We start from the raw sequence: 55803 nt of genomic DNA on the forward strand, positions 1-55803 counted from the left end.
TCATCACGCAGGTGGCCGAGGCCTTGATCCCCATTTTGTGCTCGATGGAGCCGCAGTGCACCGCGTTGCGTGCGCCGAGCGCGCCGTCGTCGCCGACCAGGAACTTCGGCACCAGGAACAGCGAGATGCCGCGCGAACCGGCCGGCGCGTCGGGCAGCTTGGCCAGCACCAGGTGAATGATGTTCTCGGTGAGGTCCTGTTCGCCGCCGGTGATGAAGATCTTCGTCCCGCTGATCCTGTAGGAACCGTCGGCCTGCGGCTCGGCCTTGGTGCGGATGATGCCCAGGTCGGTGCCGGCATGCGGTTCGGTCAGACACATGGAGCCGGCCCAGGTGCCGGCGTACATGTTCGGCAGGTACCTGTTCTTCAGCTCCTCGCTGCCGTGCGCATCGAGGGCCAGGCAGGCGCCGGCGGAAAGGGTCGAGTAGAGGCTGAAGCTGGCGTTGGCCGCGTACATCATCTCCTCGAACTGCACTGCCAGCATCTTCGGCATGCCCATGCCGCCATGGGCCGGATTGCCGGTGAGGCCGACCCAGCCGCCCTCGGCGTAGGTCGCGTAGGCCTCGCGGAAGCCGGCCGGGGTGCGCACGGCGCCGTCCTGCCACTGCGCGCCTTCTTCGTCGCCACTGCGGTTGAGCGGCGCGAGCAGGCCGCCGGTGACCTTGGCCGCTTCCTCGAGGATGGCGTCGGCGGTGTCGGCGTCGATCCGCTCGGCCAGTCGCGGCAGGCGCTGCCACAGGGCGGGGGCGTCGAACACGTCGTTGAGCAGGAAGCGCATGTCGCGCAGCGGGGCGTTGTATTCAGGCATTGCACACCTCGTCGGTGAACGGCCGGCGGGACGGCCGCAGGTACAGGGTTGCCCGTGCGCATCCTGCCTACGGCCGCCGTGGCACGGCCGCTGCACGGGCAATTCGGCTGGCGGCGCTCAGAGGGCGGCGGCCCACTCGCGCAGCACGTATTTCTGGATCTTGCCGGTGGAGGTTTTCGGCAGTTCCGAGAACACCACGGTACGCGGAATCTTGAACGCGGCCAGGTGTTCGCGACAGAACGCGACGATCTCGCTCTCGGCGAGCCCCTGATGATCGCTCTTCAGGGTAATGAACGCACAGGGCGTTTCCCCCCACTTTTCGTCGGGCCGCGCCACCACCGCCGCCTCCAGCACCGCCGGGTGGCGGTAGAGCACGCCCTCCAGTTCGATGGTGGAGATGTTTTCGCCGCCGGAGATGATGATGTCCTTGAGCCGGTCGCGGATCTCGATGTAGCCGTCCGGATGGCAGACCGCCAGGTCGCCGGTATGGAACCAGCCGCCGGCGAAGGCTTCCTCGGTGGCGCTGGGGTTCTTCAGGTAGCCCTTCATCACGGTGTTGCCGCGCATGAAGATCTCGCCGATGGACTGGCCGTCGCGCGGCACCGGCTCGAGGGTCTTCGGGTCGGCCACCATCACCCCTTCGAGGGTCGGGTAGCGCACGCCCTGGCGCGACTTGATCGCGGCGCGCCGCTCCAGCGGCAGGTCGTCCCACTCGCCGTGCCAGGCGCAGACCGTGACCGGGCCGTAGACTTCGGTGAGGCCGTAGACATGGGTGACGCGGATGCCCATCTCTTCCACCGCGCCGATCACCTTGGCCGGCGGCGCGGCGCCGGCGACCATGGCATGCACCGGGTGGTCGATGGCGGCCTTGGCCGAGTCGGGCATGTTGATCAGGGCGTTGAGCACGATGGGCGCGCCGCACAGGTGGCTGACCTGGTGCTCGCGGATCAGGGTGAGGACCTTTTGCGGATCGACCCGCCGCAGGCAGACGTGGACGCCGGCCAGCGCGGTCACCGTCCACGGATAGCACCAGCCGTTGCAGTGGAACATCGGCAGGGTCCAGAGGTACACCGGGTGCTGGCCCATGGACCAGGTCATCTGGTTGCCCAGCGCGTTCAGGTAGGCGCCGCGGTGATGGTAGACCACGCCCTTGGGGTTGCCGGTGGTGCCCGAGGTGTAGTTCAGCGAGATCGCCTGCCACTCGTCCCGGGGCCATTCCCAGGCGAACTGCGGGTCGCCCTCGGCGAGCAGCGCCTCGTAGTCCAGTTCGCCAACCGGGCGGCCTTCGCCATACTCGGGGTCGTTGACGTCGACCACCAGCGGCGGGTGGTCGAGCATACCGATGGCGGCATGGATCACCTCGTGGAATTCGTAGTCGGTGATCAGCACCTTGGCTTCGCCGTGTTGCAGCATGAAGGCGATGGCTTCGGCGTCGAGGCGTACGTTGAGGGTGTTCAGCACCGCGCCGATCATCGGCACGCCATAGTGCGCCTCGAGCATCTCGGGGATGTTCGGCAGCATCACCGCCACCGTGTCGCCCTGGCCGATGCCGCGCCCGGCCAGGGCCGAGGCCAGGCGTCGGCAGCGTTGGTAGGTCTGCGCCCAGTCGCGGCGGATGTTGCCGTGGATCACCGCGGGGTAGTGCGGATAGACGCTGGCGGTGCGCTCGATGAAGCTCAGCGGCGTCAGGGCGATGTGGTTGACGGCGGCGGGCGCGAGACCCTGTTCGAAGATCGACATGAAGAGTACCCCGTGGCTGATTGTTAGCTCTGTTCTGGGTAAGGGTCACGATCTGCCGCGCGCGGAGAGACTGCGTCGAAAACGGCTGGTTTCTCTGGCTCGGCAGATCGTGAACAGCTTCCAAGGACCAGGCGAAGCGCTCCTTGGGTTGGGGCGATTTATAGCAACGATGAAAAATATATGGAAGTTAAACCATAAGCTTATAGTATAAATACCATATAAGTTCCCAGGATCATCTTCCGCCCATGAGTCCGCTTCCCGCTTCGCCTGCCCTCAACAGCCTCCTGCGCCTGCTGCGCGAGGGCGCGCCGCTGGTCGAGCGGGTCGGTGCACTGCGCCGCTTGCTGCTCGAACATCCGGGCACGCGCCAGGCCTGGTACCTGGCCTGGCAGCCGCAGGCGCAGACCTATACCCCGGTGCCGCCGTCGCCGGCTCTGCCGCCGGGCGCCGGCGAGCCGAACCGGGCCAGCGACCTGGCGTTGCGCGAGCGCCTGGCGCGCGACGGCCGGCTGGCGCTGGACGAATTACGGCGTTCCGCGTCCTGGCTCGGCGCGCGCTTGCGGCGTGCCGGCGTGGAGCATGGCATGGCCTTCGCCCTCGACCTGCAGGCCGGCGACGAAGGCCTGCTGCTGGTGGCCAGCGATACGCCGCAGAGCGCCGCGCTGGACTGGCTCGGCCTGCTCCTCGCACCGTTGCTCGCCGCCGCCCGTGGCGTCACCCGCGCCGCGCCGTTCCTCGCCGCCGACCCGCAGCCCGCGCTGCTGCTCGACGGCGAGGCGCAGGCGGTGGAATTCAACCAGGCCTTCCTTGCCTTGCTTGGCGAGCGGCCGCGCGAGGCCTGGCGCGCCTTCCTCCCGGCCAACCATGGGCAACTGGTGCGCGCCAGCCTGGGGCAGGCGCGGGCCCTCGGCGAGGTGGAGGCGGAGTGCGACGGGCGCATCCTGCTCTGGCAGTTCATTCCCGACAGCGCCGAGGCCCGGGTGCTGGCGCGCTGCCGCGACGCCACCGCCAGCCTGCGCGGCGAGCGCGAGGCGGCGCGGGCCAGCCGGCTGTACCGGCTGATCACCGAGAACACCACCGACCTGATTTCCCGGCATACCCTCGACGGCATTTTCCTCGACGCCTCGCCGGCCTCCTGGACCCTGCTCGGCTACTGGCCGGAGGAACTGCGCGGGCGACCGGCGCAGGCGCTGTTCCACCCCCAGGACCGCGGCCAGGTGGCGCTGCGCGCGCGCGAAGCGCTGGAGCAGGACGGCTACCTGACCATCACCTACCGTATCCGCCACCGCGACGGCCGCTACCGCTGGTTCGAGACCGCCAGCCGGGCGATCCGCGAGACCTACACCGGGGCGGTGGTGGAGGTGGTCAGCGTGTCCCGCGATGTCACCCGGCGGGTCGAGGCGGAGGAGAACCGCCGGCGCCTGGCCGAAGTGGTCGAGGCGAACACCGACCTGGTGCTGTTCGTCGAGCATGGCGGCCGCGTCACCTACCTCAATCCTTCGGCACGCGCCGCCCTCGGCATCGCCGACGGGCAGGCGGCGCCGGCGCTGGAACACCTGCTGGCCGGCGACACTCCGGCGCGGCTGGCCGAAGAGGGTTGGCGACAGGCGCGCGATGGCGGCGTTTGGAGCCGCGAGGGGCGCCTGCAACCGCAGGACGGGCGTCCGTCGCTGCCAGTCTCGCTGGTGTTGCTGGCCCATCGCGGCCGCGGCGAGGAGCGCTATTACTCGCTGGTGGCCCGCGACATGACCGAACGCGAACTGCGCGAGGCCCAGCAGCGCCGTCACCAGGACGAACTGGCGCACACTGCCCGGCTGGTCACTCTCGGCGAACTGGCCTCGGGCATCGCCCACGAGATCAACCAGCCGCTGGCGGCGGTGATGAACTACGCCAGCGCCAGCCAGCGTTACCTGGCCGTCCTCGGCAGCCAGCCCGAGGCCGCCGGGCGGGTGGCCGAGGGGCTGGCGCGGATCGGCGAGCACGCCGGCCACGCGGCGGAGGTGATCAAGCGCCTGCGCGGCTTCCTGCGCAAGGGCCAGCGGCGCCTGCAGGCGCTCGACCTCAACCAGGTGGCACGCGAGGCCATCGGCCTCTGCGCCTGGGAAGCCGGGCACTGGCAAGTGGCGGTGGAAGAAGCGATGACCGACAATCCGCCGCCGCTGTATGCCGACCGCGTGCTGCTCGAACAGGTGTTCCTCAATCTGCTGCGCAACGCCATCGAAGCCAACCGCGAGGCGCATCCCGGCTCGCCGTCGCGGGTCGTCATCGGTAGCCGCGTCGAGCCCGGCGGGCTGCTCTGCCTGTGGGTTCGCGACCAGGGACCGGGAGTGCCGGCGGATCAGCTGGAACACATTTTCACGCCGTTCCACACCAGCAAGCCGGAAGGGCTGGGCCTGGGCCTGTCGATGAGCCGCAGCATCGTCGAGGGCTTCGGCGGCACCCTCGAAGCCGAGCTGCCGGCGGATGGCGGGTTGCTCATGAACTGCCGGCTGCCGCTCGCCGCCGGCGCCACGGGAGGTTAAGGATGGCTATGCCTGACGAAGCGCTGGTCTACGTGGTCGACGACGACCAGGGCATGCTCGAATCGACGGTCTGGCTGCTGGAATCGGTCGGCCTCAAGGCACGGCCCTTCACCCAGGGCCGGGACTTCCTCGACGCCTGCGAGGGCGGCCGCCATGCCTGCGTCCTGCTCGACGTGCGGATGCCCGGCATGGGCGGGCTGAACGTGCAGGACGAACTGCTGGCGCGCGGCATCGACCTGCCGGTGATCTTCGTCAGCGGCCATGCCGACGTGCCCATCGTGGTGCGCGCCTTCAAGGCCGGGGCGGTGGATTTCATCGAGAAACCCTACAACGAACAATTGCTGCTCGACAGCGTGCAGCAGGCCCTCGATCGCCACGCCCGTCGGCGCCGCCACCGCGATCTCGACGCCGGGTTGCGCGAACGCCTGGACAGCCTCACCCCGCGCGAGCGCGACGTGCTCTTGCCGCTGGTGCGCGGCTATACCAGCCGCGAGGTGGCCGAGCAACTGGAGGTCAGCGTGAAGACCGTCGACCTCTACCGCGCGCGGGTGATGAAGCGCATGCAGGCCCAGACCCTGCCGGAGCTGGTGGGCATGGCCATCGCCGCCGGGCTGGTGGACCCGCTGCGCTTGCGCGAGGACGCCTGAGGGCTCAGCCGCGCGGAGCCTCCAGGGACGGCGACCGCACCGGCTGATAGGAACGCTCGCCGCCCAGCGCTTCCGGCGCCCGGCTGCTGCCCTGCAGGGCGGTGTCGAAGACCCCGGCGAAGCGCTGGCGATCCTCCAGGCTGGTGGCCAGCGCATGGCCATAGGAGACGATCGCCTGGTTCACCGGGAAGCGTTCGGCCTGGTAGCCGGCCAGGGCATCCTCCAGCGCGCAGGCGTCGCGCAAGGCCAGGTCGAGGGCGTCGGCCAGGGCGCTGGCGTCCTCGATGGCCAGGTTCATGCCCTGGCCGGTGATCGGATGCACGTTGTGGATGGCGTCGCCGAGCATCGCTACGTTGTCCGCCCAGTAACGATCCAGGTTCAGGTAGCCGATGGGGATGCCCTTGAAGCGCGAAGTGCCGGTGACGGCGGCGATCGCCTCGGCGCTCTCGTCGCCGACGAAGCGTTGCAAGCGCCGGCGCAGCGACTCGCCGCGGGTGTCGGCCATCAGCTCGCGCGACTCTTCCCTGGGGAAGCTCACCACCAGTCGCGCGCGGTCGAGACCGATCGGGTAGAAATAGGCCAGCCCGCCCTGCGAGTCCACGTACAGCCGGTTGCGCTCGGCCACGCAGGGGGCCAGGGCGAAGGTGCCGACCAGCATCGGCGACGGGTAGGGGTGGCGCTCCACCTCGATATCGAGCAGCCGGCGGCGCACGTAGGAGGCGATACCGTCGGCGCCCACCACCACCCGCGGACGCAGCACGCGGCCGTCGTTCAGGCGCACCTGGTCGATCGCGTGGCGCTCGTCGCGCTGCACCGCTTCGATGCGGGTCTCGAACAGCATCTCGACGGTCGCTTCGCCGTCGATCTTTTCCAGTACCAGGCGGCGCAGCGACTCGCAGGGCATGAGGATGAAATAGCCGCGCGCGTCGACGCTGGAATAGTTGAAATAGCGAAGCAGCTCGCCGTCGTGATAGACCTCCAGCTCATGGCGGACCCGCCCGCCGCGACGGGTCACCTCGGCCAACAACCCGGCCGCCTCGACCACCCGGATGCCGGCCGGCTTGAGCAGGTCGGCGCCGTTGATCGCGCGTTCGCGCCGTGCCTGCTCCACTACCACCACGCGGTGGCCCTGGCGGCCGAGCAGGTAGGCGAGCATCGCCCCGCCGATGCCGCAGCCGTTGATCAGTACATCGATATGGTTGTCCGTCATGGATGAGTCTCCGTGTCGTTCCTGGCGGAAAAGGGAAGGGTGGAGGCAGCAGCATAGCGACGGAACGTTATGCAGAATGGGTGTTGTCTGCACTTGGTCGCCTGTCCGGCCCGGTTGTCCGGTCTCGCCGCCAGGCGGGAGTGCCGGCCCTTGCGGGCCGGACAGCTTCAGGAAGCGTCGATCCAGATGGTCTTCAACTCTGTGTACTGGTCGTGTGCCCAGACCGACTTGTCGCGACCGCCGAAGCCTGACTCCTTGTAGCCGCCGAAGGGCGTCGAGGCGTCGCCCTCGCCGAAGCAGTTGACGGTGACGATCCCCGCGCGGATCTCCCGCGACAGGCGCAGTGCGTGGCGCAGGCTGCCGGTGTAGGCCGAGGCGGCGAGGCCGTAGACGGTGTCGTTGGCCAGGGCGATGGCTTCGTCGATGTCGTCGAAAGAGGTGACCGAGAGCAGCGGGCCGAAGATTTCCTCGCGGAACAGCCGGCTGTGCGGCGAGACGCCATCGACCACGGTCGGCTCGACGAAGATGCCAGCCTCGGTGGCGCCGCCGAAGCGCACCGCCAACCGCTCCGTCCTGGCCTGGTCGAGGTACGCGCGGACCTTCTCGAAGTGCGCCGGGCTGACCAGCGCGCCGAGGCGATTACGCGGATCCAGCGGGTCGCCCATGCGCCACTCGCGGAGCTGCGCGCCGATGCGTTCGAGCAGTGCCTCGCGGACCTCGGCGTGGACGATCAGCCGCGAGGACGCCGAGCAGTTCTCGCCCATGTTCCAGAACGCGCCGTTGACCACGTGTTGCGCCACCAGGTCGAGGTCCTCGACATCGTTCATCACCACCGCCGGGTTCTTGCCGCCGCACTCCAGTACCACCCGCTTGAGGTTGGACTCGGCGGCGTACTTGAGGAACAGGCGGCCGGTCGCGGTGGAGCCGGTGAAGCTGACCATCGCCACGTCCGGGTGGCGGCCCAGCGGTTCGCCGGCCTCGCGGCCGCCGCCGGGGACCACGTTGAACACCCCGGCGGGGATCCCCGCCTGGCTGGCCAGTTCGGCGACGCGCAGGGCGGTCAGGCTGGTCTCGGGGGCCGGCTTGACCACTACGGAGCAGCCTGCCGCCAGCGCCGGGCCGATCTTCCAGGCGAGCATCAGCAGCGGGAAGTTCCACGGCAGCACCAGGCCGACCACGCCGATCGGCTCGCGTACCACCATGGCCAGCGCCGCCGAACCGACCGGGGCGGTGCTGTCGTAGATCTTGTCGATCAGTTCGGCATGCCAGCGCAGGGTATTGATGGTTTCCGGCAGGTCGGTGTGCTGGCATTCGCGGATCGGCTTGCCGCTGTCGAGGCTCTCCATCACCGCCAGTTCCAGCAGGTGCTCTTCCAGCAGCTCGGCCAGGCGCAGCAGCGCCGCCTTGCGCTCGGCGGGCGTGCGCGAGCGCCAGCGGCCGTCCTCGAACGCCCGCCGCGCGCTGGCCACGGCGTGCCCGACGTCCTCCGCGTCGCAGGCGGCGACCTGCGCCAGCAGCTCGCCGGTGGCCGGGTTGGTCGAGGCGAAGGTGCGGCCGCCGCAGGCATCGCGGAACCCTCCGTCGATGAAGGCGCGCTGGGGAAGGTCCAGCGTCGCGGCGATGGCCGCGTATTCCTCCCGGCTCAGCAGCTCAGTCATGGCGGCCACCCTCGACGATCCGCGCGACCTCGCCCTTGAGCCTGGCGACGATCTCCGCCAGTGCCGCCTTGCCGGCCTCGTCCAGCGCCTTCAGCGGCGCACGTACGCCGCCGGCGCGCAGGCCGGCCAGCTCGCAGCCGTGCTTGATCGACTGGACGAAGTGACCGCTTTCGAGAAAGTCCATCAGCGGCATCATCGCCGCCATGATGCGCCGGCCCTTGGCGAAGTCGTTCTCGACCACGCAGGCCTGGTACAGGGCGAGGTGTTCGCCAGGGATGAAGTTGGAGCCGGCGCAGACCCAACTGCGCGCGCCCCAGGCGAAGAACTCCAGGGCCTGGTCGTCCCAGCCGCAGGACAAGGCGATCCGCGGGTGGCGGCAGGCCAGGCGGTGCAATTGCGCGGTGGAGCCGGAGCTTTCCTTGATCGCGACGATGTTGCGGCAGCCGGCGACGGCGGCGAAGAACGCCTCGTCCATCTCCACGCCCATCCGCGCCGGATAGTTGTAGAGCATGATCGGCAGGCCGGCGGCGCGGTCCACCGCCAGCACGTGCTCGGCGATCTCCCGCGAGGTCGGCAGCGCGTAGGGCGGCGAGCCGACCAGGATGGCGTCGGCGCCGATGGCGCGGGCGGCTTCGGCGTAGGCCAGCGAGTCCTCGGTGCGGATCGCGCCGGTTCCCACCACCAGCGGCAGGCGCCCGGCGATGACTTCGCTGGCGTGGGCGGCGAGGGCCAGGCGTTCCTCGGCGGTGTGCGCGTAGTACTCGCCGGTGGAGCCGCCGATCACGATGCCGTGCACCTTCGACTCGACGAGAAACTCCAGGACCTCGGCGAAGGCCTGGGTGTCGATGCTGCCGTCGGCGCTCAGCGGGGTGATGGCGGGGGTATAGATACCTTCGAATTTCACGGGGTTTCCTCCTGTGGGATGCTGGGCCGCGGCGCACCCGGCGGACGCTGCCGCAGCGGGTGGTTCAGGTGAGCGAAGCCGCCTGCTGCAGGTTCAGCGAACGGGTTTCCGGCGCCAGGGCCCAGGTCACGAGCAGCCCGAGCAGGGTCACCAGCGCGGCGGCGTACATGGTCTGGGCGGTACCCAGGGTTTCCAGGGAAAGCGGCACCAGGTAGGTGCCCACCGCGGCGCCGACGCGCGATAACGAGGTGCCGACGCCGACCGCGAAGGCGCGGATCTCGGTGGGGAACAGTTCGTTCGGGTAGACCAGTTGCAGCACCTGGGCGCCGCCGATGAACAGCGCGTAGGCACCGAACAGGCCGAGGATGGTCGCCTCCGAGCCGGCGTGGAAGACGCCCAGCCCGAGCAGCGCCAGGCCGGACCAGAGGAAGCTGTGCAGCAGCATGCAGCGCCGGCCGATGCGGTTGATCAGGCGGGTGGCGATGATGCAGCCGATGACGAACAGCAGGGTGATCGCCACCGAACCGTAGGAGGCCCAGTCGCCCTTCAGGTTCAGCGCCAGCAGCACCTTGGGCGCGAAGGCGTAGACGGCGAACACGGGGATCACCGAGCAGGTCCAGAACAGGGTGACGAAGAGCATGCGCTTGCCGTAGCCGGCGTAGAGCAGGTGCCAGATGGTGACCTTCCGTTCCAGCGCCTGTTCGGGCAGGTTCGCCAGCGAGAAGGCTTCGCCGTAGACCTGGCGGATGACCCGTTCTGCGTCTGCGTCGCGGCCCTTGCTCAGCAGCCAGCGCGGCGACTCGGGGGTGCCGATGCGTAGCAGGAACAGCACGGCGCCGATCGCCGCGGTGCTGGCCAGTACCAGGCGCCAGGCGTCCTCGCCGCCGCTGCGCAGGATCAGGTCGCCGACCAGGTAGGCGAAGGCGGCGCCGGCGAACCAGAGGATGGTCAGGGTGGCCAGGCGCGGTCCGCGATACTTCTTCGGCAGGAACTCCACCAGCAAGGCGGTGGCGACCGGGTACTCGATGCCCACCGCCACGCCGATCAGGAAGCGCAGGACGAACAGCGCCGCCGCCGAGTCGACCCCGTACTGCGCCAGGGAAGCGAGGACGAACAGGCTGGGGCCGACGAAGAACAGCCTGCGGCGGCCCAGGCGGTCGGTCAGCCAGCCGCCGAGGAAACCGCCGAAGAAGATGCCGACCAGCGCCGAGGCGGCGATCATGCCCTGCCAGAAACTGCTCAGTTGCAATGCCGCGGTCATCTGCAGCATCGCCACGCCGATGATGCTCAGCACGTAGCCGTCAACGAAGGAGCCGCCGCCGGAGCGCAGGGTCAACAGCCGGTGGAAGGCGTTGAGGGGTACGTCTTCGATCGAGGTCGTAGGATTTGTCATTATTGTCTCCTGGTTCTAACCGCTGCCGGTGAATTCGGGCCGAGCGAATCCGCGAGGCTGGAACGCTCTCCAGCTCCGGTCTTCAATGGCCGTCTGAATCGAAGTCGGCGCCCGTGGGCGCGTTACTAGGGATGCCTAGCTTTCTCTACCTGCTCGATACTGCCCCCACCTCAGGTTGAGGTTCACGCCAAGGGAAAGGAGTGGTTCGGGTGGATTGCCGCTGGGACCGGGCGCGCGCAGCAGGAAGTCGATCAGCTCGTTGCGTTCGCCCGCCAGCCAGTCGGCCAGCAGCTTCCCGGTGACGGTCCCGCGGGTTACCCCCAGGCCGTTGCAGCACAGGGCGCCATAGACGTTGGGCGCCAGCTCGCCGAAGTGCCCCATGTGGTTCCTCGACAGCGCCAGCGAGCCGCCCCAGGTGTAGTCGAAGCCGACTTCCGGGAGCATCGGGAAGCGCTGGCGGAACGAGGCGCGATGGCGTACGGCGAAGCGCTCAAGGTACTTCCCGGCGCTGCGTCCGTCAGGGTTGAAACTGAAGCTGTTGCGGATCAGCAGACGGTTGTCCGGGGTACGCCTCACCGTGGTGCCGTAAGGGTCGGCCGGGATCAGGCCCCAGTAGGGGCGCCCGCCGAGGCTGGCCTGCTCCTCGGCATCGAGCGGCCGGGTCAGGCTGGCGTAGGTGAAGATCGGCAGCATCCGCCCCTGGAGGAAGCCGAAGCTCATGCCGAAGGCGTTGTTGGCGAGGACCAGGCGGTCGGCCAGGATGCTGCCGTGGGGATGGCTCAGCAGGGTCCTGTCGCCATATTCCACGGCGGTGATCGGTGTGTGTTCGTAGAGGCTGACGTTGCCCGGCAGGCTGTCGGCCAGGCCCTTGACCAGGGCCGAGGGCTGCACCAGCAGGGTACCGGGGGTGAACAGGGCCTTGCGATAGAAAGCGGTGCCGATGTGTCCCGGGAGGTCGTCCGCCTCGATCACCTCGTAGGCCTGGCCGAGCCGGTCGAGGCCGCGCCGGTAGGCGTCGAGCACAGCCACGCCGCGCGCCTCGACGGCCGCCTGGTACTTGCCGCAGGCCTTCATCTGGCAGTCGATGGCATGGCGCTGCACCTGTTCGCGGAGCAGCGACTGGCCGGCGAGATTGAGCTTCAGGCCGATCCGGGCGGTCGCTATGTCGCCGATGTAGTCGTCGGCGCCGATGTCGTGGGGCAGGTCGATAGCGAAGCCGGCGTTGCGCCCGGCGGTACCGAAGCCGACTTCCTGGGCCTCGACCAGGACGATCTCCTCGTCGGGAAAATGCAGCGCCAGCTGGCGCGCGGCGGCGAGGCCGGTGAAGCCGGCGCCGACCACCACCCAACGGGCGGCGCTCCTGCCGTAGTGGGCCGGCTTCGGCCGCCGCGGCGGGCTGAGGTGATACCAGCCGCAGGAACGGTCGTCGGCCGGAAGGTGGGTTACTTTCGTCATCGCAGGGACCTGACTCTTGTTATTGGAACCCGGTAACCATCCCCTGCGTGACCGCCTCCGCTTCTCGGGCGGGGCCGTGGCGCGGGGGGCTCGCTAACCCTCGTAGACCAGCGCCACCTCCACTCCGGCCGGCGCCGCGTACTCGGCCATGCGCCGGCGCGACAGCTCGAAATGCGCACGGACGATGTCCGCCGCCGCATCCGGATCGCGCCGCTGGATGGCATCGACGATCTGGTCGTGCTGGTCGCAGGCGAGTTCCAGGTCGCGTTGCATGTCGTCGGTGGTCGGATGGCGGTAGAAGATCTTGCCCAGCCGCGCATGGTCGATCAGCAAGCGGCGCAGGCTGGGCATGAGGTAGTCGTTGTGGGCCATCCTGCCGATCTCCAGGTGGAAGGCGTCGTTGTGGATGACGCGGTTTTCCACATGCTTCTCTTCGATGGCCTTGCGGAAATCTTCCTGGATCGCCTTGAGCGTCTCGATCTCCGCTTCGCTGGCATGGGTGGCCGCCAGTTGTGTGGTGGCGATGTAGATCAGCGGCGCGGCGAGAAAGAAGGCGTGCAGCGAGTCGTGGCTCATGGCCGCGACGCGCGGCGCACGGTTGGCTTCCAGTTCGATGTAGCCCTCGGCGGCGATCTGCCGCAGCAGTTCGCGCACCGGCGGGCGCGAGAGGCCGAACTCGTCGCACAGGGCGAGTTCGTCGACGACCGCGCCGGGCGCCAGTTCCATGCTCAGGATCCGCCGGCGCAGCGCATCGCCCAGCACCGCCTTGCGGTCGAAGGGGGCATCGGCGCTGTTCGAGTCGACGTCGGGTTGGGCTTTCATGGAGGCCTTTCTACTTGTCATGGGCTGTGTCTACAGTTTGTATAATGACTATAGGATTCTGTTAGACAATATGTCTACAGGTTTTTCGGGGCGTTTCCGTACCGTTCGTCCGCGCTGTTTCCGCTGACGCCGTGGCGTGCGAAAGGGGCAGCCCCCCGAGGGCGTATTTGAGCATATTCCCCCGGCGCGCCAGGAAGGCGCCAAGTCACATGGCTTGCGCATATGATGGAGCGCCCGGGGTTTTCGCCGCGACGGCAGGCGTCGCGGCCCGCTGGCCGGGAACAAGAAGAACAAGAGGCACGAATCGATGGAAAGAAGGCGTTTCAGCGCCGCCCTGCAAGGGCAGAACCTCAGGTTCACCGGGGCCGGGGAGGGGGGCTCGGCACGGGCACGGGTGGGCTTCCTGCTGCTCGAACACTTTTCCCTGCCGGCCTTCACCCAGGCGCTGGACACCCTGGTGACCGCCAACCTGATCCGCAGCGAGTCCTTCGCGGTGAGCAACTTCAGCCTGAGCGGCGAGCCGGTGACCAGCGACCTCGGGTTGCTGATCTGCCCGGACCTGGCGCTCGCCTCGGCGGCGCGGCAAGGACTCGACCTGCTGGTGGTCTGCGGCGGTTTGCGCACGCCCCTGCGCTCGTCCGCCGCGCTGCGGGAAGCGTTGCAGGACGTGGCGTCGCGCGGCGTCGCCCTGGCCGGGCTGTGGAACGGTGCCTGGTTCCTCGGCGACGCCGGCCTGCTGGATGGCTACCGCTGCTGCATCCATCCCGAGCACCGCGCCGCCCTCGCCGAGATCGCCCGCAACAGCCAGGTGACCAGCGACAGCTATATGGTCGACCGCGACCGCCTGACCGCGGCCAGCCCCACCGGCGCCTTCAACCTGGCGCTGGAGTGGATCGCCCGGCGCCACGGGCGCGACCTGGTGGAGGCGGTGGTGGATATCCTCGCCTTCGAGGAGTCGCGCTACCGGCGGGTGCGCCCCGCCCTGCACGAGAAGATGAGCGAGCCGCTGCGCGAAGTGATCAACCTGATGGCGGCGAATATCGAGGAACCGCTCAGCCAGGAGCAGCTCGCCCACTACGTGGGGCGCTCGCGGCGGCAGATCGAGCGATTGTTCCAGCAGCAGCTCGGAACCACGCCGGTGCGCTACTACCTGGAGTTGCGGATCACCGAGTGCCGGCGCCTGCTGCAACATTCCGACCTGACCATGCTGGAGGTCCTGGTCGCCTGCGGCTTCGTCTCGCCCAGCCACTTCAGCAAGTGCTACACCGCCTTCTACGGCTACCCGCCGTCGAAAGAAGTGCGCTACGGCAACGTCCGCTCGACGAAATGAGGGCGTTTCGCCGGACGCGGCCGGCATGCTAGAACGGACCTTTCGCCCTGGCCTGCGGAGGTCCTGCGCCATGTCCCAGCCTTTTCTCTGGCGTCGCGTCAACGACTCGTCCGGTTTCGCCGAGCCGCGGGTGTTCATCCGTGTCTACCTGGAACCGGGCAGCATCGATGCGGCCATCGCTTTCTACGAAGACCTGCAGGGCGTCGCCCACGACATGCGCTTCGACTTTCCCGAGAAACGCCTGACACTCGCCGCAGTCGGCGCCTTCCTCCTGCTGGAGGGCAGCGACGAGGCGCTGGCGCCGTTCCGCAGCACCACCGGCACCCTGCTGGTGGACGACATCGAGCCCTATCACCGGCGGTTGCTGGCTGCCGGCGCGCAGATCATCTTCGGGCCGGCGCGCGCGCCCACCGGCGCCTGCTTCAATGCGCTGCTGCCGGACGGCACGGTGGTCGAGTTCGTCCACCACCGGCCGCAACCGGGCGAGGCCTGAACCTCAGCCGTCGCGCCGGGCGGCGCAATCGTCCATGGCCGCGCCGATCGCCTGTTCGCCGCGGGCCAGCAGCGCTGCGCTGGCGCCGCGGATATCGCGGGCTTCCTTGTTCTGGCTGAGCTTGAACTTGCCGACCAGGCGGGTGATCTCGATTTCGATGCCGACGATCAGCCGGAGCATCTCGTCAATGTAGTCGGCGGGGCCGTCGGTCATTTTCCAGGGCGTTTCCTGGGTCGCCTCGTGGGTGCGGGTCAGGCGCGCCACCAGTCCGCGCACATAGCGTTCGTCGTCGCGGATCCGCACCCGGCCGTGGGCGTGGACCACCCGGTAGTTCCAGGTCGGCACCTGGCGGTGGTGCTCCTGCTTGCTCGGGTACCACTGCGGCGAGATGTAGGCATCGCCGGCGCGGAACACCACCAGCACCTCGTCGCCGTCGCGCAGCTCGCTCCAAACCGGGTTGTTGCGCGCGACATGGGCTTCCAGGGTGCCTTGCGCGCCCTTTGCCGGGCTCAGCTCGAACGGCAGGTGGTTGGCGTCCAGGCCCGCTTCGCCGTGGCTGACCAGCAGGCCCAGCGGATAGTCCCGGATCAGCGCGTGCAGCGCCTGCGGGTCGGACTCTTCGAAATGCGAAGGCAGGTACATGTTCTGTTCTCCTCGGGGACTGGGTCCTTATACGCTGTCGGTGGGTTCCGTCGCCACGCACAGCAGGCGCGAGTCGGCGCGCATGCCGGGCATCATCAGGCGCAATTCGTCGAGCAGCAGGCCGCCCGCTTCGTGCAGGGCCGCCAGCGGCATTTCCGGCAGGCTCTCGAGGATGAACCACATGCGCCGGGCGCTGGCATCCAGGCGGGTGCGCACGCCCTGGCGCCAGTTCCAGCGGCGGCAGGTGACGCCGAGGTCGTCGCGCCAGACCACCTCGCCGGGGTCGGGGGATTCGTCGAGCGCCTCGCCGTTCTTCAGGGTGTCGAAGGTCTCGCTGCCGTCGGCGACCACCAGGCGCGGCGGGCCGGCATAGGCGGCGAGATTCTCGCCGCCTACCGGAATGGCGAATTGCACGCTGATGGCGTTGTACAGGTCCACCACCGGGTCGATGCTCGGCAGCCCGCCGTCGCGCAGCGCGCGTTTGCGCAGGGCTTCGGCGGAGCAGGGGGTACGCTGCGGCTTGGCGCCGAAGCGGCGGAACGCCTCGGCCCAGGCTGCCAGGTGCGCCTCGGCCCAGTCCGGTTCGCCACGCGCCAGCGCCTGGCAGGCGCGCTCCACGGCGCGGCCGGCGATTTCCGGACGAACGATCGGCGCCGCCTCGACGGTGAGGCTCAGGGCGCGGAAACCGGGGGCGAGGGCGGCCACCTCGGCGGCGATGACGGGGAGGATCGGGGCGTGCTCGGGCATGGTCGTCTTCAGGGTTCGGTGAGATGGAGGGGGCGCGGCGCGTAAAGCGGTAGGTGGATTTCTACCATCCGGGCTCCGCCCTCACCATGAAATCAGCGAATGAATTATTAGCTGTGCTGATGATCGGGTGGTCGGGTTCAGCTGCTCTAATGGCGGGAGCGGCGTTCGCTTGCCGGCGAAGCCGGCGCCAGAGCCTTCCGCCGGCCGGGAGGGGCTGGACAGCGAGACGCGAGGGGCGCAGTGTTCGAGCGGTCAGAACCGCCACCACCCGAGGTAGAACGCAGATGGCCAAGGCAGCCGATGTGGTTGTGCAATGCCTGGAAAACGAGGGCGTGCAGTACGTCTTCGGAATTCCCGGCGAGGAGAATCTCGACCTGCTGGAGTCCCTGCGCAAGTCGCAGATCCGGCTGGTGCTCACCCGCCACGAACAATCGGCCGGCTTCATGGCCGCCACCTACGGGCGCCTCACCGGCAAGACCGGGGTCAGCCTGTCGACCCTCGGCCCGGGCGCCACCAACCTGGTCACCGCCGGCGCCTACGCCTACCTGGGCGGCATGCCGATGCTGATGATCACTGGGCAGAAGCCGATCAAGAAGTCCAAGCAGGGCCGCTTCCAGATCCTCGACGTGGTCGGCATGATGCAGCCGCTGACCAAGTACACCCACCAGTTGGCCTCCGCCGACAACATTCCCTCGCGGGTCCGCGAGGCGTTCCGCCTGGCCGAGGAAGAGAAGCCCGGCGCGGTGCACCTGGAGCTGCCGGAGGACATCGCCGCCGAGCAGACCGACAGCCTGCCCATCCCGCCGAGCCTGAGCCGCCGGCCGCTGGCGGAATACAAGGCGATCTGCGCCGCGGTGGAGAAGCTGCGCGCCGCGCGCAGCCCGATCCTGGTGATCGGCGCCGGGGCCAACCGCAAGATGACCGCCAAGGTCCTCAAGCAACTGATCGACAAGACCGGCATTCCCTTCGTCACCACCCAGATGGGCAAGGGTGTGGTCGACGAGCGTCACCCGCGCTTCCTCGGCAACGCCGCGCTGTCCGCCGGCGACTTCGTGCATCGCGCGGTGGAGGCGGCCGACCTGATCGTCAACGTCGGTCACGACGTGATCGAGAAGCCGCCGTTCTTCATGGTTCGCGGCGGTACCGAGGTGATCCACGTGAACTTCCGTTCCGCCGAGGTGGACCCGGTGTATTTCCCGCAGATCGAAGTGGTGGGCGACATCGCCAACGCCATCTGGCAGATCGGCGAGGCGCTGGACGATACCGCGCACTGGGACTTCACCCGCCTGCTGGCGATCCGCGAGGCCAACGAGGCGCAGGTCGCCGAAGGCGCCGACGACCCGCGCTTCCCGCTCTATCCGCAGCGCCTGGTGGCCGACGTGCGCCGGGCGTTGCCGTCGCAGGGCATAGTCGCCCTGGACAACGGCATGTACAAGATCTGGTTCGCCCGCAACTACAAGGCGCACATGCCCAACACCGTGCTGCTGGACAACGCCCTCGCCACCATGGGCGCCGGCCTGCCCTCGGCGATGGCCGCGCACCTGGTCTACCCGGACCGGCCGATCGTCGCGGTGTGCGGCGATGGCGGCTTCATGATGAACAGCCAGGAACTGGAAACCGCGGTGCGGCTGAAGATGAACCTGACGGTGATCATCCTGCGCGACAACGGCTACGGGATGATCCGCTGGAAGCAATCGAACATGGGCTTCGCCGACTTCGGGCTGGACTACGGCAACCCGGACTTCGTGCGCTATGCCGAGGCCTACGGCGCCCACGGCCACCGGGTCGACAGCGCCGAGGGCTTCCTGCCGTTGCTGGAGCGCTGCCTGGGCACGCCCGGGGTGCATGTGATCGATTGCCCGGTGGATTACTCGGAGAACGACCGCATCCTCAACGTCGAGCTGCGCGAACGCGCCCTGGCGGTCTGAACCGCCGGAGCGTCGCGCCGGTGTGCGTTCCGGCGCGACGGCTCAGAACAGCGACAGGTTGTAGCTGGCGATCAGGCGCACCTCGTCCACGTCGCGCGCCGAGCGCTCGAAGTCGGTGCGGTAGGTGGCGTTGCGCAGGCGCAGGCTGAGGTCCTTGAAGCGGCCGCTCTGCACCACGTACTTCAGCTCGATGTCGCGCTCCCATTCCTTGCCCTCGTCGCCGTTGGCCAGGCGGATATGGTCGCCGTTGACGTAGCGGGTCATGAAGCTCAGGCCGGGCACGCCGACGCTGCGCAGGTCGAAGTCGTAGCGCAGTTGCCAGGAGCGTTCCTCGGGGTTGGCGAAGTCGTTCACCTGCAGGTAGTTGGCCAGGTACGGATTGCTGCCGTCGAGGTAGGGCATCGAGCTGGCGCCGTTCATCCGCTGCCAGCCGGCGCTGAGCGTGTGGCCGCCCTCGGCGTAGGCGAGCAGCAGGCTGAGGGCGCGGTTGTCGATCTTGCCGGCGCGGGCCGCGCCGGCGTCCTCGCTGTCGAACCAGCGCAGGTCGGCGCTCAGCTTGCCGGCGCCGAGCTGCCGCTTGCCCACGGCACCGAGGTAGCGCTGGCGATAGACGTTGCGCAGGCCGCCCTGGGCGTATTGCAACAGCAGGCCGTCGTTGACCTGGTAGTCGAGTTGGTAGGTGTCGAAGCGGTTGCCGGTGGTGTCGCAGGCGTAGCGTTTGTTCTTGCAGTGCAGGCGGATGTCCTGGGCATCGCTGGAGTCCCGCGCGGTGTAGCGCTCCAGGCGGGTGGCGGAGAGCCTGAGCCCGGCGATCTCCTCGCTGGTCAGCTGGGCGCCGTGGAACAGGGTCGGCAGCAGGCGTCCGTCGTTGTATTTCAGCAACGGCATGTCCGGCAGCATCGCGCCGTATCTGAACTGTGTCTGCGAGAAGCGCATCTTGCCGGCGACGCCGGCCTTGGCGTACTGGTCGACCGAGCGACGCGGATCGTGGCCGCTGGAAGGCAGCAGGCCGCTGTTGCTGTCCGCGGGGCTGGAGTCGAGCTTGATCCCGAGCATCGCCAGGGTATCCACGCCGAAGCCCAGCGCGCCCTCGGTATAGCCCGAGCGCAGGTCGAGGATGAAGCCCTGCGCGGCTTCCTCGCGCTTGGAGGCGCCCTGCGGGTTGGCCGAGCTGCCGTCGCGGAAGTCGCGGTTGAAGTAGACGGTGCGCGCTTCCAGGCGCGCGCTGCCGTCCTCGAGGAAGGCGGCAGGGGCCGGGGCGACGAATCCGCCGCACAGGGCGAGGGCGCCCAGGCCGCGAAGGGTGCGGGGCGAACGGGGGGAAAACGGGGCGGACATGCGGTGACTCTCGACAGCGGGGGGTAAAAAAGCGCGCGAAGGTGTCACAGATGGTCGGCGGGGTCTTTGCGACCTTGGTCTAGCCGAGAAGGCGCGCACGGATCGTCGGCCAGGCAGGCCTCTAGCGGGTCGGACGCAGCGTGCCGAAAGCGACGAAGAATCCTCCGCAGCCCCCTGTGAAACGCTGCCCCGCCCGTGCCAGCCTGATCGTCACGTTTGCGCCAGGATATCCGGAGGCTAGCGCTTCACGCAGACGAACAGGGCATTCCCGGAGCTGCCGGCCCAGGGCGTGATCCGTTCGTAGTCGTGTTCGAAGACCTGCACCTCGAAATGCGTCTGCAACAGGTGCTGCAGCTCGGCGAAGCTGAGGGCGACCATGGGGTGTTCGTCCTCCCAGGTCTGGGTCGTTCCGTCCGTGGTTTTCTCGATACCGAGGCGCAGCGCCTGGCGCTCGCCCTCGCCGCTGTAGTACCAGCCGGAACCGAAGGTGAAGCGGCTGCCTCGATGCTCCACGGAATGGCGGACGAACGAGCGATTGTCGATCTGCCCCTTGTCCACCGTGTTGAAACAGAACACGCCGCCATCCGCCAGTGCGCCATGCACGCTGGCCAGGCATGCGCGCAAGCGCTCCAGCCCTGCGTTGTAGTGGATCGAATAGAGGAAACAGGTGATCAGGTCCAGCGGCTCGTCCACCTGGAAGCCGGCCATGTCCTGCCGGCTGAAGTGCGCTTCGGGGCAGCGTTGTCGGGCGAGGTCGAGCATCGGCTGGTTGATGTCCAGGCCGGCGCTGCGATAGCCGAAATCGAGGAAGTGCCGCACGTGCGGGCCGGTACCGCAGGCCAGGTCCAGGTGCCGCCGGCCCTGGTTGCCGAACAACTGGTGCAGGCGACGCACGCAGTGGCTCTGCGCCTGGTAGTCGATGTCGGCGCACATCAGGTCGTAATAGTGGGACAGGTCGGTGTACAGCGCGGTGGCGGACATGGGCGGCAAGGACCGGCGGCGAAGGGCGCGGCATGGTACCCCAGGCCCGGGCCTTGCCGGCGAAAAAACAGGCACCGGCCGGCGGATCGCGGGCGGACTTCAGTCGAACCGCGGCCAGTCGTCGGCTATCCGGTACCAGCAGGCCATCGACGCGACCTGGACATGCTTCTGTTTCGCCGCCGGGAAGGGCGTGTCCAGGCTGCCGAGGGCGACCGATACCCAGTCGGCGAACTTGCCTTCGCTCCTTGACCAGAACAGCGGCGAGCCGCAGCGCGAGCAGAAGCGCCGGAGCACGGCGGGGGAGGAGCTGAACGCGGCGAGCAGGTCGGCGCCGCGGTCGATGTGCAGGTCCGCGACGGGGACGCTGCCATAACTGGCGAATGCCGCCCCATGGGCCTTGCGGCACTGGCTGCAATGACAGTGGGAGAGCGCCCGCGGGGGCGACGACAGGCGGTAGCGCAGCGCGCCGCACAGGCAACTGCCGTGGAAAGTCTGGCTCATCGGAAGGCGTTCCCGGATTCGCAAAGGCGGCGAGTCAAGCAGCCCGCGCCACGCTTGTCGAGCGCCTCCTCCGATCGTGGGCTGTCGGTGCTGGCGTCGATGTCTGCTAGGCTCTGCCGTTTCACCCTAGGAGTATTTCCCCATGGCCCGAGCCACTGCCCGCCACATCCTGGTTTCCAGCGAAGCCAAGTGCAACGAACTGAAAACCGCCATCGAAGGTGGTGCGGATTTCGCCGAAGTCGCCCGCGAGCATTCCACCTGCCCCTCCGGCCGCGACGGCGGCAACCTGGGCTCGTTCGGCCCCGGCCAGATGGTCCGCGAGTTCGACCAGGTGGTCTTCAGCGCGCCGTTGAACGTGGTCCAGGGCCCGGTGAAGACCCAGTTCGGCTACCACCTGCTGGAAGTCACCAGCCGCCAGGACTGAACGTGCGGCGGCGCATAACGCCCCTCTTCCACGCGCCGATCCGGGCGTGGGGCGAATAACCGCTGCACGGGGTAAACGGCGGATAACGCCGTTGGCGTTATGCGCCCTACCTGTCCCGGACCGATGAAGGAAGCCGCACTTCCACGCGCCAATCCGGGTGTGGGGCGAATAACCGCTGCGCGGGATAAACGGCGGATAATGCCGTTGGCACCTGTTCCGGACCGATGAAAGAAGCTGCACTTTCACGCGCCGATCCAGGCGTAGGGCGAATAACCGCTGCGCGGTTATCCGCCGGTGCGCGATCGATAGCCTGGCTGGCCTCAGGGCGCGAAGTAGCGGGAGATCTGCGAATAGACGCCGCTGAAATCGGAGAAGTAGTCATTGCGCTGAGAGGTGGGCGCGCCGCAGTACGAGGGGCCGCCGTACAGGCCACCGCGTAGCTGGTAGGAACCGTCGCCGGCGACGGTCAGCAGGCCCGAGCCGGACGAGCCGCCTTCGACCACCGCCGACGGCCAGTCGACGCGGGTCAGGGCGGTATGCCCGTCGTAGGTGACGCCCACTGCCGAGACGTTGCCCTGCGAGTACTTCTTGGCGTCGCCGCGCGGATGGTGGATGTCATGGCCGAGCGAGCCGTTGGCGATCGGCGTGGCGCTCCAGCCCTGGTAGAACACGCCGGCCGGCGGAGTACGCTTGAGTTCCAGCAGCAGGGTGTCGCGCTTCGCGTCGCGGTGCAGGATATTCGCCCCGCCGGTCAGCACGGTGACGCTCTGGTTGATGGTCGAGGCGTCGCCGTAGCACTGGGTGGTGTTGTAGAACCAGATGGTCTGCAGCGTCGCGGCGGTGGCCTGGTCCTCGATGCAGTGCGCGGCCGACCAGAACAGCTGGCGCTTGGGCGAGTTGCCGTTGTTCAGCAGGGTGCCGGTGCAGATGTAGCTGCCGCCGTCCGCCGAGCTGGTGAAGACCATCTTCGCCACCGCGGCTGTGGCGTTGTCGTAGGCCCGCGTGCCGCTCTGGGTCGCGCAGACCGCATCCACCTCGCAACTGCCGCTGGCGCCGAAGCCGTCGCGGTAGCCGGCCTTGTACAGGGAGTCGGCGAAATACGATACCTGGGGTACCGACAGGCGCAGGTCGCCCGGTTGCAGGTTGGCCGGCAGCACCAGTTCGACGGTCAGGGTATCGCCCTCGATGACCGGGCTCCAGTAGGGACGGTTGAGCGAGAGGTCCTTGCCGCTGGCCTCGAAGATTTCCTTGCCGGCGCCGGCGAAGTGCAGCAGCACGTCGTCGGGCAGCGAGCCGCTGCGGGTTTCCAGGCGAATCGCGGCGCGTAGGCTGGCGGCCCCCGCGGCGCTGATCGGGAAGCGCGCGGTGTGGCGCCCGTCCGGGGTGTCGATCCATTCGAGGGTTGCCAGGTCGATTTCCGGAGTCGCCGTCTTCAGGCCCACGCCTACTTGCAGCGGCGTACCCGGTTTCGGCGCCAGCGGCGCGGCGCGGGCCACGCGGTGGGCGGGGGGCGCGGCGAAGTGAATGCCGGCCGCCGAGGTCGCCGCGTTGGGGTTGGCGAAGCGGGCGTGGCCGGTGCTCGCCGGAGAAGCCTGGAGCACGGCGACGTCGCCAGCCATTTCGCTCGCACCGGGCGCGGCCGAGGCCTGGCTCGCGCCCGCAGCCAGCGCGAGAACCAGGCATGCATTCAGGTACGTTCTCTTATGCATGAATCGACTCCTTCAGTTTGGGGAGGGCAACTTCCTTAATCGTTCGCGTGGCGAAAGATATGCAGGGGTGACGGAGTCATTCAAATATTTTTTATATTCGTTTCTGCTAGCTATTAAATATGAAGAAGCGTTTATGGATAGCAGAATAGATAGCTATTCCCCTCACTTGTCATTGATGTTGGAGTGCTCTATCTACCAACTAAAGTTTGGTCTGGAGTGCCGCTATAGAGCCTTCGGCTTGCTTCAGAGAGGTGCAGGGTGTAGTGCGCGAGTGCTTTGCTGGTGCATCTATCGATGTGATCGGGTTAACGAAATCCGGATTTTCAAGTTATCCGGTTTGACCAGTCCTGAATATAAGGCTGAGTGAATCTTTCATTCATCGCTCGGAAACCGTTCCGATGTCGGCTTGGTTGAATTCCAGGATATCCGGCTTATGGTCGTATCAGTCATCTTTATAATCGCGGGGCATATATAGAGCCCTGGCCGCTTACCATTACTCCAGGGTTTTCCAGGATACGCCTCCGTCTTTGTTTCAGAGCGGCGGATGCAACGGCGGCGCATGCCGCGCGATCAGTTCGGCGACCCACTCGATGAACACCCGCAGCTTGCCGCTGACGTGGCGGTTCGGCGGGAACGCCAGGTACAGCGGCATCGGCTCCAGGCTCCAGTCCTCGAACAGCGGCAGCAGCTCGCCGCGGGCGAGGGGCTCACGCGCCATGTAGTGCGGCAGCCAGAGGATGCCCAGGCCGGCCAGCCCGGCCGCCAGGTAGGCGTTGCCGTCGTCCACCGCCAGCACATGGCGGCCCGCCACCCGCAGGCTTTCCTCGCCCCTGTGCATGGCGTAGGGCAGGGCCTTGCCGGTGCGCGCCCAGAGGAAGCCGACGATGCGCTGGTGGCTGTCCTCCAGTTCGCGCGGGTGGCTCGGCACGCCGGCGCGCTGCAAGTAGGCCGGTGCCGCGTAGACCCCCAGTTGCAGGTCGCCGACCCGCCGCGCCATCAGCGACTGGTCGCGCAGTTCGCCGCCGCGGATGACGCAATCGACGTTCTCGTCGATCAGGTCGACGAGCCGATCGCTCACGCCCAGGTCGATCTGGATATCCGGATAGCGCGCATGGAACTCGGGCAACGCCGGGATCAGCAGCAGCCGCGCCAGCGGGCTCGGCACGTCGATCCGGAGACGCCCGCGGGGCGCCAGGGCGGCGCTGGAGAGGCTGGTCTCGGCATCGTCCAGTTCCGCCAGCAGGCGTATCACCCGCTCGTAGTAGGCGGTGCCGTCGGCGGTCAGGTTGAGCTTGCGCGTGGTGCGGTTGAGCAGGCGTACCCGCAGCCGCGCTTCCAGTTGCTGGACCAACTGGGTGACGCTGGTGCGGCTCATGTGCAGCGTCTCCGCCGCCTTGGTGAAGCTGCCGGTCTCCACCACACGGGCAAAGGCCTGCATCGCATCGAAACGGTCCATCGGGACTCCGGGTCGTCGGGGATTGTTTGGATTCTACAAACAGTCATGGCCAGGGTTGCGCGTTTATCCACGGCGCGCACGACCTTACCGTTCTTCCATCGACGATGACGGGGCCGGGAGCCCCAGGATGGAGGTATCGCATGACTGTACGCGACGTGGTTTTCCCCGCCGGCCGCCAGGCCCTCTACGAGCGCAACCGCTATTCCCCGGCGGTCCGCAGCGACGGCCTGCTGTTCGTCTCCGGCCAGGTCGGCAGCCGCGACGACGGCTCTCCCGAACCCGAGCTGGAGACCCAGGTCCGCCGCGCCTTCGACAATCTGAATGCGGTGCTCGCCGCGGCCGGTTGCGGGTTCGACGATGTGCTCGACGTCACCGTGTTCATGGTCGACGCCGAGGCCAACTTCGAGCGCATCTGGAAGATCGTCCCGGAGTACTGGGGCGAGGCGCCGTACCCCACGCTGACGGCGGTGGGGGTGAACTGGCTGTATGGCTTCAGCTTCGAGATCAAGGTGGTGGCGAGGTTGCCGGAGGGGCGGTGAGAGCCGATGCGCAGTGCCGGGGCCAGCTCGGCTAGCGCCGGGGCTCTGAGGGACGCCGCAGGCTTACCCAGGCCGGCGCGTGGTCGCTGGCGTGCTCCTCGCCGCGCACCCAGCGATCCACCCCGGCGTCTTCCAGGTGGTCCGCCAGGCTGGCGCTGAGCAGCAGGTGGTCGATGCGCAGCCCGGCGTCGCGTTGCCAGTGCTGGCGGAAGTAGTCCCAGAAGGTATAGAGGCGCCGGTCGGGGAAACGCTGGCGTAGCGCGTCCACCCAGCCCTGCCGCAGGAGGCGCTCGAAGCACTCGCGGGACTCCGGCTGGAGCAGGGCGTCCTTTTTCCAGGAGCGGGTGTCGTAGATATCGAAGTCGCTGGGCACCACGTTGAAGTCGCCGGCCAGCACCACCGGATGGCCGCTCTCCATCAGCTCGGCGGCGTGGCGGATGAGGTGCTCGAACCAGGCCAGCTTGTAGTCGAACTTCGGTCCCGGCTGGGGATTGCCATTGGGCAGGTAAAGACTGGCCACCAGCAGGCCGTCGACGGCCGCTTCGAGGTAGCGGCTGTGGGGATCGCTGGCGTTGCCCGGCAGGCCGCGGCGTACCTCCAGCGGCTGGCTGTCGCGGGCGAGGATGGCGACGCCGTTCCACGCCGACTGGCCCTGCCAGATCGCGCCGTATCCGGCCCTCTCCAGCGCCGCGGCGGGGAAGCGCGCGTCGGGCGTCTTCAGTTCCTGCAGGCAGACGATGTCCGGCGCTTCCCGCTCCAGCCAGGCCAGCAGCGCGGCCAGCCGGGTCTGGATGCCGTTGACGTTGAAGGTGGCGATCTTCAGGGTGTCCACCGCTTGTCTCCGCGAATGACGATCAGGCGGCCGCCTGCAGGGCTTCGCCGATGGCTTCGTTGAACGCCTGCAGGTCACCCGGGTTGCGCGAGGTGATCAGGGTCCAGCCGTGCGCCGGGCAGACTTTCACCCGCGTGTCGACCCAGTCCGCGCCGGCGTTGGTCAGGTCGATACGCACGCTGGAATAGGAGGTCAGGGTCTTGCCGCGGGCGACACCGGCGTCGATCAGCAGCCAGGGGCCGTGGCAGATGGCGGCGACCGTCTTGCCTGCGTCGCTGAATTCCCTGACCAGGCGCCGGGCCTCGCTGTCCTGGCGCAGGGTGTCGGCATTCACCGTGCCGCCGGGGACCAGCAGCAAGTCGTAGTCCTCGGCGCGCAGGCCTTGCAGCCTGGCGTCGGAATTGACGATCAGGTCCTTCTCGCTGTCGTGCACCCAGGTCTGCGCTTCGCCGCCCTCGATGGTCGCGTGGGTGACCGTGGCGCCCTGTCGCTTCAGGGTCTTCAGCGGTTCGAGCAGCTCGTCGCGCTCGATGCCGGTGTTGGCGGTGATGACCAGGACGTTCTTGCCTTGCAGCTTCGCGCTCATGGTTTTCTCCTCTGCTGGGGCGCTCGTAGCGGGCGCCGTGGCGTGACATGCAGGAGAGTGGAAAGCCGGAACGCCGGGGAGTTCGAAAGATTTGCCGGGCGGTGGGCCGGATCCTTGGCCTGTCAGCCTCCGGCGTCAGCGGAACAGCAGCGAATGATGCGCCGCGCCACCGGTGCGTGCGCCGTCGCCCACCGCGATGGCGACGTTGCCGGCCGCCAGCGCCGCGTCGCCGCAGGCGAAGACGCCGGGAACGCTGGTTTCGCGCATGCCGTCGGTCCTGATGAACGGCCCGCTCGGCCCGTCCTCGAACTCGCAGCCGAGCAACGCCGCCAGCGGGCTGGCCATGCGCGTACGCGGCTGGGTGAACAACCCCGCGAGCGTAATCGTGCGGCCGCTGGCCAGGGTCACGTCGGCGCGCGCGCCGCCCAGCGCGACCACGGCTTCGCGCTCGATCGCCACGCCGCGCCGGTCCAGCCTGGACATTTGCTCGGCATCCGGTTCGAAGACGCCGTTGAGGAAGAAGGTGGTCGCTCCCCAGTCGGGCAACATCAGGGCGTGGTGGATGGCCAGCGGTGAGGCCGCCAGTACGCCAATCGGCCCGCCGTCCAGTTCGTAGCCGTGGCAATACGGGCAATGGAACACGTGCCGTCCCCAGCGCTCGGCAAGACCGGGGATCTCCGGCAGCTCGTCGGCGACCCCGCTGGCGAGGATCAGCCGGTGCGCGGTGAAGCGTTCTCCGTTGGCGGCCTTCACCACGAAACCGTCAGCCTCCTTCTTCGCCGCGACGGCGGCTTCGGACAGCCACTCGACGCTGGGATAGGCCAGCAACTGGGCGCGGGCGTCATCGACGATGGCCGCCGGGTCGCGGCCGTCCTGGCCGAGAAAGCCGTGGGAGGCCCGGGCGAAGCGGTTGCGCCGCAGTCCCGTGTCCATCACCAGCACCCTGCGCCGCGCCCGCGCCAGTTGCATGCCCGCGGAGATGCCGGCGTAGCTGCCGCCCACGATGATCACGTCGAAAGTCATGGCGTATCTCCCATTCGGATAGTCACGCAACAACGTAAGTTTCATGAACGGCGTTTGTCAACGCTCTCGTAACTTTTTCTGTAGCGAGAGATACTCATGGCTTTTCCGTCTCCACGAGTCCGCCGTCCATGAGAAACGACACCCGCCTCTCGCGCATGCTCCATGTGCTGATCCATATGGCCCGCCAGGAAGGGCCGGCGACTTCCGAAGCCATCGGGCAGATGCTCGGCACCAACCCGGTGGTGGTGCGACGGACCATGGCGCTGCTGAAGAACGAAGGCTACGTGAGTTCGGAGAAGGGCCATCGCGGCGGTTGGCGGCTGGCCAAGCCGCTGGCGGACATCACCTTGCTGGATATCCACCAGGCGCTGGGAGCGTCCTCGATCTTCGCCATCGGCCTGTCTACCGATCATCCGGAATGCCTGGTCGAGCAGGCGGTCAACGAAGCGCTCGGCGAGGCGTTCGAGGCGGCGCAGGCGTTGCTCCTGGAGCGCCTGGGGAGCGTCACGCTGGAGCAGTTGGCGAGCGAGTTCGAGCGCCGCTATCGGCCCTGCTGAGGCGCCTCGAAGGGCCGTTCGGACACCGCCGCCGCACCTGCGGAGGCACGCCGGCGGTCCGGGATCAGAGCGAGTACTTCACCGTGAACATCAGGTTGCGCGGCTCGCCGTAGTTGAGGTTGCCGAAGTCGATGCCGCTGTAATAGTACTTGTCGAACAGGTTGTTGAAGTTCAGCCGTGTGTCGATCCGTTCGCTGACCTTGTAGCCGAGCATGGCGTTGACCACGGTGTAGCCGCCCTGCTGGAAACCGGTGCTGCTGTCCTCGGTCTTGCTCTGGGTGGCCAGGTCGCCGCCGACGCGCCATTTGTGCAGTTCGCCGGGTAGCGTGTAGCTGGTGGCGAGCTTGAACAGGTGGCGTGGCTTGGCCGCGTCGAATGGCTTGCCCTCGTTGGCCTTGTTGCTGTCGTGCTTGTACTTGGCGTCGACGTAGGTATAGCCGGCCATCATCTGCCAGTCGTCGCTCAGCGCACCGCTCAGCTCCAGGTCGACGCCCTGGCTGCGGACCTTGCCCGAAGCGCGCGAGCAATAGCGCGAGGTGGGGCTGAAGGGGCATGGCGAGGGGCCGCCGACGTCCTCGGTGGCGCGGTTTTCCTGGTCGATCTGGAACAGCGCGATCTGCGAATTGAGCGCGCCGCCGAAGTGTTCGCCCTTCAGGCCGATCTCGTAGTTCTTGCCGGTGATCGGGTCGAGCAGGCCGCCGCCGGCGTCGAAGTTGCTCTGCGGCTTGAAGATGTCGGTATAGCTGGCGTAGACCGAGTAGGTCTGGTTCAGGTCGTAGATCACCCCGGCATAGCGGGTGACGTTGCGGGTGACCTTGTAGCTGTCGGTATCGGCGTCGGCCTTATACCAGTCCAGGCGCCCGCCGAGGATCACTTTCAGCGGGTCGGCGAGGTTCAACCGGGTGGTGAGGTAGGCGCCTTTCTGTTCCTGGTCGAGCTTCATGCCCCACAGGCTGGTGTTCAGCCTCGGCTTGAGGGTCGAACTCGGGTCCCACTGGGTCGGGTCCATCGGCCCGGTCGGGGTGCCGTCCTTGTTGAACAGGCTGCCCCAGCCGCCGTGGCCGTCGAAGCGTTCCTGGCGATAGCTGGCGCCGACCACCAGCTCGTGCTCGCGGCCGAGCAACTGGAAGGGACCGTTGGCATAGGCGTCATAGCTGTCGTGGTCGTCGGTGTAGCTGTAGTCGCCGGGGTTCTGGGTCATGCTGGCGCAGCCGGTGGTCGAGTAGTAGCAGTCGTTGTACAGCCCGAGCATGTTGATTCGCGCCCACAGCTTGTCGGCGGCCAGCTTCATCTGCCAACCGTTGGCGAAGCGGTGGGTCAGGTCGCTGAACAGGTGGGTGGTGTCGGTATCCCAGTAGGACCAGTCGGCGCCGTAGTAGGACGAGCGCTTGAGGTCCAGGTGGCGGCCGCCCAGCGGGCTGGGCAGGCCTACCCAGTTGTCGTTGCGGTTGTCGTTCTGGTTCGAGGCGCCGATGGCGAAGGTGGTGTCCGGGCTCAGGTCGGCTTCGGCGATCCCGTAGAACACGCCGCGTTCGCTGCTGACGTGGTCCTGGAAACTGTTGCCTTTCTGGTAGGCGACCACCGCGCGGCCGCGCAGGGTTCCTTCGCTGTTCAGCGGACCGGAAACGTCGGCCTCGCTGCGATAGCGGTCCCAGGTGCCGACGCTGCCTTGCAGGGAGGCGCGGAAGTCCTGGGTCGGACGCTTGCGCACCATGTTGATCGCCGCCGCCGGGTTGCCTGCGCCCTGCATCAAGCCGGTGGCACCGCGCACCACTTCGACGCGGTCGAACATGGCCAGGTCGGCGGCGGAAATGACGTCCTGGGTATAGGTGGAAATGCTCGTCGGCAGGCCGTCGTACATGATGTTGTCGACGTCGAAGCCGCGCGCCGCGTACTTCACCCGGGCCGGCCCGTACTGTTGCACGGTGAGGCCGGTGACGCCCTTCACCGCGTCGTTTAGGTCGCGCATGCCCTGGTCGTCCATGCGCTGGCGGGTGACCACGCTGACCGACTGAGGGGTCTCGCGGATCGACATCGCCAGCTTGGTCGAGGTGCGCATCGCCCGGGTGGTGTAGGAGCCGCTGTCTTCGGTGATGGCGGCGGTGGCCGGGTCCTGGGTGGCGACCACGCTGAGCGCGCCGAGGTCGACGCTGTCGCCGGGGGCGATGCCGGCACCTGTCGCAGCGGCCTCGACCCAGGCGTCGCCGCCCCGTACCTCCCCGCTCAGTCCGGAACCTGCGAGCAGACGCTGCAGTGCCTCGCTCGGCTCCAGCGTGCCGCGTAGGGCCGGTGCGCGCCGGTCGGCCACGGCCGCGCGGTCGAAACGGATGCGCAGGCCGCTGGCGCCCTGCAATTGCTCGAGGGATGCGGCCAGGGGCTGGGCGGGAAGGTCAAGGGCGATGGGAGCGGCCTGGGCGGCCAGGGAAAGCGAGGAGAGACCGAGCAATAACGCACTGGAAACGACGTGTTTCATCTGCAGTGTCCTGGATGGCGGCGCAGGCAGGCCGTTGGCGCGACCGGCTGCGTTTCTTGTTTATGTGGGAAACCGGCGTAGGAATTCGCGGCGGGGCAAGTGTATGTAAATGTAAAAATGGAGTAAATGATAGAGATTATCGTTATCAGTACTATTCGCGGGAATCCGATGAACTGCGTTCTGCCAGCGGCTGGCAGGAATTTCCGCTGGATACCTCCCGTGAAGGCCGCCTGGATTCGTGATTCCAACGCAAATGAATTTGCTCGATTCGGGTCTTAATCGAAGAGATGTAAGCCGCCACACTGCGCTTCATTCGAGCCATCCCGCCCACGGAGCGCAGCCATGTCTTCCACCATCCACCCCCTCCCGTCCTTCGGTCTCGGCACCTTCCGCCTCACCGGCCAGGTCGTCGTCGACTCGGTGCGCAGCGCCCTCGAGCTGGGTTATCGCGCCATCGATACCGCGCAGATCTACGGCAACGAGGCGGATATCGGCCGCGCGATCGCCGAGAGCGGCGTACCGCGTTCCGAGCTGTTCCTCACCACCAAGGTCTGGGTCGACAACTACGCCTGCGAAAAGCTGCTCGCCAGCCTGCGCGAGAGTCTGGAGAAACTGCGCACCGACCGGTTGGACCTGGTCCTGATCCATTGGCCGGCACCCGGCAACGGCGTCGAGCTGGCGGAGTACATGGCGGCGCTGGCGGAAGCCAAGTCCCTGGGCCTGACCCGGCGGATCGGCGTCTCCAACTTCAACATCGAACTGACCCGCCAGGCCATCGCCGCGGTCGGTGCGGGCGAGATATCCACCAACCAGATCGAACTCAGCCCTTACTTGCAGAACCGCGCGCTGACCGCCTACCTCGAGGAGCAGGGCATCGCGGTCACCTCGTACATGACCCTGGCCTACGGCAAGGTGCTGAAGGACCCGACGCTGGCCGGGATAGCCGCCAGGCACCGGGCCACGGTCGCCCAGGTGGCGCTGGCCTGGGCGATGCAACTGGGCTACGCGGTGATTCCGTCCTCGACCCGCCGCGAGAACCTCGCCAGCAACCTGCTGGCGCGCGACCTGCGCCTGGACGCCGAGGACATGGCGCGCATCGCCGGCCTCGAGCGTAACGGCCGCGAGGTCAGTCCGCAGGGCCTGGCGCCGGCCTGGGACTGAGAACCGCGTCGAGGGTCCGCCGCGCCGAGGCTCCGGTCGCGCGGTCGGTTCAGAGCTCGATGCGGTATTCGATCACGCCCGGCTTGTCCGCCACCCAGTCGTACAGGCGCTGCGCCCTGTGGTTGCTTTCCTGGGTATGCCAGTAGAGCCGCGCGCAGCGACGTTCCTCGGCCTGCCGGCGGACGTACTCGATCAACTGCTTGCCGATCTGCTGGCCGCGCACGTCGGGCGAGACATAGAGGTCTTCCAGGTAGCAGACGTCCTGTGCCGCCCAGGTCGAGCGGTGGTAGAGGAAGTTGACGATGCCATGCAGGCGGCGACCGTCGCTGGCCACGGCGCAGTGCATCGGTTCGCCCTCGTCGAAGAAGCGCCGCCAGGTGGCCTCGGTGGTCTGTGCCGAGAGTTCGACTTCATAGAACGCCTGGTAGGCCTTCCAGTGTTCGAGCCACTGCTCGAAGTCCTCGTGTGCCACGGGGCGTACCGATACCAGTGTGTGCAGGGATTGCATCCAGTGCTTCCTTCTTTGGCTTGATGGGGCGATCCGGCGTAGGCCGGGACCGAGGGTCTTGACCCGGGTGTTTTTATAGCTGCCTAATGGCTTGCCATATCCCACCAATTAGATGATCGAGGGCAGACCATTTGTTCAGGCAATCACTGCTCGAATCGGTCAAGGCGCGACTCCTCCATCCACAGCTCCAGGCCCTGCCGCTGCATGCGCGAATCCAGCGCGCGATCCGCCAACTGATCCTCGACGGTGCCCTGGCGCCGGGCAATCCGTTGCCGGCCTCGCGGGCGCTGGCGCAGTCGTTGGGGGTATCCCGCGACACCGTCGAAGCGGCCTATTCGCACCTGCATGCCGAGGGCTTCATCGAGCGTCGGGTCGGCAGCGGCAGCGTGGTGGCCGCGGCTACCCGGCTGTCCCCCGGCCGGCGCGGTGCGGGCGCTCCACGACGGGTCGGCGGCGCGCCGCGACTGAGCCGGCGTGGCGAGGCGATGCAGGCTGGCGGCGGGGTTCGCGAGCAGCTCGTCCCGCGCCCCTTCGCTCCCGGCGTGCCGGAGACCCGCCCCTTTCCCCTGGCGACCTGGGAGCGCCTGCAGCGCCAGGTCCTCAAGGAATATGGCGCGCGCGCCCTGACCCACGGCGACCCGCAGGGCGCCGAACCGCTGCGCCAGGCGATCGCCGACTACGTCAACCTGGAGCGTGGCGCACGCGCCACGGCCGACCGGGTACTGGTGCTGACCAGTTCGCAACAGGCGCTGGGTCTTTGCGCCAGCGTGCTGCTCGACGCCGGCGAGCGGATATTCGTCGAGGACCCGGCCTACTACGGCGCGCGCAAGGCCTTCGAGGCCGCAGGCCTGGAGTGCCTGCCGGTCCCGGTCGACGAACAGGGCCTGCGGCCCGAGCCGATCCTCGCCCAGCCGCAGGCGGCGCGGGCGCTGTGCCTGACCCCGTCGCACCATTACCCGACCGGCGTGACCCTGTCGCTGGAGCGTCGCCTGGCGCTGATCGAATGGGCGCAGCGGCAGCAGGCATGGATCATCGAGGACGACTACGACAGCGAGTTCCACTACGCCGGCCGGCCCACCGCCTGCGTGCAAGGCCTGGACGTCCACGAGCGGACGCTCTACATCGGCACGTTCACCAAGTCGCTGTTTCCCGGCCTGCGCATCGGCTACATGGTCCTGCCGCCGGCGCTGGTGGCACCGATGACCGTCGCCCGCTCCCTGCAGGACGGGCACAACGCCTCGCTGGCGCAACTGACCCTGGCGCGCTTCATCGCCGGCGGCCACTTCGGCGCCTACGTGCGCGGCATGCGCAACCTCTACGGCGAGCGCCTGGGATTCCTCGCGGAGCGGGTAGGCAAGCGTCTGGGCGGCCTGGTCGAGCCGCGCGTGCCGGCCGGCGGGCTACAGATGCCCGGGCTGCTCTGCGCGGAAATCGACGAAACGCGCGCCATCGCGGCGGCATACCGCGCCGGTGTCGAGCTGGTCGGGCTCAGCGCCCTGCATCTCGCCGCGCCACCGCGAGCGGGTTTCCTGATGGGCTTCGCCGCCTACACCACGGACGAGCTGGAGGCGGCGGTCGGGGTCCTCGCGAAGACCCTGCGCGCTTTGCGTGCGAATCCCTAGGTCGCCGGCAAGCGTTCAGTCGCGCAGGGCGTAGACGTAGGCATCGACCTGGGCGCCGTCGGCCAGCGTTACCCGGGTCGCCACGCGCCGGTATTCGGTGCCTTCGAATTCATCCAGCGCGGGCCAGTGCTCGGCGAGGCGGTCGGAGACGAACACATGGCCGTGGATTTCCTCGCCGTCGGCGTCGATCGCCAGGCCCGGAAAGCCCATCCCGGCGCCCCAGCCCTTTTCCAGCAGGCGACCGCGGAGGCTGGCCGCCTGCCATTGCCCGCCGATCTTCTGCATCAGGTGTTCGTTGGGACGGCCGGGGCCGAGGCTGCCGTAGACGAAGAGTCGCTGCATCGATAACTCCCTTGAACGGAACAGCGTGGGCGCAAGACGTGAAGCCTTCCGCCCGCGCCTTTCACTTGCTTGCCAGCGGTGGAGTACGCGGCGGCACGATACGCCGCGAGCCGGTCGACTCGAAGGCCGCGGCGAAGCGCAGCAGCGCCGAGTCGTCGTAGGCGCGGCCGGCGAAGGTCAGGCCCACCGGCATGCCGATGTCGGCCATCACCCCCATCGGTACGGTGACCGTCGGCACGCCGAGGTGGCGGATGGCGAGGTTGCCGTTGGCGACCCAGACACCGTTGCTCCAGGCGATGTCGGCCGAGGCCGGGTTGACGTCGGCGTCCGCCGGGCCGACGTCGGCGACGGTGGGGAAGAGCACGGCGTCCAGGCGCAGGCGTCGCATCCACTCCTCGAGGTCGATCCGCCGGGTTTCCTCGAGGCCGCGCAGGCCATCGGGGAGGGTCGCGATCCGGTCCCAGGGCTTGATGCCGCGCTCGGCCATCCGCACGTATTCGTCCATGCCGGCGGCCAGGTCGCCCTCGCGGTTGGGCAGGGTGCCGGGGTCGTGGGGGAAGATCTGCGGGCCGTCGACATCCGCCAGGCGGTTCAGCTTCGGATCGCCATTGGCGCGCAGGAAGTCGTCGAAGCCCCAGGCCGAGAGTTCCCACAGCTCGTCGTGGAGGAATTCCTTCGACACCAGGCCGCGGTTGAACACGGTGGGCGCGCCGGGTCGGTCGCCCTCGCAGTTCGACACCAGCGGGAAGTCCACCTCGATCACTTCGGCGCCGGCGGCTTCCAGGGCCTTGCGCGCCTGTTCCCAGAGGGCGATGACCGAGGGCCGGGTATGGATGCGCTGGCCGGTCGGGCCGCCGATCCCGGGGGACTCGCTGGTGCCCGCATCGGGGTCGGCGTTGATGAACATGCGCGGCACGCCGAAGCGCTTGCCGGCCAGGGCCTCGGCGCCTGCGGCCAGGGCCGGGTAGCTCGCCGGGCGTACCTCGGAGGCCTTGGGGATCGGCACCCAGGGCTGCATGCGCCAGAGGTCGCCGCGGGTATCGGGATCGTCGGCGACCACTACGTCGAGGATTTCCAGCAGGTCGGCCATGCTCCGCGCATAGGGCACCACCACGTCCATGGTCGGCGTCAGCGGCCAGTTGCCGCGCACCGAGATCACCCCGCGCGAAGGGGTGTAGGCGCACAGGCCGTTGTTCGACGCCGGGCCGCGCCCGCTCGACCAGGTTTCCTCGGCCAGGCCGAAGGCGGCGAAGCTGGCCGCGGTGGCGGTGCCGGCGCCATTGGAGGACCCCGAGGCGAAGGGCGCGGTGAGGTAGGCGGCATTGTACGGGCTCTCCGCGCGGCCGTAGACGCCGCGCTGCATGCCGCCGTTGGCCATGGGCGGCATGTTGGTCTTGCCCAGGCAGATCGCCCCGGCGGTGCGCAGGCGCTCGACGGTGAAGGCATCGCGCTGGGCCACCAGGTCCTTGAACGCCGGGCTGCCGGAAGCCGCGGTGAGGCCCTTGACCAGGTAGCTGTCCTTGGCGGTGTAGGGAATGCCGTCCAGCGGACCGAGGGTCTCGCCACGCGCCCGGCGGGCGTCGGAGGCCTGCGCTTCGGCCAGCGCATCGGGATTGCGCACCACCACCGCGTTCAGCGCGGTGGGCGTGCCGGGTGCATCGTAGGCGTCGATCCGCGCCAGGTAGGCCTGGACCAGTTCGACCGCCGTGGTACGACCGGACTCGAGCGCGTCACGCAGCTCGGCGATGGAAACCTCGGTGACCTCGATCATGCTGTCACCGCCTGGCGAATGGAGACGGGGAGACCGTTAGCGACGCTCATCATCGTTCCTCTTGTTCTCTGCTTGCTGCGACGGGGGCCGCGAGGCGGCCGGGTCGATACAGGGGATGCAGTGTACATCCTGGCCGGCGTTCGCGGCTTCCCTGGCGGGGGCGCGGCAACGGCAGCCTGGGCGGTCGTTGAGGCCAGGGCTCAGATCCGGCGGCTGCGCAGCAGTAGCCAGAGCAGGTAGAAACCGCCGAGCAGGCCGGTCATCAGGCCGATCGGCAGGTTGGCGACGTATGCCAGGCGCTGGCCGAGCAGGTCGGCGGCCAGCAGCAGGACCGCGCCCATCAATGCGCCGGACAGCAACGGCACCCCGGCCGAGCGGGTCAGGCGCCGGGCCAGTTGCGGGCCGGCCAGGGCGATGAAGGCGATGGGGCCGGCCGCGGCGGTGGCGATGGCGGTCATGCCGACGGCGACCAGGACCATCTGCAAGCGCACGCGCTCCACCGCCACGCCGAGCTGGGCGGCGCTGGCATCGCCCAGCTCCAGCACTTCCAGGCGACGACCGTGGTACAGCGCCAGCGGCACGCTGGCGAGCAGGCCCAGCGCTGCCGGGACGACGTGCGACCAGGTCCGGGTGTTCAGCGAGCCGGCCAGCCAGAGCTGGGCGTACATCGCCTGGTCGAGGTTGCCGGTGACCAGCAGCAGGCTGTTCAGGCCCGACAGGCTGGCGCCGACACCGATGCCCACCAGCACCAGGCGGTAGCCGCCGGCGGTGGCGCCCCGGCGCGCCAGCAGCACCACCGCCAGCGCCGTGCAGAGGCCGGCGGCCAGCGCCGCCAGCGAGGTGGCCAGCGGGCCGGCATCGAACAGGATGATCTGCACGATGGCGCCGCTGGCGGCGCCGGTGGTGAAACCGATGACGTCGGGCGAGCCCAGCGGATTGCGCGAGATCGACTGGAAGATCGCCCCGGCCATGCCCAGCGCGGCGCCGACCAGGCAGGCGGTGAGCACCCGTGGCAGGCGCACGCGCTGGACGATGCGCTGGGCGGTGGGGTCCTGGCCCTGGCCGAGCAGGCTGGCGAACACCTCTGCCGGGCCCAGCGCCAGGCTGCCGGTCCCCAGCAGGGCCGCCGCCAGCGCCAGCCCGATCCCCGCGAGGACCAGGCAGGCCAGCGCCGCCCGTGGCCGCCAACGCAGCGACAGGGAACCCAGGCGCAGGGCGTGGAGGCCGTTCACAGGCGACTCAGGCGGAAGCGCCTGACCAGGACGATGAAGGCCGGCCCGCCGAGCAGCAACGCGACGATTCCGGCGGCGATCTCCGCCGGCGCCGCCAGCAGCCGCCCGAGGATGTCGGCGCCGAGCAGCAGGCCGGCGGCGATCAGCGCCGAGAAAGGCAGGATCCAGCGCTGGTCCGGCCCGGCCAGCAACCGCGCGAGGTGCGGGGCGACCAGGCCGACGAAGGCGATCGGCCCGGCCAGGGCGGTGGCCGCGCCGGCCAGCAGCATCACCGCCAGGCAGGCGAGCAACCAGGTCAGGCGCAGGTCGACGCCGAGCGCCCGGCCGATCTCCTGGCCCAGGGCCAGGGCGTTGAGCCTGGCGGCGAGGGCGAAGGCGGCGGCCAGCCCGGCGCCGATGGCCAGGCCCGGCCATCCGAGCAGGGCGAAGCCGCTGCCGGAAAGCGAGCCGGCGGCCCAGTGGCGGAAGCGGTCGAAGACTTCCGGCGGGGCGTTCAGCACGATGATTCCGGTCAGCGAGGCGAGCATCACCGACAAGCCGGCACCCGCCAGCACCAGGCGCACCGGGTTGGTGCCGGTCTCGCGGGCCTGGCCGAGAAGGAATACGGCGATGCCGGCCAGGCCGGCGCCGAGGAAGGCGCAACCGAGGTACTGGCCCATGCTCGCCAGGTCGAACAGCGCGACCCCGACGATCACCGCCAGCGCCGCGCCGGCGTTGATTCCCAGCAGGCCGGGTTCGGCCAGCGGATTGCGCGTCAGCGCCTGCATCAGCGCGCCGGCCACTCCCAGTGCCGCACCGGCCAGCAGCGCCACCAGGGTGCGCGGCAGGCGCAGTTCGCGTACCACCAGGTGGCGATCATCGTGCGGATCGACGGCTTGCAGGGCATCCAGGGTGACCGCCAGGGGCACCGGCCGCGAGCCCAGCGCCAGGCTGGCCAGGGCCGCCAGCGCGAGCAGCAGCGCGCCGGCGAGCAGGCCCCAGGCGCGCAGGCGCCGGCGGCACATCGGGGACGCCTGCATGAGCGGACTTCCGGCGAACGGGCGCATGGCTCAGCGGAAATGGCGGGCGACGTTGTCGATCATCTGCCGCCCCGAGTAGTAGTCGATGCGGAAGGAACTGGGGCCCAGGGCGTACACGCGCTTTTCGCGCACCGCCGACAGGTTGGCCAGCACCGGGTCGGCGAGGAACGCCTGCACGTCGTCGTCGCTGGCGCCGAGCAGGAACACGCTGTCGCCGGCGATCGCGGCGGGCAGGTTTTCCCGCGAGATGAACTGGAAGTCCGAGGCGCGCGTCACCTTGCCCGCCAGCGCCTCCGGCAGTTCCGCCACCTGGAAGCCGAGGGCTTCGAGCAGGCGTGCCTGGGGGCTGGCCTGGCGGCCGATGGAATAGCTGCCGGCGATGTTGTAGCCGACCACGCTGACCGGGCCCTGCGGCGGCGCGATGGCCGCGGCGACTTCGGCGGTGTAGGCGTCGAAGCGCTGGATGGCGGCCTGCGCCTGGCGTTCCAGGCCGGTGTGCCGGCCCAGCTCGGTAGCCAGTTCCTGCCAGCTGTGTTTCGAGTAGTCGACCACCAGCGTCGGTACGCCCTGCGCCTCCAGCTCCGCACGGTATGGCGCGGCGCTGTCGGCGCCGGTGGCGGAGGCGACCAGCAGGTCCGGATCCTGGGCGATCACCGCTTCGATGTCGAAGCGCAGGTTGCGGTAGAGCACCTCGACGCCACGCTGGTCGGCGACCTTCGCCCATTGCGAGAAGAAGCCCTTGGCGTCGGTCAGGCGACTTGGCGTGGTGGCGGCGCTGGCCACCAGCGGCGCGTCCATCGCCAGCAGGATGCCGGTGACGCTCGGGGTGGTGGAGACGATCCGCGCCGGCTTCGGCTCCCCGGCCGCGGCGAGGGTGGCGAACAGGCTCAGGGCGAGGGCGAGTAATGGCAGGGCGGAGCGGCGGCGGGTCGGCATGAAGGCTGTTTTCGCTGTAGGGGAAGCCGGGCGGACGGATTCATATGATAATGCTTCTCATGCAGTCTATTCCATAATGTAGAATCGATTCCACATATTCGAGCCATTCTTATCCAGGAACCTCCCATGACCCATCGCCTGCACGCGGACGCCGTGACCTTGCGTCGCGACGCGCGGACCGTTTCGCGGAATCTCTCGCTGGCCATCCCCGAGGGTTCGTTCAGTGTGATCGTCGGGCCCAACGCCTGCGGCAAGTCGACCCTGCTGGCGGCATTGTCGCGCCTGTTGGCGCCGGCCGAGGGCCGGGTGGTGCTGGACGGCAGGGATATCCACAGCCTGCCGGGGCGGGAAGTGGCGCGGCGTCTCGGCCTGCTGCCGCAGAGCGCGCTGGCGCCGGATGGCATCACGGTGGCCGAGCTGGTGGCGCGCGGACGCTATCCGCACCAGTCGTTCCTGCGCCAGTGGTCGCCGGCGGATGAGCGCGCGGTAGCGGCGGCGCTACGCGCCACGCGGGTCGACGGCCTGGCCGAGCGACCGCTCGACGCGCTCTCCGGCGGCCAGCGGCAACGCGTGTGGATCGCCATGGTGCTGGCGCAGGAAACCCCGTTGCTGCTGCTCGACGAGCCGACCACCTACCTGGATATCGTCCACCAGATCGAATTGCTCGAACTGCTCGCCGAGCTGAATCGCCAGGGGCGCACCATCGTCGCCGTGCTGCACGACCTCAACCAGGCCTGCCGCTATGCCTCGCACCTGATCGCCATGCGTGACGGCGCGATCCTCGCCGAGGGCGCGCCGGCGCATATCTTCACCGAGCGTCTGGTGGAGGAGGTGTTCGGCTTGCGCTCGTTGATCATCGCCGACCCGGTCAGCGGCACGCCGCTGCTGGTGCCGCGCGGGATCGCCGCCGACGCGCCGGGCTGAGGTGGCTCAGCGCGGCGGCGGCCGCATGCCGGGATGGAGGACCAGGCCGCCGGTGGACTGGTTGACCTGCAGCGCCTCGTGGAACAGCGCGTCGCGGTCTTCCGCCGACTGCAACTGGCCCAGATCGGTCACCGTGGTCATGGCGCAGACGATCTCCTGCTGGGCGTCGAACACCGGCGCCGCCTGGCCGGTGACGTTCGACAGCAGGTGGCTGGTCAGTTCGGCCCAGCAACGCTCGCGCACCTCGTCGAGCAGCGCGCGGCTCGGCGGGCTGCCGCGGAAGTGCGCCGGTTGCTGCTTGCGCGCGGCGTCGACCACGGCCTTCGGCAGGAAGGCCTGGAACACCAGGCCGCAAGCGGTATTGTCGATGGGCAGGATATCGCCCAGGGCCAGCGGGTTGATCGAGAAATAGGCGCTGCGGTACCAGCGCACCAGGGTCGGGCCGCGCTCGGTCCAGATCGCCACCCCGCCGCTGGCGGCATGCCGTTGGGCCAGGGCCTTCATGTGGCGGGCGGCGATATCCACCGCGTCGATCCGCTTCAGCGCGCCTATGCCGATGCTCAGCGCCGCCGGCCCGAGGTCGTAGAGACCGCTGAGCGGGTCCTGGCGGGCCAGGCCTTCCTTCACCAGGCTCTGCAGGTAGCGGTGCGCGGTGGAGCCGCCGGTGCCGGTGCGCCGGGCCACTTCGCCGAGGGCCAGCTCGCCTTCGGCGTTGGCCAGGGTCTTCAGGAAGCGCGCGGCGATGGACACCGACTGGATGGTGCCGGAGCGCTTTTCGCCCGGGGCGTCCGGCATCTCGTCCGCCGGGGGCTGCGAAGTATTCAACGGCTCGGTCTCCTCACCACGGTTGATCCATAGGCTTCGGTCCGCGCTGCGGTGGCGCGGGCGGCGCCCATGATACCGATTCCCCGGGGCGGTGGGGCGCCGCGGAAGGGACGGGCGTAGGAGATTCCATATTTCGCAATGAGGAATCTATTCCCCATTGAGGAATGATCTGGTGGCGTGATAGCCTGAATGGAAAAGAGAGTCATTCCCATTTGGAGAAGATCCTTGAACGCCCGCACGCACCGCACGCTCAACCGGGGAATCGGCGTCGTCACGCTGTCCACCCTGCTCGCCTCGCCATCGGCACTGGCCCGGGAAAACCCGCCCGCCGAGGACGAACCCGCCGCCCTCGAGGCGCTGGTCGTGACCGGCGAGAAACGTGAACGCTCGCTGAAGGACACGGCGTCCTCGGTATCGCTCACCAGCGCCCGCGACATCGACCGCAAGCAGACCGGCAACGCCTCGGTCGCCGAGGTGATCAATGGCAGTCCCAACGTGGTCTACACCGACTCGGTGGGCGCGCCGATCATCCGCGGCCAGGACACCCAGGGCCCGAACAACGGGCAGAACGTGTTCTGGGGTGGCACAGTGCCGCGGGCGACGATCAACCTCGATGGCCACTACCTGAACTACAACGAGATGTTCTTCGGCGCGACCTCGGTCTGGGACGTCGACAGCATCGAGGTGTTCCGCGGCCCGCAGACCACTTCCCAGGGCGCCAACGCCATCGCCGGGGCGATCATCGTCAACACCAAGGACCCGACCTTCAGCCCCGAGGCTGCCTACCAGGCGGAGATCGGCAGCTACCATTCGCGGCGCAGCTCGATCGCAGTGTCCGGCCCGCTGGCGCAGGACTTCGCCGGGCGCCTGGCGGTGGACTACGCGGGCCGCGACACCTTCATCGACTACGACAACCCGAAGTTCCAGGACAGCGGCACCGACCAGGACTTCCGCGCCCTCAACGCGCGCGCCAAGCTGCTCTGGCTGCCCAGCGGAATTCCGGGCCTGGAGAGCAAGTTCACCTTCTCCCACAACGACAGCAACCGCCCGACCCAGGAAGCGGCGACCCGCCCGTTCGACAAGCTCGACCATCGCTCGACCACCATGCCCAGCTGGGAGCAGGACACCAACACCAGCATCCTCGACGTCGCCTATGACCTCGACAACGGCATCCGCCTGTTCAACCAGGCGCAGTACTCGCTGTCCTCGGTGCACCGCACCACCGGCGCGGGCGGCGAGGGCGACGCCGACATCCGCCAGAAGAACGCCTCCAACGAATCGCGGATCAGCTTCGGCGAGCAGGAGGACCGGATCAGCGGCATGGGCGGGGTCTACTACGCCCGCACCCGCACCGACGAGACGCTGCACCTGCGCGGGCTGTCGGCCTTCGACGACACGAAGAAGAACCTCGGTGTGTTCGGCGAGCTGAACTACCGCCTGAGCGACCGCTGGACCCTGACCACCGGCCTGCGCTACCAGGAGGACCGCATCGAGCGCAGCGGCAACTCGGTGCTGGCGCCGCGTCCGCTGGACTACCAGAAGACCTTCTCGGCCTTCCTGCCGAAAGTCTCCCTGGCCTTCGCCGCGACCCCGGACTGGACCGTCGGGGGCCTGGTCAGCCGCGGCTACAACCCCGGCGGCGTGTCGCTCAACCTGACTACCCGCAACTGGGCCTACTTCAAGGAAGAAACCATCTGGAACTACGAACTGTTCACCCGCGCCAGCCTGCTCGACGGCCGCCTGCTGCTGAACGGCAACCTGTTCTTCATGGATTTCAAGGACGCCCAGTACAACATCCCGGTGGTGGTTTCGCCGGGGGTGGCGCAGTCGTACACCATCAACGCCGAGAAGGCCCACGCCTACGGCATGGAGCTGGACCTCGACTACCGCCTGCGCGACGACCTGCGGCTGAAGGCCAGCGCCGGCGTGCTACGCACCCGGATCGACGAGATGTCCGGCAATACCGGCTACGAGCACAACGAGTTCGCCCGCTCGCCGGGCTATACCCTCAGCTTCGGACCGAGCTGGGACGTCACCGAGCGCCTCAACCTGAACGCCCAGGTGCGCTACCTGGACGGCTACTACTCGGACACCGCCAACACCAAGGCCTACTCGATCAAGGCCTACACCCTCACCGACGCCCGCGCCAGCTACCGCTTCAACGACCAGGTGCAGCTCTATGGCTACGTGAAGAACGTGTTCGACGACCGCTCGCCCACCTACATGCAGGAAAACCGGGGGATCGGCGGCATCGAGGCGAGCATGACGCAGCCGCGGACCCTCGGCATCGGCATCAAGGGCACCTTCTAGGCGCCCCGAGAAGCCGGCCCCGCGCAGGGCCGGCCCAGCCCCAGAGCCCATACAGGAGATTGGCACGATGAGTACCCCGAAACGCCTGCACATCGGCATGTCGCTGGCCCCCACCTGGCTCAGCGGCGATGCCTGGCGGCGCCCCGACAGCAACATCGAAGGCATCTTCGGCAGCGATTTCGCCGTCGACATCGCCAGGCGCTCCGAAGCCGCCCACCTCGACTTCGTGTTTCGCCCGGACGTCAGCAGCCTGCCACTGGACGTGCTGGAGACCGGCTCCGGCTTCGCCAGCCTGGATCCCACCGTACTGCTTGCCGCGGTCGCCCGCGAAACCTCGCGGATCGGCCTGGTGTCGACGGTCTCCACCACGTTCTATCCGCCCTACGTGGTGGCCCGGCAGCTGCAATCGCTGCACTGGATCAGCGACGGCCGCGCCGGCTGGAACATCGTCACCGCGCTGCAGGGCCACGAGAACTTCGGCCTGGACGCGATGCCCGATGCGGAGCAGCGCTACGCGCGCGCCGCCGAGTTCACCCGGCTGGTGCACGACCTGTGGGACAGCTTCCCCCGCGAGGCACTCCTGGTCGACCGCGAGAGCGGCCGCTACGCCGACGTTTCCCGGGTGCGCCCGGTCGACCACGACGGCGAATTCCTCAAGGTCAAGGGACCGCTCAACCTGCCGGCCTTCGGCGAGGCGCGGATTCCCCTGGTGCAGGCCGGCGCCTCCGAGAGCGGGCGCGATTTCGCCGCCTCGGTGGCCGACCTGGTGTTCGCGCCGACCCCGGACAAGGAGGCTGCCCTGGAACTGCGCCGCGACCTTTCCCGCCGCGCCGAACGCCACGGTCGCTCGCCGCGCGACGTGCGCCTGCTGCCGGGCTTCAGCCTGTACCTGGCGGAGAGCCGCGAGGAGGCGCGGGAAATCTTCATGCAGACCCACGCGCGCCTGGACCGCGCGCGCAAGTTCGCCACGATCAGGCAGATGCTCGGCCTCGACCTCAGCGACTGGCCGCTGGACCGGCCGATTTCCGCGGCCGACCTGCCGCCGCCGGTGGCCAACCCCGGCAGCCGCACCCACACCGACCTGCTGCGGCGCCTGATCGAGCGCGAGACGTTACGCCTGGACCAGTTGCTGCTGCGCCCCGAGGTGGTTTCCGCGGCGCACTGGCAGGTCATCGGTACGGTGGACGATGCCGTCGAGCAGATCGTCGACTGGGCCGGCGCCGGCGCCATGGACGGTTTCATCGCCGCGCCGGGAGGCTCGGTCGGCTCGCTGCGGCTGTTCCTCGAACAGGTGGTGCCGCGCCTGGTGGAGAAGGGGCTGTTCCGCGAGCGCTACAGCGCCACTACCTTCGCCGGGCACCTGGCAGAGGAATGATGGAAAGGGCCGGCGACGGCCGCGACCTGGCGGCGATGGCGAGCGAGTGACCGCCTGCGGTTGGCCGCCTGACGGGCCCGCTGTATCGCAGCACGCCATCCGACCGGTGGGGCGTGGTACAGGCGAGGGAGCCTCTGCCTTGGCGTAGATACCGTCGTACCCCGGGGATCATCCGGACAGGTCGCAGCCTGGGCAGCGCTGGCCGTCGGCAGGCCTGGCATTCTGCTGTTACAACCATCCATCCATTCCTGCGGAAACGAGTGAACTCAATCGCCCCGAGCGCTGTCTGTCAGCCGTCGGCCCAACCGGGCCGGGCGCATGGCCCTTGGCCATGCGGTAGCCCCGCCCCGGTCGCGCGCTTGTCCATAACAATTCGACTGGCCGGCTTTTTCGCTCCCCTTTGCGGGTTTCGTTCTCTCGCCATGTGAAGATTGCCATGTCCCTATCCCGTCGCATCCCCGCCGCTCTTTCCCCGTTCCTGAACCGCGTCATCGGAGCCTGCCTGCTCGGCGGCCTGCTGGCGGCCGGCGCCCCGGCGCAGGCCGAGGAGGCGACCGGCAACGCGCGCTGGGTGAGCGACAGCCTGACCACTTTCGTGCGCAGCGGCCCCACCGATGGCTATCGCATCGTCGGCACCCTCACCTCCGGGCAGAAGGTCGAGCTGCTTGGCACCCAGGGCAACTACAGCCAGGTGCGCGGCGAGAACGGCAGCACCGTGTGGATTCCCAGCCGCGACTTGCAGGAGGTTCCCGGCCAGGCCGAGCGCCTGCCGCAACTGGAACAGAAGGTGGCCGCCCTGACCGCCGAGCTGGACGGCATCAACGACACCTGGAAGACCCGCGTGCAGGGCATGCAGGAAACCCTCGACACGCGCAAGAAGTTGATCGACGAATTGCAGGCGGCGCGCAGCAACCTGGACGCCGAACTCGGCAAGGCCCGCTCCGACCTGCGGGCGGTGCAGGCGCAACTGGGCGACGAGAACAAGCAGGTGCTGATGCGCTACATGGTCTACGGCGGCAGCATCGCCGGCGCCGGCCTGTTCGCCGGGCTGATCCTGCCGTCGCTGCTGAGGGTGCGGCGCAAGCGCAACGACAAGTGGTTCTGAGCCTCCGCCCGCGTCTCTGCGTTTCGTAAAGGAAGCCCCGCCGGCCGCGGGGCTGTGTCGCAAGCTCGACAAGGGCTGAAGCGTCAGCCGCCCGGCGAGACGATGATCTTCACGTTGTGCTCCTTGTTGTTCACCAACTCTTCGAAACCGCGCTCGACGATTTCTTCCAGGCCGATGCGACCGGTCACCAGCGGTGCGATGTCGAGGCGGCCGTCGGCTATGAAGGCGATCACGTCGGCGAACTCGCCGTTGTAGGCGAGGGCCCCGAGCAACTGCTTCTCGGTGGAAACCAGCTCGAAGAAATTGAATTCACTGGGCTCCTCGAAGATTCCCACAAGCACGCACTTGCCGGCCTTGCGGATGGCATCGATGGCCAGCTTGGCGGTGTGCTTGTTGCCGATGCATTCGAAGCTGACGTCGGCGCCAAGCCCGCCGGTGAGGGCGCGGATTTCGCCTAGGGCGTCGCACCGCGAGGGGTCGAGCACCTGGCTGGCGCCGACCTCCAGGGCCTTGGCCTTGCGCGCCGAGGACATCTCCAGGGCGATAACCTGTGCCGCGCCGGCGGTGCGCGCGCACATGATGGTGCACAGGCCGATGGTGCCGGCGCCGACCACCACCACGTTCTGCCCGAGCAGGCTGCCGGCCTTCTTCACCGCGTGCATGCCCACCGCCAGCGGCTCGATCAGCGCGCCGGCCTCGCTGGGAAATCCGGCCGGCAGGGCGTAGAGCAGGTTGGCCGGTACGTTGACGTATTCGGCGAAGGCGCCGTTGTTCATCAGCCCGGTGAAGGCCAGGTTCTCGCAGATGTTGTACAGCCCATGCCGGCAGTAGTAGCAGGTGCCGCAATGCTGGCAGGCGTCTGCGGCGACCGCCTGGCCGACGGCGAAGCCGGTCACGCCGTTGCCGAGGCGGACGATTTCGCCGCTGAACTCGTGGCCGAGGATGCATTGGTCCTTGAGGCCGGTGAGCGGGTGCGGCGCCTCCACGGGGATGAATACCGGGCCGGCCAGGTATTCGTGCAGGTCGGAGCCGCAGATGCCGCACCAGTGCACGCGGATCTGCACCCAGCCGGGCGGCGGCTCGGCCGGGAGCGGCACGTCTTCCACGCGGATATCGTGGCGGCCGTGCCAGACGGCGGCGCGCATCGCCGCGTTGGCTTGCGGGGAACTGTTCATGTCGGTCGTCTCCTCAATGCTGGCGGAGGAAGTCGAGCAGCAGGCGGTTGACCTGCTCGGCGGCTTCCATCTGCACCATGTGCGCCTGTCCGGGAATGATCTCCACCTGGGCTGGCAGGCCCTCGGCATGCCGCGCCGGGATGATCGCGTCATCGCTGCCCCAGATCGCCAGGACCGGCTGGCGGCCCTCGCTCGCCACGGCACGCAGGTTGTTGCGCTGGCGACCGTCGGCGAACAGGTTGTCCAGCAACTGGCGCAGGGCCGCATCGACGCCTTCCAGGCGCTTGTAGCGGAGCATGTCCTCGAGCATCTGCCGGGTGACCAGCGCGGGGTCGGAGAACAACTGCACCAGTTGCGGCTTCAACGCGTTGCGGTTGGCCGCCTCGACGAAGCCGCGCAGGTAGTCGCCGTTGATCTCCTCGCCGAGGCCGGCGCTGCCGATCAGGCTCAGCGACAGCACCCGCTGCGGCGCCAGGCGCGCGCAGTTCAGCGCCACCGCTCCCCCCATGGAGTGACCGGCCAGGTGTACCTGTTCCAGGTCGAGGTGGTCGAGCAGGGCCAGCACGCTGCCGCTGAGTTCATCGAGGTCGCCGCGCACCAGGGCCTTGCCGGACTCGCCGTGGCCCGGCAGGTCTAGAGCGATCACCCGCCGCTCGGCGGCCAGCGCCTCGTGGTTGAACAACCAGTTGTTCAGGTCGCCACCGAAACCGTGGATCAGCAGTAGCGCCGGATCGCCCTCGCCGCGGTCGAAATAGCGCAGGAGGCGCCCGTCCAGCTCGACTTTCCGCGGTGCCGGTCCGCTATCCCCAGCGTCCTCGTCGGCGGGTACGAATTCGGCCTGGAAGCGTTGCACCAGTGCGTCGATCTCCTCGTCGCTCGCCTCGCCCTCGACCACCACGCCGAGCAGCGCGCCGACCGCCAGGGTCTCGTCCTCGCGCGCCACCTTGCGCCGCAGCACGCCCGAGAAGGGCGCCTCGACGCTGCTGGAGATCTTGTCGGTCTCCACGTCGAGCACCTCGTCGCCTTTCTCGATATGCGCGCCCTCTTCCTTGAGCCAGGCGTCCACCCGACCCTCGGTCATCGACAGGCCCCACTTGGGCATGGTCAGTGTATGGATCCGGCTCATGCCGCGTCCCTCCCTTCCAGGGCCTGGCGCACGGCTGCCTCGATCTTCGCCGCGTCGGGGATGTAGAGGTCTTCCAGGGCGTCGGAGAAAGGCACCGGCGTATGGGGCGCGGTGACCCGGCGGATCGGCGCGCGCAGCGCGGAGAAGGCCCGTTCGGCGACCAGCGCGGCGATGTCGGTGGCCATCGAGCAGCGTGGGTTGGCTTCGTCGACCACCACCAGGCGGCCGGTCTTTTCCACGCTTTCGAGAATGCTGTCCTCGTCCAGCGGGCTGGTGCTGCGCAGGTCCAGTACTTCGCAGGAGATGCCCTGGCGCGCCAGGCTGGCGGCGGCGTCCAGCGCCAGGTGGACCATGCGGCCGTAGGTCACCAGGGTGACGTCGTCGCCGTCGCGGAGGAAGTTCGCCTCGCCGAAGGGTACGCTGTACAGCTCCTCGGGTACCTCGCCCTGCATCGAATAGAGCAGCTTGTGCTCGCAGAAGATCACCGGGTCGTTGTCGCGGATCGCCTGGACCAGCAGGCCCTTGGCGTCGTAGGGCGACGACGGGCAGACCACCTTGAGGCCGGGGATGTGGGTCCATAGCGAAGTGAGCATCTGCGAATGCTGGGCGGCGGCGCGCAGGCCGGCGCCGACCATGGTACGGATCACCAGCGGGGTGACCGCCTTGCCGCCGAACATGTAGCGGAACTTGGCGGCCTGGTTGAGGATCTGGTCCAGGCAGCAACCGGCGAAGTCGACGAACATCAGTTCGCACACCGGGCGCATGCCGCGGGTGGCGGCGCCGACCGCGGCGCCGACATAGCCGATCTCTGACAAAGGGGTGTCCAGCACGCGGCCGGGGAACTGGTGGTAGAGGCCCTTGGTGACCCCCAGCACGCCGCCCCAGGCGTCGTCCTCGCCGGGCGCGCCGGCGCCGCCGGCATTGTCTTCGCCCATGATGAAGACGCTCGGGTCGCGGCGCATTTCCTGGGCCAGCGCCTCGTTGATGGCCTGCTGGTAGCTGATCTTTCTCGCCATGATGGTTCTCCTCGTTCTTGTTTTCGGGCGGCTCAGGGATAGGACACGTAGACGTCGCGCAGCAGGTCGTCCGGCTCCGGCTTGGGATCGTTCTTCGCGCGCTGCACGGCATCCTCGATGCGCGCCTCGACCTCGGCGTCGATGGCGTCCAGGTCGCTGGCGGAGAGCAGGCCGGCGTGGCAGGTGCGTTCGCGGAACTGCTTGAGGCAGTCGCGGGTTTCCCGGTAGTGCTTTACTTCGTCGGGATCGCGGTAGGTCTGTGCGTCGCCCTCGAAGTGTCCGTAGTAGCGGGTCAGCTTGACTTCGATCAGCGACGGCCCCTCGCCGGCGCGGGCGCGCTCGATGGCGGCGCCGGCAGCCTCGTGGACGGCGAAGAAGTCGAAGCCGTCGACGGTCACCCCGGGCATGCCGAAACCGGCGGCGCGGTCGGCGATGTGGTCGCAGGCCACCGACCAGTTGGCCGCGGTGGCCTCGGCATAGCCGTTGTTCTCGGCGACGAACAGGCACGGCAGGTTCCACACCGCGGCCAGGTTCATCGCCTCGAACACCGCGCCTTCGTTGGAGCCGCCATCGCCGAAGAAGGCCACCGCCACCGCATCGCTGCCTTTCAGCTTGGCCGCCAGCGCGGCGCCGGCGGCCAGCGGCGCGCCGGCGCCGACGATTCCGTTGGCGCCGAGCATGCCTTTCTCCAGGTCGGCGATATGCATGGAGCCGCCCTTGCCCTGGCAGACCCCGGTCTTCTTGCCATAGATCTCCGCCATCATGCCGTGCACGTCTACGCCCTTGGCGATGCAGTGGCCGTGGCCGCGATGGGTGGAGGCGATGCAGTCGTCGTCGCGCAGGTGCGCCATCACGCCGGCGGCGGAGGCTTCCTCGCCGGCGTAGAGGTGGACGAAGCCGGGTATCTCGCCCGTGGCGAACTCGACGTGCAGGCGTTCCTCGAAGGCGCGGATGGTGCGCATCACGCGGTAGGCATGGAGCAGTTGGTCGGTGCTCAGAGTGGACATCTTGTTGTTCTCCAGGTTGTCTTCACGGGGTCATCGGGGTTCGCTGGCCGGCCAGCAGGCGATGGCGGGCGGCGTAGGCGAGGGTGGCCGGCACATCGACGCTGAACGGGCCGGAAGGGTCGAGGGTGATGCTCGGGCGGTCGGTGGTGCTGAACTCGATCTCGCGCTCTCCGTCCAGCGCCAGGGTCCCGCTGGACAGGCTCGGCGCGTGGGCCACGCCGGGTTGCAGGTAGCCGGCGGCAGAGACCCCGCAGCCCACCAGCAGGCCCGGCGCCAGCGGCACCAGCAGGCTCTCGCGGGCGTCCGGATGCAGGCGCATCCACGCGCCGTGGGGCTCCTCGCGGCTCACCGGCGACCACAGTCCGCAAAGCGCCGAAAGGCCGATGGCGTGGGGTTCGGCGAAGCTGACGAAGACTTCGGCGAGGTCTTCGGCGCGACTGATGGCGCGGGCGCCGATGAACGGCTGCGGCGACACCGCGACGTCCACCAGCGCCCACTCGCAGAGCCCGCGGCGCGGCTCGCGCACCAGCAGGCGCTTGTTGCGTCGCAGGCCGATCTCCGGCGGCACCCGGTTGCTGGCGCAGAGGCCGCCGGCGAGCCCCGCGCCGGTGGCTTCGCGCAGCTCCGGGAAGGCGTTGTTGGTCCCGGTGGACAGCGCCAGCAGGGGGACGTCGCCGACCTCGGCGGCCACTGCCTTGTGCGTGCCGTCGCCGCCGAGCACGGCGATCAGCGCCACGCCGCGCTCGACCATGCGCCGCGCCGCCAGGCGGGTATCCTCGACGCTCTGGCGCAGCGGCATGTCGAGGAACTCCAGGAACGGCCAGTGGCCGTCGCGGGCCTGGCGGGTCTGGCTGGCCCGGAGCACGGCGGCGGCGATGCCGGTCATGTCCGGCGGCAGCAACGCATGGCGGATGCCGGTGGCGCCGAAGGCGGCGAGCAGGCGTTGCACCACCGATGCCTTGTCGGTGCTGGAGTGCAGCCCGGCATGGGCGGTGAGGCGACGCAGGTCGCGACCGGAGGCCGGGTTGGCGATGATGCCGACGATCGGCGAGGGCGGGGTCATAGCGAGAATCCGCCGTCGACGGCGATGGCCTGGCCGGTGACGTGCGGCGCGCAGGCCAGGTAGACGACGAGCTGGCCCATGTCTTCGACGGTCTGCGCCTCACCCTGGGGCAGCAGGCTGGCCTGGTGGCGTTCCCAGGACTGCGCCTCGCTTTCGCCGGCCTGCCGCCAGCGGCCCGACAAGCCGTCCTCGCCGCGCCACATTCCGGTGCCGACGATTCCCGGGCAGAGCGCGTTGACCGTCACCCCGTCGCGCGCGACCTCCTTGGCCAGGGCATTGCTGAAACCGATCACGGCAAACTTCGAGGCACAGTAGTGGGCGAGGTCTGGGAGACCGACCTTGCCGGCGATCGATGACAGGTTGACGATCCGCCCCCAGCGCTGCGCCTGCATCAGCGGCAGTTCGGCCTGGCAGCAGAGGAACACGCCGCGGGCGTTGACGTTCATCACCCGGTCCCAGTCGGCGAGGCTGAGTTCGGCGACCTTGCGGATGCTGATCACCCCGGCATTGTTCACCGCCACGTCGAGCCGGCCGAACTCCGTGGCGACCCGCTCGACCATCGCCCGGACGCTGTCGCCGTCGCTGACGTCGACCCCAAGGGCCAGGCTGCGGCGACCGAGGCTGCGGATCGCGGCGGCGGTTTCCTCGGCGACCTGCGGATCGAGGTCGGCCACCGCCACGTCGGCGCCGGCGCGCGCCAGGGCGAGGGCGATGCCCCGGCCGATGCCGCGTCCGGCGCCGGTCACCAGCGCGACCCGGGAAGACAGGGAGAAATCGTCGGACGACGTAGCGTGCATGCTTCACCTCTGATTGTTCTTGTAGGTGTATGCGGCAGGGCGTTGGGAGGAGCGGACAGTCCGCCCTGCCGTCGCCGTGGCTGGAGCAAGGCCGATGCCAGGTTGCGGCGTGGCGGCCGGAAGGCCCGTCGTAGAGCGCCGGCATGGGAAGGCCGGCGACCGCCGGGGCGACGTCCGGCGAGACAACCCATGTCATCGCGCACGGGTTCCCGGCGAGACGCTGAGACGCTCCGTCTCAGTCGTCGGCTGTGGCGGCCCGGCGCTTGTCGAGGGTCGCCGATGGGCGCTTAATGGGCGGCACAACAACAAGATGCCGAGCAACGGAGGCCCCATGCTTTCCGCACACTCGAAGGACCATGTGGACTGTGTCAGCCGTGTCCTGAGGAACGCCGCGCGCCTGCCGCAGGCGCCGGTGCCGACGCCGATCCTCGACTCCTGGCGCCGCTCCATGGAGCAGCACCGTCTCGACCCGGGGTCCCTGCAAGGGCCGCGGATTCTCTCGCAGACCCTCCTCGACGAATGTCGCGAGCGTTCCGAACTGTTCCTGCGCATCGCCAGCGAAGAGGTGGCGCGACTGCATGGACGGGTGCGCGATGCCGACTACTGCGTACTGCTCACCGATGCCCAGGGGCGGACCATCGACTACCGTGTCGAGTCGACCATCCGCAACGACTGCCGCAAGGCCGGGCTGTACCTCGGCACCTGCTGGTCGGAAGGCGAGGAGGGCACCTGCGGGGTGGCCGCCGTACTCACCGACAGGACTGCGGTGACGGTGCACAAGCGCGATCACTTCCGCGCCGCCTTCATCGACCTGACCTGTTCCGCGGCGCCGGTCTTCGATCCGCAGGGCGAGTTGCTCGGTGTGCTCGACGTTTCCGCCGTGCAATCGCCGGACGACCGCCGTAGCCAGCATCTGATCCGGCAGATGGTGGCGCAGAGCGCGCGGGAGATCGAGAACGCCTTCTTCATGCACAGCGCCCAGGGCCATTGGGTGCTGCGCGCGCACCGTGCGCCGGGCTACGTCGACAGCCAGCCGGACTACCTGTTCGCCTGGGACGCCGATGGGCGCCTGCTGGCGTTGAACCCGGCGGCGCGGCACTACCTGCGGCAGCGCCTGGGGCAGGTGCCGAGCCACATCGGCGAGGTGTTCGACCTCGACGCCCTGCACGCCGCCGCCGACCAGGCGCCGTGCCTGCTGCGCGGCCAGGCCGGCGAGCTGCACGTGCGTCTCAGCGCGCCGCGGGCCAAGGCGCGGCGGCTGGAGCGCGAGGTGCCCGACGACGCTGCGCTCGACCCGCGCATCGCCGAAAGCCTGCGCCTGGCGGTGCGGGTCAAGGACCGCAACCTGCCGGTGCTGATCCAGGGCGAGACCGGCGCCGGCAAGGAGGTTTTCGCCCGCCAGTTGCACCAGGCCAGCGCCCGTCGCGACAAACCCTTCGTCGCGCTCAACTGCGCGGCGATTCCCGAAAGCCTGATCGAGAGCGAGCTGTTCGGCTACGTTGGCGGAGCCTTTACCGGCGCGGCGGCGAAAGGGATGCGCGGCCTGCTGCAGCAGGCCGATGGCGGTACCCTGTTCCTCGACGAGATCGGTGACATGCCGCTGGGCCTGCAGACCCGCCTGCTGCGCGTGCTGGCCGAGGGCGAGGTGGCGCCGCTGGGGGCTGCGCGCCGGCAGGCTGTGGATATCCAGGTGATCTGCGCCACCCACCGCGACCTGGCGGCGCTGGTGGCGGCCGGCGGCTTCCGCGAGGATCTCTACTTCCGCCTCGGCGGCGCCCGCTTCGAACTGCCGCCGCTACGCGAACGCAGCGACCGGCTGGCGCTGATCCGGCGCATCCTCGACGAGGAAACCGCGCACTGCGGCGTACGCATCGAACTCGGCGAGGCAGCCCTGGAATGCCTGCTCGGCTATCGCTGGCCGGGCAATGTCCGCCAATTGCGGCATGTGTTGCGCTACGCCTGCGCGCTGTGCGGCGGCGCCACCCTGCAACTCGCCGACCTTCCGGCAGAGCTGCGTGGCGAAGGCCGGACACCGGCCAGTGCGTGCGAGAGCGGCGGCGGTCCGGAGCGCGACGCCCTGCTCGACGCCCTCGTGCGGCATCGCTGGAAACCCATGGCCGCGGCGCGGGAACTGGGTATCTCGCGAGCGACCCTGTATCGGCGGGTGCGCCGGCATGGCATCCGCATGCCGGGCCAGGCGGACGACTGAGGTGCGCCGGCGGCCGGCGCAGTCGTCAAGCGCGGAAAATCAAAACCAGCCTTGAGCCTTGCCCCGTTAATGCCGGTGGGCTTTCCCTGTAGCGTTCCGGGCAGCGGCGCAACCCGTTCGGTCGCGCCCCGCCAGGACCCTACGGAGGAAACCCATGCCCGCCCCGCACCAGCCAGCCCGCAACCCGACCGGGGAGTTCGACCCATGCCGCTAGCCCTGCTGCTCGCCATGGGCGCGTTCTCCCTGAGCCTGTCGATTTCCCCCGGTCCGGTGAACCTGACCATCGTCGCTTCCGGCGCCAACCATGGTTTCCGCCGGACCCTGCCGTTCGTCACCGGCGCCACCCTCGGCTTCGTCCTGCTGCTGGCCTTCGTCGGCTTCTGGTTCGTCCGCGCGATCGAGGCCTACCCGCGCTTCTTCGACTACCTGGGGATGGCCGGCGCGGCGTTCATCGCCCATGTCGGCTACCGCATCGCCACCGCGGATCCACGCCTGGCCCTGGAGGAAAACGGGGTCCCCGGGTTCTTCCAGGGCGTGCTCCTGCAATGGCTCAATCCCAAGGCCTGGATCGCCTGCGCTTCCGGCGTGGCCTTGTTCGCCAGCCCGAGCACGCACGCGCCGCTGCTGGTCTTCATGGCCATCTACCTGGTGGTCTGCTACCTCTCGCTGGCCGCCTGGGCACTGCTCGGTGACCGCGTGGCGCTGCTGCTCGACAGCCCCCGGCGGGTGCGCCTGTTCAATCGGGCGATGGGCGGCACCCTGGTGCTGACCGCCGGCTACATGCTCTACCTGCAGCTCGCCGCTAGCCCGGATTGAAGGCCTCGTAGAGGCGATTGATGAGGGTATAGGCGATGCTGCTGGCGGGTACGTTGGGCGGCCACACCGCATACACCTTCAACGGCTCCAGGCGCCATTCCGGCAGCACCGCGCGCAACTCGCCGCGACGGATCGGCTCGTCGCTCAGGTAGGTCGGCGGCGCGGCCAGGCCGACGCCGAGGCGGGCCAGGCGGCAGGAGGCTTCGACGCTGTCGACGCGCACCCGCGGGGTGTAGTCGACGCGTACCTCCTCGTCGTCCCGCGCATGACGAAATAGCCGGCTGTCGGGGCGCATGCCGAGCCCGATCCATTCCAGCCGCTGCAGGTCGCGCGGGTGTTCCAGCGGCGCGTGCCGGGCCAGGAATGCCGGTGCCGCCACTACCTGGCGCGGCAGCAGGAACAGGTGACGGGCCTTCAGCGAGCTGTCCGGCAGGTCGCCGATGCGGAAGGCGATGTCGATGCCGTCGCCGATGATGTCGTGGCGGCTGTCGTCGCAGGCGATGCCGAGGTCGAGGTCGGGATGCTCCTCGATGAAGGCTGCCAGGTGACGGGTGAAGTCGCTGTTGACGAATACCGCGGGCATCGAGATGCGCAGGCTGTTGCGGGTCGAGACGGCGCGCTGGCGGAACTCGATGAAGCCCTTCTCGTAGAGTTCCAGCATGGAGCGGGCGGTGTCCAGCAACTGCGTGCCGTCCTGGGTCAGCGACAGCTTGCGGCTGTTGCGGTAGAGCAGCGCACGGCCCAGG

General features: G+C 68.7%; 49 protein-coding genes (1 of these 49 only partly in view). 16 read left to right on the forward strand and 33 right to left on the reverse strand.

The window, feature by feature from the left end; translation table 11 throughout:
* Positions 1-808: acyl-CoA dehydrogenase family protein (locus HMPREF2914_RS14565; RefSeq protein ID WP_049247432.1), on the reverse strand; the 808-nt coding region annotated here is incomplete at its 3' end.
* A gap of 117 nt (positions 809-925) precedes the next feature.
* Positions 926-2548 (reverse strand): acyl-CoA synthetase, encoded by a 1623-nt coding sequence (locus HMPREF2914_RS14570; RefSeq protein WP_003093598.1) that lies wholly within the window; start codon positions 2546-2548, stop codon positions 926-928.
* A gap of 245 nt (positions 2549-2793) precedes the next feature.
* Here HMPREF2914_RS14570 and bfiS point away from each other — a divergent pair, with 245 nt between their 5' ends.
* A complete protein-coding gene (gene bfiS, locus HMPREF2914_RS14575; protein WP_023092393.1) occupies positions 2794-5070 on the forward strand; it encodes a two-component system sensor histidine kinase BfiS in 2277 nt (758 codons plus the stop codon).
* A 2-nt stretch (positions 5071-5072) separates the two neighbouring features.
* Positions 5073-5717: a two-component system response regulator BfiR gene (gene bfiR / locus HMPREF2914_RS14580; protein WP_003129339.1), complete on the forward strand. Its 645-nt coding sequence runs from the start codon at positions 5073-5075 to the stop codon at positions 5715-5717.
* A 4-nt stretch (positions 5718-5721) separates the two neighbouring features.
* Here bfiR and pqsL read toward each other — a convergent pair whose 3' ends face one another.
* The 6 genes from pqsL to HMPREF2914_RS14610 form a co-directional block, all read right to left on the reverse strand.
* The gene (gene pqsL / locus HMPREF2914_RS14585; RefSeq protein WP_023092394.1) at positions 5722-6927 is read right to left on the reverse strand and encodes an FAD-dependent monooxygenase PqsL; all 1206 of its coding nucleotides are present in this window, start codon (positions 6925-6927) and stop codon (positions 5722-5724) included.
* Between the two features lie 167 nt (positions 6928-7094).
* Positions 7095-8585 (reverse strand): aldehyde dehydrogenase, encoded by a 1491-nt coding sequence (locus HMPREF2914_RS14590; RefSeq protein ID WP_003101377.1) that lies wholly within the window; start codon positions 8583-8585, stop codon positions 7095-7097.
* The gene (locus HMPREF2914_RS14595; protein ID WP_003093588.1) at positions 8578-9489 is read right to left on the reverse strand and encodes a dihydrodipicolinate synthase family protein; all 912 of its coding nucleotides are present in this window, start codon (positions 9487-9489) and stop codon (positions 8578-8580) included. The genes HMPREF2914_RS14590 and HMPREF2914_RS14595 overlap by 8 nt, the downstream gene beginning before the upstream one ends.
* A 64-nt stretch (positions 9490-9553) precedes the next feature.
* Positions 9554-10882 (reverse strand): MFS transporter, encoded by a 1329-nt coding sequence (locus tag HMPREF2914_RS14600; RefSeq protein ID WP_003129340.1) that lies wholly within the window; start codon positions 10880-10882, stop codon positions 9554-9556.
* Between the two features lie 135 nt (positions 10883-11017).
* A complete protein-coding gene (locus tag HMPREF2914_RS14605; RefSeq protein WP_009877094.1) occupies positions 11018-12337 on the reverse strand; it encodes an NAD(P)/FAD-dependent oxidoreductase in 1320 nt (439 codons plus the stop codon).
* A gap of 93 nt (positions 12338-12430) precedes the next feature.
* Positions 12431-13159 (reverse strand): GntR family transcriptional regulator, encoded by a 729-nt coding sequence (locus tag HMPREF2914_RS14610; protein WP_003101372.1) that lies wholly within the window; start codon positions 13157-13159, stop codon positions 12431-12433.
* 307 nt (positions 13160-13466) lie between these two features.
* Here HMPREF2914_RS14610 and HMPREF2914_RS14615 point away from each other — a divergent pair, with 307 nt between their 5' ends.
* Complete coding sequence (locus HMPREF2914_RS14615; protein WP_003129343.1) at positions 13467-14489, forward strand: GlxA family transcriptional regulator; 1023 nt, start codon at positions 13467-13469, stop codon at positions 14487-14489.
* Positions 14490-14514: 25 nt separating this feature from the next.
* Positions 14515-14982 (forward strand): VOC family protein, encoded by a 468-nt coding sequence (locus HMPREF2914_RS14620; RefSeq protein WP_003118992.1) that lies wholly within the window; start codon positions 14515-14517, stop codon positions 14980-14982.
* A 3-nt stretch (positions 14983-14985) separates the two neighbouring features.
* Here HMPREF2914_RS14620 and HMPREF2914_RS14625 read toward each other — a convergent pair whose 3' ends face one another.
* On the reverse strand, positions 14986-15624 hold the full coding sequence (locus HMPREF2914_RS14625) for an FMN-binding negative transcriptional regulator (protein ID WP_003112977.1): 639 nt from the start codon (positions 15622-15624) through the stop codon (positions 14986-14988).
* A gap of 27 nt (positions 15625-15651) precedes the next feature.
* A complete protein-coding gene (locus HMPREF2914_RS14630; RefSeq protein ID WP_023092395.1) occupies positions 15652-16371 on the reverse strand; it encodes a B3/B4 domain-containing protein in 720 nt (239 codons plus the stop codon).
* A gap of 284 nt (positions 16372-16655) precedes the next feature.
* Here HMPREF2914_RS14630 and HMPREF2914_RS14635 point away from each other — a divergent pair, with 284 nt between their 5' ends.
* The gene (locus HMPREF2914_RS14635) at positions 16656-18299 is read left to right on the forward strand and encodes an acetolactate synthase large subunit (RefSeq protein ID WP_003093568.1); all 1644 of its coding nucleotides are present in this window, start codon (positions 16656-16658) and stop codon (positions 18297-18299) included.
* Between the two features lie 42 nt (positions 18300-18341).
* Here the strand turns inward: HMPREF2914_RS14635 and HMPREF2914_RS14640 are convergent, their stop codons facing one another.
* From HMPREF2914_RS14640 to HMPREF2914_RS14650, 3 genes are all read right to left on the reverse strand, one after another.
* Positions 18342-19637, reverse strand: a complete 1296-nt coding sequence (locus HMPREF2914_RS14640) for an OprD family porin (RefSeq protein ID WP_023092396.1) — start codon at positions 19635-19637, stop codon at positions 18342-18344.
* Between the two features lie 237 nt (positions 19638-19874).
* Positions 19875-20618, reverse strand: a complete 744-nt coding sequence (gene eftM / locus HMPREF2914_RS14645) for a class I SAM-dependent methyltransferase EftM (RefSeq protein WP_003093564.1) — start codon at positions 20616-20618, stop codon at positions 19875-19877.
* A gap of 99 nt (positions 20619-20717) precedes the next feature.
* The gene (locus HMPREF2914_RS14650) at positions 20718-21119 is read right to left on the reverse strand and encodes a GFA family protein (protein WP_009313292.1); all 402 of its coding nucleotides are present in this window, start codon (positions 21117-21119) and stop codon (positions 20718-20720) included.
* A gap of 142 nt (positions 21120-21261) precedes the next feature.
* On the opposite strand from HMPREF2914_RS14650, the gene HMPREF2914_RS14655 reads away from it, so the two are divergent.
* Positions 21262-21543 (forward strand): peptidylprolyl isomerase, encoded by a 282-nt coding sequence (locus tag HMPREF2914_RS14655; protein ID WP_003093561.1) that lies wholly within the window; start codon positions 21262-21264, stop codon positions 21541-21543.
* A gap of 320 nt (positions 21544-21863) precedes the next feature.
* Here HMPREF2914_RS14655 and piv read toward each other — a convergent pair whose 3' ends face one another.
* Both piv and HMPREF2914_RS14665 read right to left on the reverse strand, forming a co-directional pair.
* On the reverse strand, positions 21864-23252 hold the full coding sequence (gene piv / locus HMPREF2914_RS14660; protein WP_023092397.1) for a protease IV: 1389 nt from the start codon (positions 23250-23252) through the stop codon (positions 21864-21866).
* 532 nt (positions 23253-23784) lie between these two features.
* Positions 23785-24708 carry a LysR family transcriptional regulator gene (locus tag HMPREF2914_RS14665; protein ID WP_023092398.1) on the reverse strand — a complete coding sequence of 308 codons (924 nt, stop codon included), beginning with the start codon at positions 24706-24708 and terminating at the stop codon, positions 23785-23787.
* 140 nt (positions 24709-24848) lie between these two features.
* Here HMPREF2914_RS14665 and HMPREF2914_RS14670 point away from each other — a divergent pair, with 140 nt between their 5' ends.
* A complete protein-coding gene (locus HMPREF2914_RS14670; protein ID WP_003101334.1) occupies positions 24849-25247 on the forward strand; it encodes a RidA family protein in 399 nt (132 codons plus the stop codon).
* A 31-nt stretch (positions 25248-25278) separates the two neighbouring features.
* On the opposite strand, the gene xth is transcribed toward HMPREF2914_RS14670, so the two are convergent.
* The 3 genes from xth to HMPREF2914_RS14685 all read right to left on the reverse strand — a co-directional run bounded on the left by xth (position 25279) and on the right by HMPREF2914_RS14685 (position 27733).
* The gene (xth, locus tag HMPREF2914_RS14675; RefSeq protein WP_003110540.1) at positions 25279-26079 is read right to left on the reverse strand and encodes an exodeoxyribonuclease III; all 801 of its coding nucleotides are present in this window, start codon (positions 26077-26079) and stop codon (positions 25279-25281) included.
* 22 nt (positions 26080-26101) lie between these two features.
* On the reverse strand, positions 26102-26665 hold the full coding sequence (locus tag HMPREF2914_RS14680; protein WP_023092399.1) for a DJ-1/PfpI/YhbO family deglycase/protease: 564 nt from the start codon (positions 26663-26665) through the stop codon (positions 26102-26104).
* Positions 26666-26800: 135 nt separating this feature from the next.
* On the reverse strand, positions 26801-27733 hold the full coding sequence (locus HMPREF2914_RS14685) for an NAD(P)/FAD-dependent oxidoreductase (RefSeq protein ID WP_004346014.1): 933 nt from the start codon (positions 27731-27733) through the stop codon (positions 26801-26803).
* Positions 27734-27816: 83 nt separating this feature from the next.
* On the opposite strand from HMPREF2914_RS14685, the gene HMPREF2914_RS14690 reads away from it, so the two are divergent.
* Positions 27817-28245, forward strand: coding sequence for an Rrf2 family transcriptional regulator (locus tag HMPREF2914_RS14690; RefSeq protein WP_023092400.1), 429 nt, complete (start codon positions 27817-27819; stop codon positions 28243-28245).
* A gap of 64 nt (positions 28246-28309) precedes the next feature.
* Here HMPREF2914_RS14690 and HMPREF2914_RS14695 read toward each other — a convergent pair whose 3' ends face one another.
* Entirely contained in the window at positions 28310-30718 is a 2409-nt protein-coding gene (locus HMPREF2914_RS14695; RefSeq protein WP_003110536.1) for a TonB-dependent siderophore receptor, read from the reverse strand.
* A 342-nt stretch (positions 30719-31060) separates the two neighbouring features.
* Between HMPREF2914_RS14695 and dkgB the strand changes: the two genes are divergently transcribed.
* Positions 31061-31879 carry a 2,5-didehydrogluconate reductase DkgB gene (gene dkgB, locus HMPREF2914_RS14700; protein ID WP_003093545.1) on the forward strand — a complete coding sequence of 273 codons (819 nt, stop codon included), beginning with the start codon at positions 31061-31063 and terminating at the stop codon, positions 31877-31879.
* A gap of 49 nt (positions 31880-31928) precedes the next feature.
* On the opposite strand, the gene HMPREF2914_RS14705 is transcribed toward dkgB, so the two are convergent.
* On the reverse strand, positions 31929-32387 hold the full coding sequence (locus tag HMPREF2914_RS14705; RefSeq protein WP_003110534.1) for a GNAT family N-acetyltransferase: 459 nt from the start codon (positions 32385-32387) through the stop codon (positions 31929-31931).
* Between the two features lie 131 nt (positions 32388-32518).
* On the opposite strand from HMPREF2914_RS14705, the gene HMPREF2914_RS14710 reads away from it, so the two are divergent.
* The gene (locus HMPREF2914_RS14710; RefSeq protein ID WP_023092401.1) at positions 32519-34009 is read left to right on the forward strand and encodes a MocR-like pyridoxine biosynthesis transcription factor PdxR; all 1491 of its coding nucleotides are present in this window, start codon (positions 32519-32521) and stop codon (positions 34007-34009) included.
* A 15-nt stretch (positions 34010-34024) separates the two neighbouring features.
* On the opposite strand, the gene HMPREF2914_RS14715 is transcribed toward HMPREF2914_RS14710, so the two are convergent.
* The 5 genes from HMPREF2914_RS14715 to fepB all read right to left on the reverse strand — a co-directional run bounded on the left by HMPREF2914_RS14715 (position 34025) and on the right by fepB (position 39309).
* Positions 34025-34351 (reverse strand): gamma-glutamylcyclotransferase family protein, encoded by a 327-nt coding sequence (locus HMPREF2914_RS14715; protein WP_003093540.1) that lies wholly within the window; start codon positions 34349-34351, stop codon positions 34025-34027.
* Between the two features lie 61 nt (positions 34352-34412).
* Positions 34413-36122: an amidase gene (locus tag HMPREF2914_RS14720; RefSeq protein ID WP_023092402.1), complete on the reverse strand. Its 1710-nt coding sequence runs from the start codon at positions 36120-36122 to the stop codon at positions 34413-34415.
* Positions 36123-36322: 200 nt separating this feature from the next.
* Positions 36323-37354: a FecCD family ABC transporter permease gene (locus HMPREF2914_RS14725; RefSeq protein WP_003129378.1), complete on the reverse strand. Its 1032-nt coding sequence runs from the start codon at positions 37352-37354 to the stop codon at positions 36323-36325.
* A complete protein-coding gene (locus HMPREF2914_RS14730) occupies positions 37351-38373 on the reverse strand; it encodes a FecCD family ABC transporter permease (RefSeq protein WP_023092403.1) in 1023 nt (340 codons plus the stop codon). Before HMPREF2914_RS14730 ends, HMPREF2914_RS14725 begins: the two co-directional genes overlap by 4 nt.
* Before the next feature lie 30 nt (positions 38374-38403).
* A complete protein-coding gene (gene fepB, locus HMPREF2914_RS14735; protein ID WP_003093531.1) occupies positions 38404-39309 on the reverse strand; it encodes a Fe2+-enterobactin ABC transporter substrate-binding protein in 906 nt (301 codons plus the stop codon).
* Positions 39310-39435: 126 nt separating this feature from the next.
* On the opposite strand from fepB, the gene HMPREF2914_RS14740 reads away from it, so the two are divergent.
* Positions 39436-40233 carry an ABC transporter ATP-binding protein gene (locus tag HMPREF2914_RS14740; protein ID WP_003093530.1) on the forward strand — a complete coding sequence of 266 codons (798 nt, stop codon included), beginning with the start codon at positions 39436-39438 and terminating at the stop codon, positions 40231-40233.
* 6 nt (positions 40234-40239) lie between these two features.
* Here the strand turns inward: HMPREF2914_RS14740 and HMPREF2914_RS14745 are convergent, their stop codons facing one another.
* Positions 40240-41028 carry an IclR family transcriptional regulator gene (locus HMPREF2914_RS14745; RefSeq protein WP_003119004.1) on the reverse strand — a complete coding sequence of 263 codons (789 nt, stop codon included), beginning with the start codon at positions 41026-41028 and terminating at the stop codon, positions 40240-40242.
* A gap of 255 nt (positions 41029-41283) precedes the next feature.
* Here HMPREF2914_RS14745 and HMPREF2914_RS14750 point away from each other — a divergent pair, with 255 nt between their 5' ends.
* From HMPREF2914_RS14750 to HMPREF2914_RS14760, 3 genes are all read left to right on the forward strand, one after another.
* Positions 41284-43368 (forward strand): TonB-dependent receptor, encoded by a 2085-nt coding sequence (locus HMPREF2914_RS14750; RefSeq protein ID WP_003093526.1) that lies wholly within the window; start codon positions 41284-41286, stop codon positions 43366-43368.
* Positions 43369-43435: 67 nt separating this feature from the next.
* The gene (locus HMPREF2914_RS14755) at positions 43436-44743 is read left to right on the forward strand and encodes an NtaA/DmoA family FMN-dependent monooxygenase (RefSeq protein ID WP_023092404.1); all 1308 of its coding nucleotides are present in this window, start codon (positions 43436-43438) and stop codon (positions 44741-44743) included.
* A gap of 436 nt (positions 44744-45179) precedes the next feature.
* The gene (locus tag HMPREF2914_RS14760; protein ID WP_003093522.1) at positions 45180-45848 is read left to right on the forward strand and encodes a TIGR04211 family SH3 domain-containing protein; all 669 of its coding nucleotides are present in this window, start codon (positions 45180-45182) and stop codon (positions 45846-45848) included.
* A gap of 83 nt (positions 45849-45931) precedes the next feature.
* On the opposite strand, the gene HMPREF2914_RS14765 is transcribed toward HMPREF2914_RS14760, so the two are convergent.
* Genes HMPREF2914_RS14765 through HMPREF2914_RS14790 form a run of 6 tightly spaced genes read right to left on the reverse strand, consistent with a single transcriptional unit; the run spans position 45932 to position 52032 of the window.
* Positions 45932-46993 (reverse strand): 2,3-butanediol dehydrogenase, encoded by a 1062-nt coding sequence (locus HMPREF2914_RS14765; protein ID WP_223819149.1) that lies wholly within the window; start codon positions 46991-46993, stop codon positions 45932-45934.
* Positions 46994-47036: 43 nt separating this feature from the next.
* On the reverse strand, positions 47037-48149 hold the full coding sequence (locus HMPREF2914_RS14770) for an acetoin dehydrogenase dihydrolipoyllysine-residue acetyltransferase subunit (protein WP_016252979.1): 1113 nt from the start codon (positions 48147-48149) through the stop codon (positions 47037-47039).
* A complete protein-coding gene (locus HMPREF2914_RS14775) occupies positions 48146-49165 on the reverse strand; it encodes an alpha-ketoacid dehydrogenase subunit beta (protein ID WP_003104786.1) in 1020 nt (339 codons plus the stop codon). The genes HMPREF2914_RS14770 and HMPREF2914_RS14775 overlap by 4 nt, the downstream gene beginning before the upstream one ends.
* Positions 49166-49197: 32 nt before the next feature.
* The gene (locus HMPREF2914_RS14780) at positions 49198-50172 is read right to left on the reverse strand and encodes a thiamine pyrophosphate-dependent dehydrogenase E1 component subunit alpha (protein ID WP_003093507.1); all 975 of its coding nucleotides are present in this window, start codon (positions 50170-50172) and stop codon (positions 49198-49200) included.
* 22 nt (positions 50173-50194) lie between these two features.
* Positions 50195-51235: an ATP-NAD kinase family protein gene (locus HMPREF2914_RS14785; RefSeq protein WP_003093505.1), complete on the reverse strand. Its 1041-nt coding sequence runs from the start codon at positions 51233-51235 to the stop codon at positions 50195-50197.
* Positions 51232-52032: an SDR family NAD(P)-dependent oxidoreductase gene (locus tag HMPREF2914_RS14790; RefSeq protein WP_003104791.1), complete on the reverse strand. Its 801-nt coding sequence runs from the start codon at positions 52030-52032 to the stop codon at positions 51232-51234. Before HMPREF2914_RS14790 ends, HMPREF2914_RS14785 begins: the two co-directional genes overlap by 4 nt.
* A gap of 331 nt (positions 52033-52363) precedes the next feature.
* Between HMPREF2914_RS14790 and HMPREF2914_RS14795 the strand changes: the two genes are divergently transcribed.
* Together HMPREF2914_RS14795 and HMPREF2914_RS14800 are read left to right on the forward strand one after the other, a co-directional pair.
* On the forward strand, positions 52364-54241 hold the full coding sequence (locus HMPREF2914_RS14795; RefSeq protein WP_003104795.1) for a sigma-54-dependent Fis family transcriptional regulator: 1878 nt from the start codon (positions 52364-52366) through the stop codon (positions 54239-54241).
* Between the two features lie 204 nt (positions 54242-54445).
* Complete coding sequence (locus HMPREF2914_RS14800; RefSeq protein WP_003104796.1) at positions 54446-55057, forward strand: LysE family translocator; 612 nt, start codon at positions 54446-54448, stop codon at positions 55055-55057.
* On the opposite strand, the gene HMPREF2914_RS14805 is transcribed toward HMPREF2914_RS14800, so the two are convergent.
* Positions 55044-55803, reverse strand: partial view of a LysR family transcriptional regulator gene (locus HMPREF2914_RS14805; protein WP_003111251.1) — the 3' portion only. Its footprint extends 131 nt past the window's final position; the window shows 760 of its 891 coding nt (coding positions 132-891); its start codon lies beyond the right edge, outside the window; its stop codon occupies positions 55044-55046. The two genes, HMPREF2914_RS14800 and HMPREF2914_RS14805, sit on opposite strands and share 14 nt — an antisense overlap.

The organism is Pseudomonas sp. HMSC067G02, assembly GCF_001813485.1.
GTDB lineage: Bacteria > Pseudomonadota > Gammaproteobacteria > Pseudomonadales > Pseudomonadaceae > Pseudomonas > Pseudomonas aeruginosa.

Coding starts and splice junctions, on each gene's coding strand:
- HMPREF2914_RS14570 (WP_003093598.1), bottom strand. CDS start 2,548: ATGTCGATCTTCGAACAGGGTCTCGCGCCCGCCGCCGTCAACCACATC.
- bfiS (WP_023092393.1), top strand. CDS start 2,794: ATGAGTCCGCTTCCCGCTTCGCCTGCCCTCAACAGCCTCCTGCGCCTG.
- bfiR (WP_003129339.1), top strand. CDS start 5,073: ATGGCTATGCCTGACGAAGCGCTGGTCTACGTGGTCGACGACGACCAG.
- pqsL (WP_023092394.1), bottom strand. CDS start 6,927: ATGACGGACAACCATATCGATGTACTGATCAACGGCTGCGGCATCGGC.
- HMPREF2914_RS14590 (WP_003101377.1), bottom strand. CDS start 8,585: ATGACTGAGCTGCTGAGCCGGGAGGAATACGCGGCCATCGCCGCGACG.
- HMPREF2914_RS14600 (WP_003129340.1), bottom strand. CDS start 10,882: ATGACAAATCCTACGACCTCGATCGAAGACGTACCCCTCAACGCCTTC.
- HMPREF2914_RS14605 (WP_009877094.1), bottom strand. CDS start 12,337: ATGACGAAAGTAACCCACCTTCCGGCCGACGACCGTTCCTGCGGCTGG.
- HMPREF2914_RS14610 (WP_003101372.1), bottom strand. CDS start 13,159: ATGAAAGCCCAACCCGACGTCGACTCGAACAGCGCCGATGCCCCCTTC.
- HMPREF2914_RS14615 (WP_003129343.1), top strand. CDS start 13,467: ATGGAAAGAAGGCGTTTCAGCGCCGCCCTGCAAGGGCAGAACCTCAGG.
- HMPREF2914_RS14620 (WP_003118992.1), top strand. CDS start 14,515: ATGCTAGAACGGACCTTTCGCCCTGGCCTGCGGAGGTCCTGCGCCATG.
- HMPREF2914_RS14625 (WP_003112977.1), bottom strand. CDS start 15,624: ATGTACCTGCCTTCGCATTTCGAAGAGTCCGACCCGCAGGCGCTGCAC.
- HMPREF2914_RS14630 (WP_023092395.1), bottom strand. CDS start 16,371: ATGCCCGAGCACGCCCCGATCCTCCCCGTCATCGCCGCCGAGGTGGCC.
- HMPREF2914_RS14635 (WP_003093568.1), top strand. CDS start 16,656: ATGGCCAAGGCAGCCGATGTGGTTGTGCAATGCCTGGAAAACGAGGGC.
- HMPREF2914_RS14640 (WP_023092396.1), bottom strand. CDS start 19,637: ATGTCCGCCCCGTTTTCCCCCCGTTCGCCCCGCACCCTTCGCGGCCTG.
- eftM (WP_003093564.1), bottom strand. CDS start 20,618: ATGTCCGCCACCGCGCTGTACACCGACCTGTCCCACTATTACGACCTG.
- HMPREF2914_RS14650 (WP_009313292.1), bottom strand. CDS start 21,119: ATGAGCCAGACTTTCCACGGCAGTTGCCTGTGCGGCGCGCTGCGCTAC.
- HMPREF2914_RS14655 (WP_003093561.1), top strand. CDS start 21,262: ATGGCCCGAGCCACTGCCCGCCACATCCTGGTTTCCAGCGAAGCCAAG.
- piv (WP_023092397.1), bottom strand. CDS start 23,252: ATGCATAAGAGAACGTACCTGAATGCATGCCTGGTTCTCGCGCTGGCT.
- HMPREF2914_RS14665 (WP_023092398.1), bottom strand. CDS start 24,708: ATGGACCGTTTCGATGCGATGCAGGCCTTTGCCCGTGTGGTGGAGACC.
- HMPREF2914_RS14670 (WP_003101334.1), top strand. CDS start 24,849: ATGACTGTACGCGACGTGGTTTTCCCCGCCGGCCGCCAGGCCCTCTAC.
- HMPREF2914_RS14680 (WP_023092399.1), bottom strand. CDS start 26,665: ATGAGCGCGAAGCTGCAAGGCAAGAACGTCCTGGTCATCACCGCCAAC.
- HMPREF2914_RS14685 (WP_004346014.1), bottom strand. CDS start 27,733: ATGAAACTTACGTTGTTGCGTGACTATCCGAATGGGAGATACGCCATG.
- HMPREF2914_RS14690 (WP_023092400.1), top strand. CDS start 27,817: ATGAGAAACGACACCCGCCTCTCGCGCATGCTCCATGTGCTGATCCAT.
- HMPREF2914_RS14695 (WP_003110536.1), bottom strand. CDS start 30,718: ATGAAACACGTCGTTTCCAGTGCGTTATTGCTCGGTCTCTCCTCGCTT.
- dkgB (WP_003093545.1), top strand. CDS start 31,061: ATGTCTTCCACCATCCACCCCCTCCCGTCCTTCGGTCTCGGCACCTTC.
- HMPREF2914_RS14705 (WP_003110534.1), bottom strand. CDS start 32,387: ATGCAATCCCTGCACACACTGGTATCGGTACGCCCCGTGGCACACGAG.
- HMPREF2914_RS14715 (WP_003093540.1), bottom strand. CDS start 34,351: ATGCAGCGACTCTTCGTCTACGGCAGCCTCGGCCCCGGCCGTCCCAAC.
- HMPREF2914_RS14720 (WP_023092402.1), bottom strand. CDS start 36,122: ATGATCGAGGTCACCGAGGTTTCCATCGCCGAGCTGCGTGACGCGCTC.
- HMPREF2914_RS14730 (WP_023092403.1), bottom strand. CDS start 38,373: ATGCAGGCGTCCCCGATGTGCCGCCGGCGCCTGCGCGCCTGGGGCCTG.
- fepB (WP_003093531.1), bottom strand. CDS start 39,309: ATGCCGACCCGCCGCCGCTCCGCCCTGCCATTACTCGCCCTCGCCCTG.
- HMPREF2914_RS14740 (WP_003093530.1), top strand. CDS start 39,436: ATGACCCATCGCCTGCACGCGGACGCCGTGACCTTGCGTCGCGACGCG.
- HMPREF2914_RS14745 (WP_003119004.1), bottom strand. CDS start 41,028: ATGCCGGACGCCCCGGGCGAAAAGCGCTCCGGCACCATCCAGTCGGTG.
- HMPREF2914_RS14755 (WP_023092404.1), top strand. CDS start 43,436: ATGAGTACCCCGAAACGCCTGCACATCGGCATGTCGCTGGCCCCCACC.
- HMPREF2914_RS14760 (WP_003093522.1), top strand. CDS start 45,180: ATGTCCCTATCCCGTCGCATCCCCGCCGCTCTTTCCCCGTTCCTGAAC.
- HMPREF2914_RS14765 (WP_223819149.1), bottom strand. CDS start 46,993: ATGCGCGCCGCCGTCTGGCACGGCCGCCACGATATCCGCGTGGAAGAC.
- HMPREF2914_RS14770 (WP_016252979.1), bottom strand. CDS start 48,149: ATGAGCCGGATCCATACACTGACCATGCCCAAGTGGGGCCTGTCGATG.
- HMPREF2914_RS14775 (WP_003104786.1), bottom strand. CDS start 49,165: ATGGCGAGAAAGATCAGCTACCAGCAGGCCATCAACGAGGCGCTGGCC.
- HMPREF2914_RS14780 (WP_003093507.1), bottom strand. CDS start 50,172: ATGTCCACTCTGAGCACCGACCAACTGCTCCATGCCTACCGCGTGATG.
- HMPREF2914_RS14785 (WP_003093505.1), bottom strand. CDS start 51,235: ATGACCCCGCCCTCGCCGATCGTCGGCATCATCGCCAACCCGGCCTCC.
- HMPREF2914_RS14790 (WP_003104791.1), bottom strand. CDS start 52,032: ATGCACGCTACGTCGTCCGACGATTTCTCCCTGTCTTCCCGGGTCGCG.
- HMPREF2914_RS14795 (WP_003104795.1), top strand. CDS start 52,364: ATGCTTTCCGCACACTCGAAGGACCATGTGGACTGTGTCAGCCGTGTC.
- HMPREF2914_RS14800 (WP_003104796.1), top strand. CDS start 54,446: ATGCCGCTAGCCCTGCTGCTCGCCATGGGCGCGTTCTCCCTGAGCCTG.